Below are 57,671 nucleotides of genomic sequence, written 5' to 3'. Positions count from 1 at the left end.
CACGATTAAAGTCGGGGCCAGTGCGGGCTATCGCATCACCGTGGCGTCGGATGCGCATACCACCGCCGACCGCCGCTGGGCGAGCGCCGAACAGCTGATAGGCCAGCATAATGAGGTGTGGTCATCGCTGCTGATACCCGGCAATGTGCCGCGCGTGCTGAGCTGCGACGCAATTCTGGCCGAATGGTCGTCAGACGTCTGAGTTGTAATGGCTGAGTTCTGAGCTCTGGGCTCTGAGTTCTGAGTTCTGAGTTCTGAGTTCTGAGTTCTGAGTTCTGACAGGATTTGCTGTTTCAGCCGTTACGGACATAAAAAAGGCCCGGTATGCCGGGCCTGTTTATAACAGATGTCACACGGTGACAGGGATCAGAACGGAATATCGTCGTCAAAATCCATTGGCGGTTCGTTGTTGTTGCTGGCAGGTGCGCTTTGTGGCTGCTGCTGCGGACGAGACTGCGCGCCGCCGCTGAACTGATTGTTGCTGCCCTGCGGCTGCTGTGGCTGACCCCAGCCATTGTTGTTGCCGCCGCCCTGCGCGCCGCCTGCCGGTGCACCGGCGTTACCGCCCTGCTGACGGCCGCCCAGCATCTGCATGGTGCCGCCGACGTTGACCACCACTTCCGTGGTGTAACGTTCCTGGCCGCCCTGGTCCTGCCATTTGCGGGTACGCAGCTGGCCTTCGATATAGACCTGAGAACCTTTACGCAGATACTCGCCCGCCACTTCGGCCAGCTTGCCAAACAACACCACACGGTGCCATTCAGTGATCTCTTTGTTTTCACCGGTCTGCTTGTCGCGCCAGCTTTCCGACGTAGCCAGCGTAATGTTGGCAACAGCGCCACCATTTGGCATATAACGTACTTCCGGATCCTGACCCAGATTCCCGACAAGAATCACTTTGTTAACGCCACGACTGGCCATGTTGCTGTCTCCCGATGAGTTAATGCATAGAGTCTAATCTACCAATTCTAACACGTCCTGCTGTCTGTTTCCCACTTTAGAGCGGGGTTCCAGTTTTAATCCTCCAGCGCCAAAAGGCAAAGAGTACTGGATATTTATTCAGTCTATTTTTTGTGCCATAATGACACGTTTATTCTGGCCGTGTCGGCAAGGCGCGGTGAGTGCTGCTAATCCGGGAAAGGTGAATGGATAAGATCGAAGTTCGTGGTGCCCGCACCCATAATTTGAAAAACATCAACCTGACCATCCCACGCGACAAACTCATTGTGGTAACCGGCCTTTCGGGCTCCGGTAAATCCTCACTGGCGTTTGATACGCTGTATGCGGAAGGTCAGCGCCGCTATGTGGAGTCGCTCTCTGCGTATGCGCGCCAGTTTCTTTCGCTGATGGAGAAACCGGACGTCGATCATATCGAAGGTTTGTCGCCCGCCATCTCCATTGAGCAGAAATCAACCTCACATAACCCGCGATCAACGGTGGGAACCATCACCGAGATCCACGACTACCTGCGCCTGCTGTTTGCCCGCGTCGGTGAGCCACGCTGCCCGGATCACGATGTGCCGCTGGCGGCGCAGACCGTCAGCCAGATGGTCGATCAGGTGCTCTCCCAGCCGGAAGGCCGCCGCTTAATGCTGCTGGCACCGGTGGTGAAAGACCGTAAAGGCGAGCACACCAAAACGCTGGAGAATCTGGCGTCGCAGGGCTACATCCGGGCGCGTATCGACGGGGAAGTGTGCGATCTCTCCGATCCGCCGAAGCTTGAGCTGCAGAAGAAGCACACCATTGAGGTGGTCATCGATCGCTTTAAGGTGCGCGCCGATCTCGCCACTCGTCTGGCCGAGTCGTTCGAAACCACACTGGATCTCTCCGGCGGCACGGCGATCGTGGCGGATATGGATGACAGTGCGGCCGAAGAGCTGCTGTTCTCTGCCAACTTTGCCTGCCCGATTTGTGGCTACAGCATGAGTGAGCTGGAACCGCGCCTGTTCTCGTTTAACAACCCGGCGGGCGCCTGCCCGACCTGTGACGGGCTGGGCGTGCAGCAATATTTTGACCCGGACCGGGTGGTGCAGAACCCGGAACTCTCGCTGGCGGGCGGCGCGATCCGCGGCTGGGATCGCCGTAACTTCTACTATTTCCAGATGCTGCGCTCACTGGCGGAACATCTCGATTTCGATATTGAAGCCTCGTTTGGCAGCCTGCCGGATAACGTTCAGAAAGTCATTCTGTACGGTTCGGGTAAAGAGAGCATTGAGTTTAAGTACATCAACGATCGCGGTGACACCTCTGTGCGTCGCCATCCGTTCGAAGGCGTGCTGAACAATATGGAGCGCCGTTACAAAGAGACCGAGTCATCAGCGGTGCGCGAAGAGCTGGCGAAATTTATCAGCAACCGTGCCTGTGCCACCTGCGAAGGAACGCGTCTGCGTCGTGAAGCGCGTCACGTCTTCGTAGAGAACACCACGCTGCCGACCATCTCTGAGATGAGTATCGGCCACGCGATGTCGTTCTTTGAAAACCTGAAGCTCAGTGGTCAGCGGGCGCAAATTGCCGAAAAAGTGCTGAAAGAGATCAGCGATCGCCTGAGCTTCCTGGTGAATGTCGGCCTGAACTACCTGTCGATGTCCCGTTCGGCGGAAACCCTTTCCGGCGGTGAAGCACAGCGTATCCGTCTGGCCAGCCAGATCGGTGCCGGTCTGGTGGGTGTCATGTACGTGCTGGATGAGCCCTCTATCGGTCTGCATCAGCGCGATAACGAGCGGTTGCTCGGTACGCTGATTCACCTGCGCGATCTTGGTAACACGGTAATCGTGGTTGAGCATGATGAAGATGCGATTCGCGCGGCTGACCATGTGATCGATATCGGCCCCGGCGCCGGCGTGCATGGCGGCCAGGTGGTCGCCGAAGGCACCGTGGATGAGATCATGGCGCAGGAAGCGTCGCTGACCGGTCAGTTCCTCAGCGGCAAGCGTGAAATCGCCGTTCCGCCGCAGCGCGTGAAAGGCGATCCGGCCAAAGTGCTGAAGGTAACCGGCGCACGCGGTAACAACCTCAAGGATGTGACGCTGACGCTGCCGGTGGGTCTGTTTACCTGCATCACCGGCGTCTCCGGTTCAGGTAAATCGACGCTGATCAACGATACCCTGTTCCCGATTGCCCAGCGGGCGCTGAACGGCGCAACCATCGCCGAGCCAGCGGCCTATCGTGAAGTGACCGGCCTGGAGCATTTCGATAAGGTCATCGACATCGACCAGAGCCCGATTGGCCGTACACCGCGCTCCAACCCGGCCACCTACACCGGCATTTTCACGCCGGTGCGTGAACTGTTTGCTGGCGTGCCGGAAGCGCGCTCGCGCGGCTACAATCCGGGCCGCTTCAGTTTCAACGTGCGCGGCGGACGCTGTGAAGCCTGTCAGGGCGATGGCGTGCTGAAAGTCGAAATGCACTTTTTGCCGGACATTTATGTGCCGTGCGATCAGTGCAAAGGCAAACGCTATAACCGCGAAACGCTGGAAGTGAAGTACAAAGGCAAGAGCATCCACGAAGTGCTGGAGATGACCATTGAAGAAGCGCGTGAGTTCTTTGATGTGGTGCCGGCGCTGGCGCGTAAGTTGCAGACGCTGATCGATGTCGGTCTCTCTTACATCCGCCTTGGCCAGTCAGCGACGACCCTTTCCGGTGGTGAAGCACAGCGCGTTAAGCTGGCGCGTGAGCTGTCGAAGCGCGGTACCGGCCAGACGCTTTATATCCTGGATGAGCCAACCACCGGTCTGCACTTTGCCGATATCCAGCAACTGCTGGAAGTGCTGCATCAGTTGCGCGACCAGGGCAATACCATCGTGGTGATTGAGCACAACCTTGACGTGATCAAGACCGCCGACTGGATTGTCGATCTCGGTCCGGAAGGCGGCAGCGGCGGCGGCGAGATTCTGGTTGCCGGTACGCCAGAAACGGTGGCGGAGTGTGAAAAATCACATACCGCACGCTTCCTCAAACCGTTGCTGAACAAATAAACCTCAGGCCCGCCGCGTGCGGGCCTTTTTTTTCTGCTGCTCATTCAGCCAGAGAAATGCAGGATCAGGCAAGATTCAGACACCTATAGGCATATACGCTTTCCGCTACGCTGACTATCCTTAATCGGTTCCTCTTTGGCACGCCCTGCGCGTCGCCCTGTTTTCGCCGCAGCCGTTCGCTGCCGCGCTTCAACGAAAAACACTCACGACACATCGAAACTGGAGACACCATGAATATTACGCATGCGTATGCTGCTCAGGATGCAAAATCCAAACTGGCACCGTTCGATTATCAGCCGCGTGAGCTTCGCGCTCATGACGTACAGCTTGAGGTCCTGTTCTGTGGCGTCTGCCACTCAGACCTGCATCAGGCACGTAATGAGTGGAAGAACACCATTTTCCCGGTGGTGCCTGGCCATGAAATCGTCGGCCGCGTCACCGCCGTGGGTCCGCAGACCCAGAAATACAAAGTCGGCGACCTGGTCGGCGTCGGCTGCATGGTCGACTCCTGCCGCAGCTGTCCGAGCTGTCAGGAAGGTTTAGAGCAGTATTGCGAAAACGGCTTTGTCGGCACCTATAACGGTGAAGATCGCGAAACCGGCGCGATTACCTACGGCGGCTACTCAACCGCGATGGTCGTCGATGAGAGCTTCGTGCTGCGCATTCCTGAAAATCTGGAGCTGGCTGGCGTTGCTCCGCTGCTGTGTGCCGGTATCACTACTTACTCTCCGCTGCGTCACTGGAATGTCGGTCCCGGCAAAAAAGTGGGTATCGTGGGGCTGGGCGGTCTCGGTCATATGGGCGTCAAAATTGCCCATGCAATGGGCGCGCATGTGGTGCTGTTCACCACTTCGCCATCTAAAATTGAGGATGGTAAACGTCTGGGTGCCGATGAAGTGGTGATTTCGAAAGATCCGGATCAGATGGCGCAGCACGCTAACAGCTTCGACTTCATTCTGAATACCGTGGCGGCACAGCACGATCTTAACCCGTTCATCACTCTGCTGAAGCGCGATGGCAACATGACGCTGGTTGGCGCACCGGAGCACGATCACCCGGCCCCGCAGGTGTTTAACCTGATCTTTAAGCGTCGCAGCATCGCCGGTTCACTGATTGGCGGCATCGCGGAAACGCAGGAGATGCTCGATTTCTGTGGTCAGCACGGCATCACCTCTGACATTGAACTGATCGCCATGGATCAGATCAATGAAGCCTACGAGCGTATGCTGAAGAGTGATGTGAAATATCGCTTCGTTATCGATATTAATACCTTACGTAATCAGCCTGCCGCGTAAACGCGATACCCGATCGCCCTCTTCCTGACGGAAGAGGGCTTTTTATTGCCGCTTATTTGGCAGTCGCAACCTGATCAAAGGAGGCATCAACCAGATAATAGATCTGCGAATCTTTCAGCGAGCCATCCAGAAACAGGGTGCTCCAGTGTGATTTGTTGAGATGTTCGCTGGGAAAAATATCGTTATGCTCTTCGCGCAGCAGTTCCGCCAGCGCCGGCGTCGATTTCAGCGAGACCGCGGGCCGCCCTTTGACCTCATGCACCATCGCAAACAACACGCCGTTGCTTTTAATCTGAGTCGCTTTCCAGTCACTGTGGACGCTCTGTTCCGCGCCCGGCTTGCTCATGCAATAGGTCAGTAAATCTGAATTAGTCATTAGATTCCCCTTGTAAAGTGGCGACAATCCGCCGCGCACCGCCATCAATGCGGTGTTCGCCCAGCCAGATACCCTGCCAGGTGCCGAGCACCAGACGTCCGCGCTGAACCGGTAACAGTAATGATACCCCTAAGGTCGACGACTTAATGTGCGCGGGCATATCGTCACGTCCTTCGTAGTCGTGCTGATAAGGCGCATCTTCCGGCACGTGCCGCATGAAGTGCTGCTCCATATCGCTGCGCACCGTCGGGTCGCAATTCTCGTTTAAGGTTAACGACGCCGAGGTGTGCTGCAACAGCAGATGCAACAGGCCGGTGTTGATGTTACGCAGTGCGGAAAGCGCATCGACGATCTCATCGGTGACCAGATGAAATCCGCGTGGTTTCGCGCTAAGCGTCAGAATTTGTTGATGCCACATAATTTTTCCTGAAACGATGACCCCGTTTAAGTGTGCAGCATGTCGGCAAAAGGTAAACCCTGAGGACAAATAAAAAAACCGCCGGAAAGAGTGGTAGTGCTCGTCAGTTGAGCCACTGGTGATGCAGTCTGGTGCCGCTCCGTGGCTGGCGGTCCTCGCGCCGCTGCGCGGTGCCTTCACGTCATTCCTCTGCCTGACGCACCGCCGGGGATGGCAGATCCTGTGCCGCCCCGCCTTTCGCCCGCGTCCTGCTGGCTCTCCTGGCTAATGTTCAGCGCTGCGGATTGCCTGCCCCTGATCGGCCCCAGCCTGCTCTGAAACTTCAGTGCGTGCCGTTTTAAAGGGCACGAGAGCAGAGGCGCTCAGGCCCGCACTGTGGCTCGCTCGCCCAAAAAAAAGCTGCCACGTTTGACCGTGACAGCCTATACAAATCTCACCTTCACTGACCAGCATTACGGACAGGGTCGGCGTTTTTTTGCAGAACGGATCGGTTGTTACATCACCGCGGCAAAGGCTTCCGCCACCTGATGCACATTTTTGCTGTTCAGGCCGGCAACACACATCCGGCCGCTGCCGACCAGATAGATGCCGAACTCATTGCGCAGGCGATCAACCTGCTGCGCGCTCAGGCCGGTATAGCTGAACATGCCGCGCTGCTTCAGCAGGTAGTCAAAGTTTTTACCCGGCAGCGCGGTGCTCAGCACCTCTACCAGCGACTGACGCATGGCCAGAATGCGCAGGCGCATCGCTTCCACTTCCGCCAGCCAGTTCGCTTTCAGGGCCTCATCGTTCAGCACCCGCGCCACCACCTGCGCACCGAAATTCGGTGGGCTGGAGTAGTTGCGGCGTACGGTGGCTTTCAGCTGGCCCAGCACCCGAGCCGACTCTTCGGCGCTGTCGCAGACGATCGACAGTCCGCCAACGCGTTCGCCGTAAAGAGAGAAGATTTTGGAGAAGGAGTTGCTGACCAGCGCAGGCAGTCCCGCTGCCGCTACCGCGCGCAGGGCATACGCATCCTGCTCCATACCCGCACCGAAGCCCTGGTAGGCGATGTCGAGGAACGGAATCAGCTGCTGTGCCTTCAGCACCTCAACGGTCTGATCCCACTGCGCATCAGTCAGATCGGCACCGGTTGGGTTATGGCAGCACGGATGCAGCAAGACGATGCTCTGCGCGGGCAGTGCTTTCAGCGCGCTGATGAAAGCGTCAAACCGCACGCCGTGGGTCTCCGCGTCATACCACGGATAGGTATTGACCTCGAAACCGGCACCGTTAAAAATCGCGACGTGGTTTTCCCAGGTCGGATCGCTGACCCAGACCGCAGACTGCGGGAAATAGCGCTTCAGGAAATCCGCACCGACTTTCAGCGCGCCAGAACCGCCCAGCGTCTGAATCGAGGCGATGCGTCCCGCCTGCAGCATCGGATGGTCGGCACCAAACAGTAACGGCGCAATCGCGCTGCGATAGCTGTTCAGCCCTTCCATCGGCAGATAGAGCGACGCCTGCTGAGGCTCAGCGTGCATCTGCTGCTCAGCGGCAGCCACCGCTTTCAGCTGCGGGATGATGTTCTGCTCGTCATAATAAAGCCCGATACTGAGGTTCACTTTGTGTTCGCGTGGGTCTTGTTTAAAGGCTTCCATCAACGACAGAATCGGGTCGCCAGCATAGGCATCAACGTTTTGAAACACGGTGTAGGTCTCCATGAGTGGTCTTCGGGTAACAGAGTGTCATTAAACCAGGTAACGTCCTGGACGGTGGTTCATTGCGATAATCAGGTTCAGGATAACCGCGCCGCCAATTGAGGCGAGCAGAATCGGCACGCTCACCACAAACAGTGATGCCAGCACCACGCAGGTATCCACCGCCATTTGCAGCTTACCGGCACGAATGCCAAAGCGATCCTGTAGCCACAGCGCCAGAATGTTGATGCCGCCCAGGCTGGCTTTATGACGAAACAACACTATAAACCCGATTCCCATGATGACGTTACCGAACAATGTCGCATAGAACGGATCGAGGGCGGAAAAATGGACAAACAGCGGATGCAGGTGGGTAAACAGTGACACCAGCCCGACGGCACAAAAGGTTTTCAGGGTAAATTCCCAGCCCATGCGTTTTACCGCCAGCCAGTAGAACGGAATATTAATCAGAAAGAAGGCGCTGCCAAAAGATAGCGGCGACAAATAGCTGATCAGGAAGGCGATGCCTGCGGTACTGCCGGTCAGCGCGCCGGCCTGTTTCAGCATAATGACGCCAAACGAGACCATCAGCGTGCCAAGCACAATCGCCAGCGCATCTTCAATGCGGGAATGGGGAATGCGGGAAGGTTCTGCAACGTTATCCATGGGGTTATCTCAATGCAAATGATGCGGGTCAGATGCAAAAAACGCACCATACCGGTGGCATGAAGCGGCCACCGGCAGGGTGCCAGCGATTATCCCATTGATATCTAAGGCGCTTTATTGCAGGGTTTGATGCAAAAATCTACGGTGAAACCGTCAACTCATGCACAAATATCTGTTCTGGTGCGCGTTCTTTGCATTATTTGCCGCAAGTTTGCACCAAAACCGCACAACACGCACCTTTTTAGCGCGTCTTGTGCTCAGGCGTCATCATTAGCCCGTTCTCTTTCAGCCGTCCCAGCACCACCGAGGTTTTAACGTGGGAAACGCTTTGATGTCCCGCCACCAGCTGGCTGATTAATGCGCTGAGTGAGTTGAGATCGGCCACGGCCACTTTCAACAGATAATCGGCATCGCCGGTGGTTTTGTAGGCATCAACAATCGCCTCTTCCTGCTCCACCATCCGATGAAAACTGTCGACATATTCGGCAGTGTGATTAATCAGGCGCACCTCAATTAACCCGACCATTCCCAGTCCAATCGCATCCGGCGACAGCCGGGCATGATAGCCAAGAATCAGATTGGCCTGTTCGAGATTGATCCGGCGGCGTGAGCATTGTGACGCCGACAGGCCGACCAAATCGCTTAATTCCTGATTGGTCAGTCGGCCGTTAGATTGTAATAAAGTCAGGATTTTAAGATCGTAATCGTCTACGTGAGTCATTCCGTTTCCACAGCGTTATAGGCATCGCTTTGTTACAGATAACCCGATAATCGGCGGGGTTGTCCAACACTATTTTCTGATGATGGGGGCTGTCATGCACAGATCGTGCATGACAGCACAAAGATGGGATTATTCGTCGTCGTATTGCGGGCCAGCGTAGTTATCGAAACGCGACCACTGTCCGTTAAAGGTCAGACGCACCGTGCCGATGGGACCGTTACGCTGTTTACCGAGGATGATCTCGGCGATCCCTTTAAGATCGCTGTTTTCGTGGTAGACCTCATCGCGATAGATAAACATGATCAGATCCGCATCCTGCTCGATCGAGCCGGATTCACGCAGATCCGAGTTAACCGGCCGCTTATCGGCACGCTGCTCCAGTGAGCGGTTCAGCTGCGACAGCGCAACGACCGGCACGTTCAGCTCTTTGGCCAGCGCTTTCAGCGAGCGCGAAATCTCGGCGATCTCCAGCGTACGGTTGTCCGACAGGGAAGGCACGCGCATCAGCTGCAGGTAGTCGATCATGATCATGCTTAATCCCCCGTTTTCACGGTAGATGCGGCGGGCACGCGAGCGCACTTCGGTCGGCGTCAGGCCAGAAGAGTCATCAATGAACATGTTCTTCTTTTCCAGCAGGATGCCCATGGTGCCGGAGATTCGCGCCCAGTCCTCATCATCCAGCTGGCCGGTACGAATACGGGTCTGATCCACCCGCGACAATGAGGCCAGCATACGCATCATGATCTGTTCGCTGGGCATTTCGAGGCTGAATATCAGCACCGGTTTATCCTGCAGCATGGCGGCGTTTTCGCACAGGTTCATCGCGAAGGTGGTTTTACCCATTGAGGGACGCGCCGCGACGATAATCAGATCAGAGCGCTGCAGACCGGCGGTTTTCTTGTTCAGATCCTGATAACCGGTATCGACGCCGGTGACGCCATCGTGCGGCGTCTGATAAAGCGATTCGATTCGGGAAACGGTCGCCTCCAGGATCTGCTCGATGTTTTTCGGGCCGACATCCTTATTAGCGCGCGCTTCAGCAATTTTAAAGACGTTCGATTCGGCGAAGTCCAGCAGCTCTTCGCTGTTGCGGCCCTGCGGATCGTAGCCCGCATCAGCGATCTGGTTGGCAACCGAAATCATCTCACGGACGACAGCGCGTTCACGCACGATATCGGCATAAGCGCCGATGTTCGCTGCGCTGGGGGTGTTTTTCGCCAGTTCAGCAAGGTAGGCAAAGCCGCCAGCCATCTCCAGCTCGCCGCGCGTTTCCAGCGACTCAGAAAGCGTGATCAGGTCGATGGGCTTGCTGTTTTCCAGCAGCCGCTGCATCTCGGAAAAAATCAGCCGGTGCGAACGGTTGAAGAAATCACTGGCGACCACGCGCTCGGAGACGTTATCCCAGCGCTCATTATCCAGCATTAACCCACCGAGCACCGATTGCTCCGCTTCCAGCGAATGTGGGGGCATTTTCACGCCTTCCAGCTGGCGATCCTGCGTTTCGTTCGATTTGTTGGTGGGTTTATTTCCTGCCATAGTGAATGCATTACCGATCTTCTGTGGGGACGCGCAAGTATACCTCAGTTGGGGTGCGCGCCTCACCCTCATGATGAAACAATCACAGGAGTAAGCATGGCAAAGCGTATTCAGTTCAACGCGCACGGCGGTCCGGAAGTTCTGCAGTGGGCTGATTTTGAACTTGCCGACCCTGCCGGAAATGAAGTTCAGGTAGAAAATCGCGCCATCGGCATTAACTACATCGATACCTATCTGCGTAGCGGGCTCTATCCGGTCAGCGATTTCCCGTCCGGTCTTGGCACCGAAGCGGCTGGCGTGGTGACGCGAGTGGGCCGTGACGTCACCCTGTTTAAACCGGGCGATCGGGTCGTCTATTGCCAGGCCGCGCTTGGCGCCTACAGTGAAGTGCATAACGTGGCAGAAGATCGCCTGATGCATCTGCCGGACGCGATCGATTTTGAGCAGGGTGCGGCCAGTTTCCTTAAAGGGCTGACGACTCAGTATCTGCTGCGCCAGACCTATAAAGTCAAAGCGGACGAAACCTTTCTGTTTCACGCTGCCGCAGGCGGTGTTGGCCTGATCGCCTGTCAGTGGGCCAAAGCGCTGGGTGCGCACCTGATTGGTACCGTCGGCTCGGCAGAAAAGGCGGCGCTGGCAAAAAACGCCGGCGCCTGGGCCACCATTAACTATCGCGAAGAGAACATTGCCCAGCGCGTCAACGAACTCACTCAGGGGAAAAAAGTCGGCGTCGTCTATGACTCGGTCGGGAAAGATACCTGGGAAGCGTCGCTGGATTCGCTACGCCGCCACGGTCTGATGGTCAGTTTTGGCAACGCTTCCGGCCCGGTGACCGGCGTCGATCTGGGCATTCTGAACAAGAAAGGCTCGCTGTTTGTTACCCGCCCTTCGCTGTTTGGCTACATCACGAATCGTCAGGAGCTGGAAACCGCCAGTGCCGAGCTCTTTTCACTGCTGGCCAGCGGCGCGATCAAGGTAGAGGTGCCGGAACAGCAGAAGTTTGCCCTGAAGGAGGCGGGTAAAGCGCATCAGATGCTGGAAAGCCGCGCCACCCAGGGGTCGAGCCTGTTGATCCCCTGATCGGCAGCAAAGCGTAATAAACAAAAAGGGCTTCCCGCAGGAAGCCCTTTTCTATTTTTTATTTTCGTTCGCGCTGGTGTAGGGACAGCGGCGATAAATACGTTTTGACTCAACGGCGACTATCCTGCCAGAAAACATAAGTAAAAAATATGTTTAATTGCAGATAACGTCTAAGCAAAGCCTCACTCTGTGATCATCTCCGCATTTATCGCCAGCCTGTTCTGTCTAAGCTGTTGATCTTACGTTTGAGTTTACGCCATTCGCGCGTATTGCGATCGCCGAAAAAAGCGCGATGCAGCCAGACAGCGGCCACCGCCAGCACCAGCCACGGCAACACTTTGATAACAAGTGCAAACAGTCCGCCGACGAACATTACCAGGGTAGCGACAACCAGCGCAGCCAGCACGCCGAGCAGTGACACACCGGTGACCAACAGCATCAGGAAAAACCCCAATACAAATAAAATTTCCACGTTAGCGCTCCTTATTGAGACTCGTTGTAACGATCATTACAAGAAACGTGCCAACCTGTAAGTGATTGTTTTATCGGACTACAGCCCAAACAACAGACCCATTATTCGTCAAAAAAACCAAATTTCGGCGAAAAAAAAACCAGCCCACCGGGCTGGTCTCTTTTCACGCAGATCGATCAGGCTTCCTGCGGGATTTTATCCGCGACCAGCGCCAGCGCAGCTTCCAGTACGCGCACATCCGCGCCCGGTTTGTGGGCATTTTCACTGAGATAGCGTCGCCACTGGCGAGCGCCAGGAATCCCCTGGAACAGACCGAGCATATGACGGGTCACATGGCCCAGGTAAGTGCCCTTCGCCAGTTCAGCTTCAATGTAAGGATACATGGCGCGAACCACCGCCACCGGATCGGCCGCCGGATGCTGGCGACCAAACAGTTGCTGATCTACCTGCGCCAGAATGCCGGGATTCTGATAGGCTTCGCGGCCCATCATTACGCCATCCAGATGCTGCAGGTGAGTCTGCGCTTCTTCCAGCGTTTTCACGCCGCCGTTAATTGCCAGCGTCAGGTGCGGAAAATCCCGTTTCAGCTGATAGACGCGTGGATAATCCAGCGGCGGAATTTCGCGGTTCTCTTTCGGGCTCAGGCCCGACAGCCAGGCTTTACGCGCATGGATGATAAAAGTTTCGCATCCGCCGCGTTCGGCTACCGTGCCGACAAAATCGGTCAGGAACGCATAGCTATCCTGCTCATCAATCCCGATACGCGTTTTCACCGTCACCGGAATCGATACCACATCGCGCATCGCCTTGATGGCGTCAGCCACCAGATCGGCTTCCGCCATCAGGCAGGCGCCGAAGCGGCCATTCTGTACCCGGTCAGAGGGACAGCCGACGTTGAGATTCACTTCATCATAGCCGCGCTGTTCAGCCAGCTTCGCGCAGTGCGCCAGCGCGGCGGGATCGCTGCCACCGAGCTGCAAAGCAACCGGATGTTCATCCTCGCTGTAGGCCAGGTAATCGCCTTTACCATGAATGATCGCGCCGGTGGTGACCATTTCGGTATAGAGCAGCGTATCGCCGGTAAGCTGGCGATGAAAATAGCGGCAGTGGCGATCGGTCCAGTCGAGCATCGGGGCAATCGAGAAACGTTGCGAAGAAAATGTATCCATGAAGCGCAGGCAATCCGGTATCTAAGAGTGATGGAATTCTGTGCAAGGATAACACAAGGGCGGGCGATAGTGCATCGCCCGCCCCGGAACCGCAGCTAAAAGAGGATCAGAAATTGAAGCCGAGCTGCATCATCGCGCCCCAGGTATTGTTAGCGCCCACCGAGCCAGCCAGGTCCAGATGGACCGCCTTGTTAAACGGTGACAGGCCAAAACCAGCGGTCGCGACGTTCTCATCATTTGAACGCATATCGGCGCGATAACCGGCCCGTAACTGTAACCAGTCGAGCACCCGATATTCCGCACCGACCGCGGCATACTGGCTGTTATCCTGAGTTTTAAAACGTTTGGTTTCGGTCAGGTCAACATCACCGGTAACGGTAAACGGCCCTTTATCCCAGGCCAGACCGGTAGTGACCAGCGGACGGATCTGGTAAGTATCGCGGAAGCCGTTAACCTCTTTGGTCTGCAGATCGCGGGAAACCAGGTTTTGTCCGGTGATACCCAGCGTCCAGTTTTCAGCAAAGGTGGTTGCCAGGCCGGCATCGACGTTAAAGCCGGTGTCCGAGCTGCGATACTGGCTATTGTTGATGTCACTTTTGTCGTAGTTGTAGATGCTGGCGGTGTAGTTATAGAGCCAGGTTTTCTGCAACTTCGGCGTGACGCCCACCGACACCGGCTGACCGGCAATGGTAAATTCATGCGCCACCGCAACACCGTAATCGGTGACCAGCGCCGCTAAACCGTTGGCGCTGGAACGCAGGTTGTTCTGGTCGCCCGGACGTGGGAGCACCGTGCCGTTAGCCACGCCGCGCAGATAATCGATATCGCTCTGGACGACGTTGGCACGCACGTGTGCCGAGCCATAGGCTTTGGTAATAAAGGCAAAAGGCAGCGTCTCATTGGGAACAGTGACCGCCAGCGCCACCCCGGCACTGCCGTCTGCTTTGTTGCCGCGCAGATCGTTTAACTTGTTGGCGACGTCGCCTGAGGCGGCGCGCACTTCAGGATAGCCACGCAGATAATCGGCAAAGGTCAGGTTGCCGATCACATCGCGGTAACGATCAACGGTATCGGTGATGTCATCCACTTTGTCGATCAGGTGATCTTTATCGGTAACCTGAATACCGGCTGAAGGGAAAATAATACTGACGCTATCATCGGGTTTGGCTCGCGTCATTAAAGCCGGGTTGGCCAGTACCGCGGAGCCATAAAGAGAAGATGCGACGCCGGTACCGCCCATGGCGTCATTACGTGCATCATACCAGGTTCCCGCCGCCATGGCGGAAGAAGAAAGGAAAAGCGCATTCAATACAGCGGTGTACACCAGCGCTGAGCGTTGAGCGGATTTTTTCACCATTTGCCTGCCATCACCTGAGAAATTGCCGTTGAAACATTCAACGACTGAATAGTTTGTTAACCCTATTGTGAACGTTGGCTAACGCGTTATTGCTGTGAATTCAAAGGAAACAGTGCCTTAATTCGAAGGATTGGAGGTTTTCCAATCAGAAAGTCATAATTTTTATTCAAAATACAGGGTAAAAATTAAAATAATACCAGACATTTCTTAAGTCTTTCTGAACATTACTTCTTAACTCCGTGAGATGCAAAGCAAAAGCGCTAAACGGCGCGTTGCGTGCCGTCATCATGTGGATCTGATTTATCCCCGATAACGCGCCATCGCGATACCCTACTCCTCTTTGCTACTGTTTTTACGCGCAAAAAGGCGTGCTGATCCGCCCGGCAACCAACCTCTGCGCGGCTAAATTTTGTGTGATAAAATAACATCACTTATCCAGCGGAGAACTTTCATGTCAAACATGACGTCACAGCAAATAATGACCCAGGCGGAAAAACTGTGCCTGCAGCGCGGTGTGCGTCTGACGTCGCAACGGGCGGAAGTGTTGCGATTAATGGCTGAGCAGCCAGGTTCAATTAGTGCCTATGACCTGCTGGATCAACTCCGGGTCAGCGAACCGCAGGCCAAGCCGCCCACCGTTTATCGGGCGCTCGATTTTCTGCTGGAACAGGGCTTTATCCACCGGGTAGAGTCCAATAATAGCTATGTTATGTGTCACCATTTCGATGCGCCGGCCCACACGTCGGTGATGCTGGTATGTGACCGCTGTGCCGCTGTAACTGAGAAACAGGCACAGGGCGTCGAAAAGATCATCGCGACACTGGCTGGCGAGGCACAATTTGCCCTGCGTCACAGCGTGATTGAAGCACATGGATTATGTGAGAGTTGTGTTGCAGTGGAAGCCTGCACGCACCATGAAAGTTGCGAGCACGATCATCAGAGTGAGGGTAAAAAGCGGGGAAAACGCGGGTAATGTGCACATCCTTGTGCGGTTGCCGGTATGAGCCGTACCGGCGGGTAGGAGCTTTATCCGTAAATCTGCGTGATTACCAACGGTAATCTTTGTTCTGACCTTCCCAGTCCGTTACTTCGCGCTCTGCATCTTCTTTTGCATAGCCATAACGTTCCTGAATTTTTCCGACCAGCTGATCGCGCTTGCCTTCAATAACCTGCATGTCATCGTCGGTCAGCTTGCCCCATTTCTCTTTCACGTTGCCTTTAAACTGCTTCCAGTTGCCGCTCGCTTGATCTTTATTCATGGCAGACCTCTATGTCATCCTTTGGTTGCATCATTTATCTTGAAAGAAAACAAAATGACGATATAAAGCGCTGGTTTACTGCGCTGCTTACGGTTAATTGTAGTAGAAGACTTTAGAGTTGCCGGAATAATACAGAATAATCTGTAGCGAACCGGCTAAAGCCGCCCGCTATCAGGCGTCGAACCAGCTGTTCTGCTGCCAGTGTTTACGCCAGATCAGCCACAGCGACACGCCGCGCAGCGCCAGGAAAACCGTTACCGCCAGCCACAATCCGTGGTTGCCCAGTATCGGGACGCTGAGCAGCGTCAGGAAGTAGCCGAGTGCCGCCATCATCATGCTGTTACGCATCTCCCGGCCACGGGTCGCGCCAATAAACATGCCATCCAGCAGATAACACCAGACGCCAATCAGCGGCAGAATAACCTGCCATATCAGATAGCGATCGGCGGCCTGTTGCAGCGGTTCAAGGGAGGTCAGCAGCGCAACGATGTGCGGGCCGCAGAGTGCATAGAGCAGCGAAAAACCGATTGCCACTACCACCGCCTGGCGGCAGGCGGCATGCCAGACGCGCAGCAATTTGCTGCCATCTTTTGCGCCGTGTGCTTCGCCGGCAAAGGCTTCCACCGCATAGGCGAAACCGTCAAGCGCGTAGGCGGTAAAGGTGATAAACATCAACAGCACCGCGTTGACTGCCACCACCTGCGGACCGATGCGCGCGCCCAGTACGGTCAGTGAGGCAAAACAGAGCTGCAGCAGTAACGAACGCAGCATGATGTCGCGATTAAGCCGCAGCAGGCGCTGAATATCACCGCGCCAGCTCTGCTTCAGTATTGCCGTAGTGATGCCGCGCAGTTTCAACACCCGCCAGACCATTACCGCACCGACGGCCAGCGTGATGTACTCTGCCAGTGCGGTCGCGGTTGCCGCTCCCGCCACGCCCCAGTGCAGCCCCATCACCAGCCACAGATCGAGCACAATATTGACCAGATTACCGACCACCAGCAGGATGACCGGTGCCCGCGCATACTGCACACCGAGCAGCCAGCCAAGGATCACCAGGTTTGCCAGCGTGGCAGGCGCACTCAGCCAGCGGATCTGAATAAACAGCGTCGCCTGTTGCAGAACCTTGGGATCGCCGCCAATCAGAGAGGTCGCCAGGCGGGTGATGGGGGTACGCAGACAGATGAACAGCACGCCAGCCAGCAGCGCAATGATTAAAGGCTGGGTCAGCGCGCGTGCCAGTGCCGTTTTATCGCCCGCGCCGAATGCCTGCGCCGTCAGGCCAGTGGTACTCATTCGCAGGAACAGCAACAGCATGAAGAGGAAACTGGTGACTGTCGTCCCGACCGCCACCCCGCCAAGATAGACCGGGCTGTCGAGATGACCAATGACAGCGGTATCGACCACACCCAGTAAGGGTACGGTGATGTTAGAAAGGATCATCGGCAGCGCGAGCCGCCAGAGTTTTTTGTCGGTAGCCGTTAAAAAACGCATTCGCAGTTCCGTGCTCAGCGCTGCAGAGAGGGGAGCTGCAGCGACAAAATTAGGGCCGACAGAATAGCATCAGACGCTACGAATGCGCGGTTATATCAGGCTCAGAGCCACTCGCCGTTGCGAACCACACCCACCGCCAGACCTTCAACGGTCAGTGACTGCGCGCGCGTATCGACGACGATCGGATCAAAGTCGCTGTTTTCCGGCAGGAGATGCACGATAGCGCCCTGCTTTTTCCAGCGTTTCACCGTCACTTCATCATCAATGCGGGCCACGACAACCTGGCCGTTACGGACATCCTGGGTTTTATGCACCGCGAGCAGGTCGCCATCCATAATCCCGATATCTTTCATCGACATTCCGCTGACGCGCAGCAGGAAGTCGGCAGAGGGTTTGAACAGGCCCGGATCGACTTTGTAATGAGTTTCGATATGTTCCTGCGCCATGATCGGCTCACCGGCAGCGACCCGGCCAATTAACGGCAGACCTTCAGAGGCCTCTTCTTCCATTAACAGACGGATACCGCGCGAGGCGCCAGAGACAATCTCAATCACCCCTTTACGTGCCAGCGCTTTAAGATGCTCTTCTGCCGCATTCGGCGAGCGGAAACCCAGCTGCGCGGCAATTTCTGCACGCGTAGGCGGCATGCCCGTTTGAGTAATATGGTCGCGAATCAGGTCATAGACCTGCTGCTGCCTGCTGGTTAATGCTTTCATCCCGCCCCCTGGTTGTTTATACAGTCGCTGTGAGTATATACAGGTATTGGCGAAATGGAAACCGATTCTCAGGCAAAAACGCGCCAGATGGCGCGTTGTGGAAGGGTTATCGCAAATGTGTCCAGAGCAGCGCGATCCAGACAAACAGTGCCAGTAAGATACTGATCAGCACCGCTGCCGAGCCCATATCTTTTGCCCGACCGGCTAACGGATGGCGCTCCTGACCGATACGATCCACAACCGCCTCGATGGCGCTATTGAGGATTTCAACGATGACTACCAGCACCACAGCGCCGATCATCAGGATGCGCGAGACGATATCGACATCCAGCCAGCAGGCCACAATAATGGCGACCAGCGCGGCCAGCGCTTCCTGCCGAAAAGCCGCTTCATGCTGCCAGGCGGCACGCAGGCCCTGCCATGAGTAACCTGCGGCTTTCACAATTCTTACAAGACCGGTGGCATTATTTGCCATATTGGTGGAACCCTTTCATCGGATTGACGTCAATGTCTGGGCTGCGTGCAATTGGCACCACCACAGATCTTCGCTGCGCTTTCTGGTATGCTTGCGGCGCTTTGCTAACAAGAGGCTTCATGTTGTCTATGTCAGGTTGGCGTAAACTTTATTACAAATTACTGAATTTACCACTGTCGTTTTTGGTAAAGAGTAAGGCCATTCCGGCCGATCCCGTTTCTGAACATGGTCTGGACCCGACCCGGCCCATTATGTACGTTCTGCCTTACGATTCGAAGGCCGACTTACTGACTTTACGTGCGCAGTGCCTGCGGCATCATCTGCCCGACCCGCTCTCTCCGCTGGAGATTGATGGTTCACTGCTGCCGCGCCACGTTTTTATCCACGATGGCCCGCGCGTCTTCCCCTATTTTGTGCCCAGCGTCGAATCGGTGAAGATTTTTCACGATTATCTCGACCTGCATCGCAATAACCCCAAACTGGATATCCAGATGCTGCCGGTGACGGTGATGTTTGGTCGTGCGCCAGGCCGTGAGGTTCAGGGCGAAGATGCACCGCACCTGCGGGTACTGAACGGCGTGCAAAAGTTCTTTGCGGTGATCTGGCACGGACGCGACAGTTTTGTCCGTTTCTCGCCGACCGTTTCGCTGCGCCGCATGGCGACCGAGCACGGCACCGACAAATCGATCGCCCAGAAACTGGCCCGGGTGGCGCGCATTCACTTTGCCCGTCAGCGTCTGGCGGCGGTTGGCCCGCGTTTACCGGCACGTCAGGATCTGTTTAATCGCCTGTTGCAGTCCAAAGCGATTGAAAAAGCCGTCGAAGATGAAGCCCGCAGCAAAAAAATCTCCCATGAAAAAGCGCAGCAGAATGCGGTTGAGATGATGGAAGAGATTGCGGCGAACTTCTCCTATGAAGCGATCCGCGTGACGGATCGCGTGATGGGCTGGCTCTGGAGCCGTCTCTATCAGGGCATCAACGTTAACGGCGGCGAAAAAGTGCGTCAGCTGGCGCAGGATGGACATGAAATCGTCTACGTGCCGTGCCATCGCAGCCACATGGATTACCTGCTGCTCTCTTACGTGCTCTATCATCAGGGACTGGTGCCGCCGCACATTGCCGCCGGTATCAACCTCAACTTCTGGCCAGCCGGACCGATCTTCCGTCGTCTGGGCGCGTTCTTTATTCGTCGTACCTTTAAAGGCAACAAGCTGTATGCCACGGTGTTCCGTGAGTATCTCGGCGAGTTGTTCACCCGCGGCTATTCGGTGGAATACTTTGTTGAAGGCGGTCGTTCCCGCACTGGTCGTCTGCTCGATCCGAAAACCGGGACCTTAGCGATGACCCTGCAGGCGATGCTGCGCGGCGGTAATCGCCCGATTACCCTGGTGCCGATTTACATCGGTTATGAGCACGTGATGGAAGTCGGGACTTACGCCAAAGAGCTACGCGGCGCGGCGAAAGAGAAAGAAGGCTTCATGCAGATGGTGCACGGCTTGCGTAAGCTGCGTAACCTCGGCCAGGGCTACGTTAACTTTGGCGAACCGCTGCCGCTGGTTAACTACCTTAACAAGCGGGTGCCGGAGTGGCGTGACGCCATCGATCCGATTGAGCCGCAGCGTCCCAGCTGGTTAACCCCGACCGTCAATGACATCGCAGCGAGCCTGATGGTGCGCATCAATGAAGCGGGCGCGGCCAACGCCATGAACCTGTGCGTGACCGCGCTGCTCGCCTCACGTCAGCGCTCACTTACCCGCGAACAGCTGATTGAGCAGCTTGAGTGTTATACCCAGCTGCTGCGTAATGTGCCTTACTCTGCCAATGCCACCGTCCCTGACCTCTCCGCTGAGGCGCTGCTGGATCACGCGATGGGCATGAATAAGTTTGAAAGCGAGAAAGACAGCATTGGCGACATCATCATTCTGCCGCGTGAGCAGGCCGTGCTGATGACCTACTATCGCAACAACATTCACCACATGCTGGTGATGCCGTCGCTGATCGCCGCCATTGTGCAACAGCACCAGACACTGAGCGAAGCTGAGTTGCTGCGCCAGGTGAGCCTGATCTACCCGATGCTGAAGAGCGAACTGTTCCTGCGCTGGCAGACCGATGAGCTGCCGCAACTGCTGACGGAACTCAGTCAGGAACTGGCGCGTCAGGGCCTGATTACGCTGGATGATGGCCAGCTGCGCTTTACGGCGGCCCGTTACCGTACGCTGCAACTGCTGGCTGCCGGGGTGCGTGAAACGCTCCAGCGTTATGCCATCACCTTCTCGATTCTCAGTGCGAAGCCGGCGATTAACCGCGGGACGCTGGAAAAAGAGAGCCGCACACTGGCACAACGTCTGTCGGTGCTGCACGGTATCAACGCGCCGGAGTTCTTCGACAAAGCGGTCTTTACCTCGCTGGTGCTGACGCTGCGTGATGAAGGGTATATCAGCGACAGCGGCGATGCCGATGTGGTGCAGACGCTGGCGACCTGGCATATTCTGGCGGACCTGGTCACCAGCGATGTGCGCATGACCATTGAAAGCGCCGTGGCACACGACTGACACAACAAGCGTACAGTAAAAAGGCGACCTCATGAGGTCGCCTTTTTTATAGGTCAGGTCTGGTCAGATTCGCCGTGAGACGGTGCCTGCTCAGGGAACACGGTCAGACAGGAAAGACGCAAAAGCGTCATCCCTGACTGCTCGTCCCGCGCCCTCCCTGGCGCGGGACGCTTTCCTCTTCTGCCCGTATTCCCTGCGCGTTGAGCTTATCCATTGCTGTCGGATTCATCCTGCATCGGGTTTGGCGGCCTCCCGGATCGCCTTTTTGGTGCCTGAATCCCCTATCAGAACAGCTGGCTGAACGGCGGCGTATTCATCAGTACGCCGAGGAACAGTACCAGCCCGACATAATTGTTGTTCAGGAAAGCCTTAAAGCAGGCGGGGCGCTCGCGCCGGACGATCAGCTTTTGTTGATAAACGAACAGAGCAGCAGCCAGTATCAGCGTCCAGTAAAAGGCCGCGTTGAGTTGCAGCAGCATACCGACCCACGCCATTAGCAGCAGCGTCGCCAGCTGCAGCAGACCGATGATTAACTTGTCGAAACGACCAAACAGAATCGCGGTCGACTTGACGCCAATCTTCACATCATCGTCACGGTCCACCATCGCATAGAGAGTGTCATAAGCCACGGTCCAGCAGATGTTGGCGAAGAACACCAGCCAGCAGACCAGAGGTAAGGACTCACTAACCGCAGCCCAGGCCATCGGGATCGCCCAGCCAAACGCGGCACCCAGCACCACCTGCGGCAGATGGGTATAGCGCTTCATGAACGGATAAACCCAGGCGAGCGCCAGACCGACCACCGAGAGTAATATCGTCATCAGGTTCATGGTCAGCACCAGCGCAAACGCCACCAGCGCCAGTACCACGAACAGCAGTCTGGCTTCCCGACTGGTGACCGCGCCACTGGCTAAAGGCCGATGTTTCGTTCGCTCAACGTGTCCATCCACCTTACGGTCGGCAAAGTCATTAATGACGCAGCCCGCTGCACGCATCACGAAAACACCGGCAACAAACACCAGCAGCACCGGCAGCGGCGGGATCGCCATATCAGCCAGCCATAATGCCCACAGGGTGGGCCACAACAGCAGTAAGGTGCCGATCGGTTTATCAATGCGCATCAGGCGGCTGTAGGCCTGCCATTTATTGATATGTAAGCTCTTTTCCACCACAGGATTCCTCAGGCCAGGTCGCGATAAAGCGGCGAAGCCGGTAAAAACAGTTCCGTCAGCAGCAGCGGTTTGCCGGAGAGCCGCAGACGCGAGCGACGTCCCCACAGCGCATCAACTTTGCCCGGTTCGATAAAATCACGGGTCAGGGTTGATGAGGAGAACAGATAACGGCCCAGCGGGCGCGTACCCAGCTGCTGCAGCATCGCTTCCGGGCCATTCAGGGTACTTTCCGGCACCAGCGTGCGGCCAGCCAGCCAGGGTACGCCGTCGCCGAACAGCAGCACTTCGCGCAGCCAGAAGCGCTTATCGTCCGGTAACAGGGCCTGTTCATCGTCTAACTCGCTGGCGTCAATAAAGCCTTCACGTATCGGCTCTACCGTCACCTGCTGGCAATGCTGCTCGAAACGGCGGGTCATGGAATCTTCCTCCATCAGCCAGTCAAGCAGCGACGGCGCAAGCGCGGCCTGCGTCGGTGAAAGCCAGTTGAGCGCACGTAATAAGCTGAGTGCGTCTTGCGACATAGCACCACTCCCAATTATTTTCAGGGCGCCAGTTTAACGCAGAGTCGCGCGATGAACACCTGCCGTCGTTGCGGACGGCAGCGGGTTTATTCGCGTTTCAGGCGGTTGCTGTTCGCCAGCCACAGCGTCACCACCAGAATCAGAATCGCGGCGGAATAGCAGAGGGTATCGAAGGGATTTTTATGATCGACAATGATCAGGCGGATAATTGCGGTGATACCGATATAGACAAAATAGCGTAACGGGAAGTGATAACCAGACTGAAAATACTTAACAATCAACGCAATAAATTCAAAATAGAGGAAATAGATCACTATTCCCTCAATCAGCAGATAGGAAGACGACTCTTCACCGGTACTGAACAGTACGTTCGCCAGGTGAATGGTTTCTTTGCCGAGAAAGACAATCAGGATAATTGCCAGGCTAAGCAGGCCCAGATTCAGCACCCATTGCAGTACGGTCGCAAGGTGGCGGGCCAGCGGATTTTTGTCACTCATGTAGCGCCTCAGAAGAGAGTTATTAGCGGACGCTATCATGCGTGAGTGTGACCTGAATCACAATATGGCGCTTAGGCTTCGACATCAACACACAACGCATCGTAGCGCCAGTATTCGCAATCACAATCAATGACCTGCTTTTGCCGATCGCGGTTAATCCGGGTAATCAGTAAGCCCGGGCTGCCAGCGGCAACGTTCAGCGCGGGCGCGGCGATCTCTGGCAACGGGCCTGGCAGAATGGTAAAGCGCGCGCCACCGTAGCGAATGCCGTAGCGCTGGTCATAGAGATCGGTCAGTGAGCGGGTGAGATCTTCATCAAGCAGGCCGGGAAAAAAACACGGATTAAGATAGTGTTCCACATACAGCACCGCGCGGCCGTCAATGCGCCGAAGCCGGCGAATGCGGTAAACCGGTGTTCCGGCTGGCAACAGCAGTGCTGTCGCTATCGCGCCCTGCACCGCAACCTGTTCAGCCGCAATCACCTCGGTGGTTGCCTGGCGCCCCTGCTCGCTTGCCATGGCATGAAAATGGCTGTGATGCAGCGGATTGTAGATCAGCCTTGGCGGCGCAATAAACCAGCCACGACGCAGCTCACGGTAGATCACGCCCTGCGCCTCCAGCTTGCCTAAGGCTTCACGCAGGGTGATGCGGGTGGTACTGAACGCCTCACTCAGCGCGCGTTCCGCAGGCAGTCGCCCGCCGCTGAACTCACCCGCCTGAATACGGCTGAGTAAGGCGCTGGCGATCACGTCCGCCGTTTTGAGTGCTATCGACTCCACAACAGTAGCCTCATTTTGGTGCGATTCCGCACTGTGACCGTTCAGATGCGCGCCTCAGCCCTTGCCAGAAACTGGCGGAGGATGAGCGCTGGCCTTCCGTCATCCCCGCACAGTATCGCTTTGTCATAAATCGTTCATATACAGGGGCTACATTGGCTCGGTTCTTGCTGGACTAGACCAGTCAGGCCCATCAACTTACACCCGGAGCAACTGAGATGAAAGCGTTTATCGCCTCTGTAGTAGCCAGTGCTGTAGTGCTCGCCCTGCCCGTTGCGCAGGCCGCCGATAACGACCTTGCCGCGCTGGAAAAAGCCGCGCGCAGTGAAGGTCAGATTAACAGCGTCGGCATGCCGGACAGCTGGGCCAACTGGAAAGATACCTGGAACGATATCAGCAGCAAATATGGCCTTAAACACAGCGACACCGATATGTCATCGGCCCAGGAGCTGGCGAAATTTGATGCCGAGAAAGAGAACGCCAGCGCCGATATCGGCGATGTCGGCGCGGCATTTGGCCCGGTAGCGGTGGCGAAAGGCGTCGCTCAGCCTTATAAACCCACGCACTGGGATCAGATCCCCGACTGGGCTAAAGACAAAGAGGGGAACTGGGCGCTGGCCTATACCGGCACCATCGCCTTCCTGATCGACAAGCAGCAGGTGAAAGATATCCCGCACAGCTGGGCCGATCTGAAAAAAGGTAAGTATGTGGTTACTATCGGTGACGTGGGCGTGGCTGCTCAGGCGGCGAATGGCGTACTGGCAGCAAACTACGCTTTAGGCGGCGATGAGAAGAACCTGAAACCGGCGCTGGCCTTCTTCGGCGATCTGGCGAAACAGGGTCGCCTTGGCGTTACCGATCCGGTGATTGCCAACATCGAAAAAGGTGAAGTTCAGATGGCGGTGGTGTGGGACTTTAACGGCCTCAACTATCGCGACCAGATCGACAAAAATCGCTACGAAGTGGTGATCCCGTCAGACGGCTCGGTCACCTCCGGCTATACCACCATCATCAACAAATATGCGAAACACCCGAACGCCGCCAAACTGGCGCGCGAATATATCTTCTCAGACCAGGGTCAGATCAATCTGGCGAAGGGTTACGCCCGTCCGATTCGTGCGGAACATCTGACGCTGCCAGCCGACGTTCAGGCCCGTCTGCTGCCGCAGTCTGAATACAAAAATGCCCGTCCGATTCAGGATCAGGCCGCCTGGGATAAATCCTCGAAAATGCTGCCGCGTCTGTGGCAGGAAAACGTCGTTATCAATATGCAGCAGTAAAGCGCGGCAAGGAGCACGGAATGAAGACTATCCTGGTGGTGCTGGACGGGTTGAGCAATCAGGTGGCGCAGTATGCAATGGGCTATCTGCACGCCGAATGTGCCCAGGGCAACGGTCACTATTATCGTCTGACCTGCGAACTTCCCTCGCTGTCGCGTCCGCTTTATGAGTGCATTCTGACCGGGGTTACGCCGGTCAGAAGCGGCATTATTCATAACGGCGTCAACCGATTAAGCCGCGAGCGCAGCGTATTTCACTATGCGCGAGCTGCCGGGCTGACGACCGCGGCGGCGGCCTACCACTGGGTGAGTGAACTCTATAACCGGACGCCCTTTGTTCCGGCGCGCGATCGTCACACCGACGCGCCGGAACTGCCGATTCAGTACGGACATTTCTACTCTGATGACAGCTATCCCGACTCCCATCTGTTTGAAGATGCCGAAAGCCTGCGGCTGCGCCATGACCCGGACTTCCTGCTGATTCATCCGATGAATATCGATGATGCCGGTCACAAATCGGGACTCTCCTCCGCGCAATACCGCAACCGGGCGCGCATCGCCGACGGTCTGCTGTCGCTCTGGATGCCGGGCTGGCTGTCAGCAGGCTATCAGGTGATTGTGACCGCCGATCATGGCATGAACGACGATCGCTCCCACGGCGGTATCCTGCCGGAAGAGACCCAGGTGCCGCTGTTTGTATTTGGTGCGGCGTTCTCGCAGCAACCTGATCTGCTGCCGCAGCAGACTGACCTGTGTGGCACCCTGTGCGAACTGCTCGGTGTCGCGCACGATAAACCGCTCTGTCGCGGGCTGCTGGCGGAGCGGCGACTATGAAGGGAAGAGGACTAGCCCTGCTACTGCTACTGCCTTTTACCCTGTTCTGGGTCGCCTTTCAGCTGGCACCGCTGTTGTGGATTGCCATCAACAGTTTCTGGAGCGAAATGAACACCCGCTGGGGCTGGGATAACTATCACGATATTCTGACGTCACCCTTCTATCTGCAGGCATTTCGCTTTTCGCTGGATATCTCTTTCTGGTCAAGCGTCTATGGCTTGCTGATTGCGCTGCTGACCGGCTATTCGCTGCATCAGCTCGGCGGCGGTCGGCTACAGCGCTTCCTGATCTCGTTTACCAATATGACCAGCAACTTTGCCGGCGTGCCGCTGGCGTTCGCCTTTGTGATCCTGCTGGGGCTGAACGGTTTTCTGACCCTGCTGCTGCGCCACTATGGCGTCATTGATGCGTTCAGGCTGTTTTCGCGCAACGGCATGGTGCTGGTTTACACCTGGTTCCAGATCCCGCTGGGCGTGCTGCTGCTCTATCCGGCGTTTGATGGGCTGAAACGCGAGTGGCAGGAGTCCGCCGCCCTGCTGGGCGCCAGCCGCTGGCGCTACTGGTGGCACATCGGCCTGCCGATTCTGTTCCCGGCGCTGCTGGGAACCTTTGTCATTCTGCTGGCGAATGCGCTGGGGGCCTACGCCACCATTTATGCTCTCACCACCGGTAACTTTAACGTGGTGCCGGTGCGTATCGCTGCGCTGGTGTCAGGGGATATCTCGCTCGATCCCAACACCGGCAGCGCACTGGCGATGCTGCTGGTGGCCATTATGGCGCTGATCACGCTGGTACAGCAGTATCTGGTGCGCCGTAGCTACCTCAATGCGAAACAGCCATGAAAGGAGCCGTCATGTCCCGCGCCGAACATCTCTATCATCGGGTGATGGTCTGGTTACTGTTTATCGTGCTGGCCCTGCCCCTGCTGGCAACGCTGCTCTATGCGCTGTCGTCTGACTGGAGTAATACCCTTCTGCCACAGGGTTACACGCTGAAATGGTTCGTCCAGCTGTGGAGCGATAGCCGGTTTCTGACGGCCCTGGGTCATTCCCTGCTGATCTGCTTTGGCGCCCTGCTGTTCTCGCTAGTGCTGGTGCTGCCTGCCATGTTTGTAATCGCTTACTACTATCCCCGGCTGGATGCGGTGATGAACATTCTGATCCTGATGCCGTTCGCTGTTCCGCCGGTAGTCTCCTCGGTGGGATTGCTGCAGCTTTACTCTTCGTCTCCGCTGATGCTGACCGGCACGCCGTGGATCCTGATTGGCTGTTATTTCACTATCGCTCTGCCGTTTATTTACCGTGCGCTGGCCAACAATATGCAGGCGATCAACCTGAAAGAGCTGATAGATGCCGCCCAGTTGCTGGGTGCCAGTACCTGGCAGGCGGCGCTGTGGGTGGTGCTGCCGAATCTGCGCAAAGGAATGCTGATTGCCGTCCTGCTCTCTTTCTCGTTCCTGATCGGCGAGTTTGTCTTCGCTAACCTGCTGGTCGGTAACCGCTATGAAACCCTGCAGGTTTATCTGTTCAATATGCGTAACGGCAGCGGTCACTTCACCAGCGCGCTGGTGATCTCCTACTTCTTTGTGGTGCTGCTGGTCACCTGGCTGGCCAACGCCCTGAACCCTGAACGAGGCTGAGAATGAGCTACCTTGAGGTCAGACAGCTGAATAAGCGCTATGGATCGACGACGATATTCGAACAGATCGATTTCAGTGCCGACGAAGGGGAATTTGTCACCCTGCTCGGTCCCAGCGGCTGCGGCAAATCGACGCTGCTGCGCTGTCTGGCTGGTTTAACCGGGGTCGACAGCGGCGAGATCGTTATCGCGGGCAAAGATATCGTGCCGCTGGCTCCGCAGAAGCGCGCCATCGGCATGGTGTTTCAGAGCTATGCGCTGTTTCCCAACATGACGGTGGAGAAGAACGTCGCATTTGGCCTGAAGATGCAGAAGCTGCCCGAGGCACAAATCCGCCAGCGGGTGCAGGAGGTACTGGAGCTGGTCGAACTGACCGATTATGCGCGTCGCTATCCACATCAGCTGTCGGGTGGGCAGTGTCAGCGTGTGGCGCTGGCACGTTCGCTGGTGACCCGTCCGCGCCTGCTGCTGCTGGATGAGCCGCTGTCAGCGCTGGATGCGCGCATCCGCCGTCACCTGCGCGATCAGATCCGGCGTATCCAGCGCGAGCTGAATCTCACCACCCTGTTCGTCACCCACGATCAGGAGGAAGCGCTGACCTTATCGGACCGCATTGTGCTGATGAACCGCGGCAAAATTGTGCAGAATGGCGATGCCGAAGCGCTCTATACCCAGCCGGTCGATCTGTTTGCCGCGGGTTTTATTGGCAACTACAACCTGCTGAGCGCCGAACAGGCGACGCAGTTAACCGGCCAGCCGTTCCACAGCCAGGTGGCTATTCGTCCCGAGTCGATGCAGTTCGTCGCGCCAGGGCTCGGCATTCCGGCTGAAATCCTCAGCCACAGCCTGCTCGGCAACGTGATTCGCTATCGTATCCGGGCGCAGGGCGTTGAACTCGCTGTCGATGTGCTGAACCGATCTGCCGCCGATTTACACCCCGACGGTCAGCAGATTGGTCTACAGTTAGAGATGTCGACTTTGCGCCAGGTGGCTTAAAACACAGGAAAAAATCACGCAAAGCACGGCAATCCCCTTCACAGATTGCACTCTCCGTCAGGCTGGCAGTCTGTGCTGCTTAAAGCCTGATGGTCGAGGAGCATCGCGACGTGTTAACCCTGCTTAATTTACTCTCTGCGGTAGCCCTGCTGGTGTGGGGAACCCATATTGTGCGTACCGGCATTATGCGGGTCTACGGTGCCGATCTGCGTCGGGTACTGAGCCGCAGCGTGGAGAAAAAACCGATGGCGTTTCTGGCCGGCATCGGCGTCACCACGCTGGTACAGAGCAGTAACGCCACCACGCTGCTGGTGACCTCCTTTGTGGCGCAGAATCTGGTCAGCCTGACGCCGGCGCTGGTGGTGATTCTCGGCGCGGATGTCGGCACCGCCATCATGGCACGTATCCTCACCTTTGATCTCTCCTGGCTGTCGCCGCTGTTCATCTTCTTTGGCGTGGTCTTTTTCCTCAGCCGCAAGCAGACGCGGGCCGGTCAGCTTGGCCGGGCCAGTATCGGCCTGGGGCTGATCCTGCTGGCGCTGCAGCTGATTGTCGAAGCCGCCCGGCCGATTACTCAGGCCTCCGGCGTACAGGTGCTCTTCTCCAGCCTGACCGGCGATATCATGCTGGATGCGCTGATCGGCGCAGTCTTTGCCATTATCAGCTACTCCAGCCTGGCGGCCGTGCTGATTACCGCCACGCTCACCGCCACCGGCGTGATCTCGTTTAAAGTGGCGCTCTGTCTGGTGATAGGGGCCAATCTCGGTAGTGGCTTACTGGCGATGATCAACGCCAGCGGCTCTAACGCGGCGGGCAAGCGTGTGGCCCTTGGCAGTTTGCTGTTTAAGCTGATTGGCTGCGCGCTGATCCTGCCGTTCGTTAATCTGGTGGCGGACTGGCTGGATAAGCTGCCGGTCAATGACGAAGAGCTGGTGATCTTCTTCCACGTGTTTTACAACCTGATCCGCTGTGTGGCGATGGTGCCCTTTGCCGACCTGATGGCGCGCCTGTGCCGCCGGCTTATTTCTGACGACGTTGAAAACGATCTGCACCTGAAGCCGAAACATCTCGACCGCAGCGCACTCGATACCCCGGCGCTGGCGCTGGTCAACGCTGCCCGGGAGGCGTTGCGTATGGGTGATGTGCTGGAACAGATGCTGGAAGCCTTTAATAAAGTGGTGCACGGTGAGCCACGCGAAGAGCGCACGGTGCGGCGGCTGGATGATGATGTCGATGTGCTCTACACCGCCATTAAACTCTACCTGGCGCGGATGCCGAAAGAGGATCTGCCAGCGGAAGATTCGCGCCGCTGGGGCGAAATCATTGAGATGTCGCTGAATCTGGAGCAGGCGGGTGACATCATTGAGCGGATGAGCGGCGACGTGGCCGACAAATCGCTGGCAGCGGGTCGCGCTTTCTCCGCCGAAGGGCTGAAAGAGCTGGAGACATTACAGGAGCTGCTGATCGCCAATCTGCGTATGAGCCTGTCGGTGTTTCTGTCGCATGACGTCACCAGCGCCAAACGCCTGCGCCGCGCTAAGCATCGCTTCCGCCTGATGATTCGTCGCTATTCTCATGCCCACGTTGACCGTCTGCATCAGCAGAACGTGCAGAGCATTGAGACCAGTTCTTTGCATCTGGGCTTACTCGGCGATATGAAACGCCTGAATTCGCTGTTTTGCAGCGTCGCCTATACCGTGCTGGAGCAGCCGGACGATGAGCGCGATTACGAGTAATGGAGGGTTCAGGCGACGGGTTGCGCCGGGAGATGAGCTTCCCGGCGCGGCATGATGCCAGCGCTGACCTGCGGCGCCTGACTTATTTCTTCTTGATCGGCTTACCTGACCAGTAACCAGCCAGCAACGAGCCGGAGAGGTTATGCCAGACCGAGAAGAGTGCGCCAGGCAGCGCCGCCAGCGGCGAAAAGTAGAGTTTACCCAGCGTGGCGGCCAGGCCGGAGTTTTGCATTCCCACTTCCAGCGCCAGCGTGCGGCAGGTTGACTCATCAAAGCCAAACAGCTTGCCGCCCCAGTAGCCGCCAAGCAGGCCAATGGCGTTGTGCAGGATCACCGCCGCGATCACCATTAATCCGACCGATCCGATAAAGCCCTGACTGCCCGCTACCACCGCGCTGATGATCAACAGAATGCAGACCATGGAGAACGCCGGTAGCCAGGGTTCGACCCGGCGCACCACGCTGTTCATGCTGTGGTGAATGATCAGGCCGAGGCTGATTGGGATCACCACGATCTTCACGATACTCAGCAGCATCCCCACCACATCCACCTGAATATGGGTATCCACATAGAAACGGGTTAACAGCGGCGTGGCGAACACCCCGACCAGCGCGGAAACTGAGGAGATGGTGACCGACAACGCGACGTCGCCCTTCGCCAGATAGATCATCACGTTACTGGCAGTGCCGCTGGCAACGCTGCCCACCAGAATCATACCGGCAGCCAGATCGGGCGGCATATGAAACAGTTTCGCTAATCCCCATGCGGCCAGAGGCATCACCAGATAGTGCAGGAAGGTACCGGCAATCACCGGCGCAGGCCGGGTCAGCACCCGTTTGAAATCGTCGATATTTAATGTGACACCCATGCCGAACATGATCAGCATCAGCAGGTAAGTGACCCACGGACCGATACCAAGAAACGTCGCGGGAGAGAAATAGGCGGCGACAGATAACAGCACGGCCCACAGCGGGAACAGGCGGGTGACGGTGGCGAGCATAGCCAGACTTCCTTATAAGAATGTTATGTTTTGCAGGTTTGCCATAGAGTTACGCCAGGCAGGAACGACTGCACAAGCGAAGGCGGGATCATAACATTTCGTTATCACGGCGTAAGGCGCAGATGGGGTCAGAGAGGAAAATGCGGATCGACTGCTGCCGATCCGCCGATAATTAAAGAAATTACGCTGCTTTTTCGTCTAAAACGCGGTAGATCACACCACCAATCACGGCACCAATAATCGGCATCAGCCAGAACATCCACAGCTGAGATAGCGCCCAGTCGCCCTGGAACAGCGCGACGGCGGTACTGCGCGCCGGGTTGACGGAGGTATTGGTCACCGGAATGCTGATCAGATGGATCAGGGTCAGCGCCAGGCCGATGGCGATCGGGGCAAATCCTTTAGGCGCACGCTGGCTGGTCGCACCCATAATGACAATCAGGAAGACCGCCGTCAGGACGCCTTCAGTGATCATGCCCGCCATCAGGCTGAAGCCACCGGGTGAGTGCTCACCGTAGCCATTCGCCGCAAATCCGCTGGCGGCGGCGTTAAAGTCGCCTTTGCCGCTGGCGATCAGATAGAGCACGGCGCCTGCCGCAATGCCGCCCACCAGCTGGGCGATGATGTAAGGGATGACCTGTGACGCCGGAAACCGTCCGCCGGCCAGCAGGCCCAGCGTCACCGCCGGATTAAAATGGCCACCGGAAATATGTCCAACCGCGTAGGCCATTACCAGTACGCTTAGCCCGAACGCCAGCGCCACGCCCATAAAACCAATACCAAGGCCGGGGAAGGCGGCTGCCAGTACCGCACTCCCACAACCGCCCAGTACCAGCACGAAGGTGCCCAGCGCCTCTGCCACTAACCTTTTCATGTTATTTCCTAAAAATGGGTGAATTGATTCAGCGGCGGGATTATAAATCTGCAAAACAGCAGCGCAACGGAAGTACACAAAATGCGCAGAGAAAGGTAGCTTCATTTGGCAATGAAACAGCTCAGGGCATTGTATTTTATAGGATAAAAACAGGCGGCTTATCGCGGGGGAAGAGGCAGCTTTGCCGATCGCACCAGGGCGACCGGCAAACCGGTCTGCGGTTATTCGAACAGATTGTGATGCAGGGTACGGACCACGCTTTCCGCGTCGGTGCCAGGCACCAGGAAGCAAAGGTTGTAGCTGCTGGCGCCGTAGCAGATCATCCGCAGGTTAAACGGCTCAAGCACGCCAAATACCTCTTTACCGACGCCACAGGCTTTCGACAACTGGTTGCCGATAATGGCCACCAGTGCCAGATCCTCTTCGACTTCAACCCGACACAGCGACGAGAGCTCAGTCAGCAGCGCCTGAGTCAGCAGGCTGTCGCCGGTTGAGGTGGAACCGGTGGTATCGAGCGTCAGCGCCACGCTGACTTCAGAGGTAGTGATCAGGTCAACAGAGACGTTATGACGCGCCAGAATATTGAAAAGTTCGGCAAGGAAACCAAACGTATGCAGCATGTTAAGGCTGTGCAGCGTCAACAGCGTCTGCTTGCGGCGTAACGCCAGTGCGCGAAACAGCGGAGGATTGCGGGTTTCGTTGCAGACGCGAGTCCCGCCTGCTTCGGGATCTTTGCTGGAGCCGACAAACACCGGAATATCACAACGCACCGCCGGCAGCAGCGTAGCCGGATGCAGCACCTTGGCACCAAATGTCGCCATTTCAGCGGCTTCTTCGAAGGTAATTTCATCAATGCGCTTGGCGGTCGGTACCACGCGTGGATCGGTGGTATAGATGCCTGGCACGTCGGTCCAGATATCCACCCGCGTCGCCTTCAGCGCTTCACCCAGCAGCGCCGCCGTGTAATCACTGCCGCCACGCCCTAAGGTGGTGGTGCGGCCTTTGCTTTCGCTGCCGATAAAGCCCTGAGTGATCACCAGCGCCTGTTCCACGCGCGGCTGCAACTGGGCAAGCGCCAGCTCCGCCAGCAGCGTCACATCCGGCTCTGCCCGGCCAAAACGGTCATCGGTACGCAGCACTTTACGCACGTCAAACCATTCGGCATTGACCTGGCGTTCACGCAGAATTTCGACAAACAGCAGCGACGACATCAGCTCGCCGTGGCTGACCAGCTCATCAGTCAGCGCATGGGAGGTCGCCAGCGAGGCGGCTTCCGACAGCATGGCGATGTTGTCGATCATCCGATCGATTTCATCACGGATTACATCGGGGCGCTGCAGGCGATCGATAATGGCATACTGGATACGGCGGATATCATCCAGCAGGACGGCACGCTGTGGCAGCGGCTGACCTTCTGCCAGCGCCACCAGCAGGTTGGTAATGCCTGCCGAAGCGGAGAGCACCACCAGACGGGTACCGGCATCTTTCAGCACCACGTCGGCGCTGCGGTTCATCGCATCAAAATCGGCAACGCTGGTGCCGCCAAATTTTGCCACAATCAGTGTTTGAGACATGTATGACCTCGTGTCAGGTTATCTTGTTCTCGCCGGCGATAATGCGGTCGGGAAACATTTTTTCAGCCAGGCACAAGGAAAGAGCAGAAACGGGCAGACCAGATCGGGTAGACGAGTCACCCAGAAGCGCCCCACCTTGCGAAACGTCCGACTGTGGACGTTTCTGGTGACAACCCAGAGGATTCAGCCCCTGTAGCCGACAGGCAACACACCGCGTGTTAACCCACCTCGGCGTCGCTCCCCATCATGTGTTTTCACCGGATACGGTTCCTCCAACACACTGCCTGGGCGACGCGCCTCTTCTGGCTTGCGCACGGGTGCGCAAGTAGCCGCATACATTTATCGGTTTCTGGCCCTGCTGTCAATCTCAGCGGCCGTCAGATTTTTGCTTTGCGGCGCACCGTAAAACAAATTTACCCGCCGCGCAGCGACTAGAGTGCTAAAAGGCTTCAGCCAGTGCAACAATCACTGATACGGCACAAGGATTTATTGCCGCCTTCACGCCACACTTTTGCGGCATGAAATAACAGGCGATTCGCACCAGCCAATGCTGGCGTGCCGCGCAGACGCGCCATCGCCCAGGTCCGGCTCATCCGGCGGCGGGTGACAAAATTTTTCCTTTCAGTAGCAACTGTGGTCATACTGAAACGCTAACCGGGTACGATGTGCCCCCGATGGAATGACGGTTCTTAATATCAACAAGAGTGTTGCCATGAAAAATATCAATCCGACACAAACCGCAGCCTGGAAAGCGCTGCAACAGCATTTTGAGCAGATGAAATCGGTGGAAATTGCCGACCTGTTTGCCCAGGATGCCGATCGTTTTGCCAAATTCTCTGCCACCTTTGATGATCAGATGCTGGTGGATTTCTCCAAAAACCGCATCACTCAGGAAACCCTCGACAAATTACAGGCGCTGGCCAAAGAAACCGATTTAAGCGGCGCGATTAAGTCTATGTTCTCGGGTGAGAAAATTAACCGCACCGAAGAACGTGCGGTGCTGCACGTTGCGTTGCGCAACCGCAGCAACACGCCGATTCTGGTCGATGGCAAGGATGTGATGCCTGAGGTCAATGCGGTGCTGGATAAGATGAAGGGCTTCTCAGAGCGCATCATCAGCGGCGAATGGAAAGGCTATACCGGTAAAGCGATCACCGACGTGGTGAACATCGGCATCGGCGGTTCTGACCTGGGTCCTTTCATGGTGACGGAAGCGCTGCGTCCTTACAAAAACCACCTGAACATGCACTTTGTTTCCAACGTTGACGGCACCCATATCGCCGAAACGCTGAAAGACCTCAGCCCGGAAACGACGCTGTTCCTGGTGGCGTCAAAAACCTTTACCACTCAGGAAACTATGACCAATGCGCACAGCGCGCGTGACTGGTTCCTGAAAACGGCCGGTGACCAGCAGCATGTGGCGAAGCACTTTGCGGCGCTCTCAACCAATGCCAAAGCGGTCGGCGAATTTGGTATCGACACCAACAATATGTTCGAATTCTGGGACTGGGTTGGCGGACGTTACTCACTCTGGTCAGCGATTGGCCTGTCGATCATTCTCTCTATCGGTTTCGATAACTTCGAACAGCTGTTGAGTGGCGCGCATGCGATGGACCAGCATTTTGCCACCACGCCAGCCGAACAGAACCTGCCGGTGCTGCTGGCGCTGATTGGCATCTGGTACAACAATTTCTTCGGCGCAGAAACCGAAGCGATTCTGCCGTATGACCAGTACATGCACCGCTTTGCCGCCTATTTCCAGCAGGGAAATATGGAGTCGAACGGCAAGTATGTCGATCGCGATGGCAATCCGGTGGATTACCAGACTGGCCCGATTATCTGGGGCGAACCGGGCACCAATGGCCAGCACGCGTTTTATCAGCTGATCCATCAGGGTACCAAGCTGGTGCCGTGTGACTTTATCGCACCGGCGATCACCCACAATGCGCTGGCGGATCACCATCCAAAACTGCTGTCTAACTTCTTTGCTCAGACCGAAGCGCTGGCGTTCGGCAAGTCACGCGAAGTGGTAGAGAAAGAGTTTACCGATGCGGGTAAATCGGCCGAGTCGGTGGCGCATATCGTCCCGTTCAAGGTCTTCGAAGGTAACCGTCCGACCAACTCCATCCTGCTGCGTGAAATCACGCCTTACAGCCTCGGCGCGCTGATTGCGCTGTACGAGCACAAAATCTTCACGCAGGGCGCGATCCTGAATATCTTCACTTTCGATCAGTGGGGCGTGGAATTAGGTAAGCAACTGGCAAACCGTATTCTGCCGGAGCTGGAAAATGACGAGAAAATTACCAGTCATGATAGCTCCACCAATGCCTTAATTAACCGCTATAAATCCTGGCGTTAATCTGTGGTATTTGCTCCGGGCGGCATCAGTGCCGCCCTTTTTTTGCCGATTTTTTGCCCGCCCAGGCTAATTTCCCGCTTATTATTACCCCGCTTCGGTTGGATAATTCTTAAAATGACCTAAGATAATTCTGAACATAACCTGGCCAGCATCGCCGGAATCCAGTTTAAACTGGACCTGAAACGCGAACCAACTAATAGTTACCTGTTGATTTTTAATAAGTTTAAAATTTAGCAATCCTGAGTAAATTCTGATTATTCTTATTCCGTACCAAATATAACTAAAAAAGAACAATCCGCTTTGCATCTATTTTATCCCTGGTGAAATATCCGGTATTAACCCGAAATCTTCCGATATAAAAAGGTGTTAAATTCAAACTGGCTTATTATCCCGCCATTTTTTCCTGCCCGTTCCCCTGCTTTTTCCCCTACTGAACTCTGGTATTTTGTTGCCCTATACTGAACGCGCCCGCAATGGGACTGCCTGTGGCGTTTGCCGCGTTCTGCTCTGCGCGGCGAGTGTTGCGGGTCAGAAATCCTTCATTCACTCAATGCAGGAAACGTTGTTATGAAAAAAACCATGGTTGCCGGTGCAGCCCTGATTTTCGTTGCTGTCTCTTCCAGTGCTTTCGCAGCGCCGGAAGAAGCGGGTGCCGCAGCTGGCGCGCAGGCGGGAGCTATCTCCGCTGGCACGTCAACCGCTGTCGGTATCGGCGCACTTGGCGCGTTAGTCGGGCTCGGCATTGCTGCTTCTGGCGGCGGTGACGGTGCAAATACCGGTACAACAACCACGACCACGACGAGTACCACTCGTTGATGGATACCCAATGCGTTCGGGGACCAGACAGAGGCTGAGCGGCCACGGCGGAACCACTGACCTCGGTGAGTGATCGGCTAAGCCATGCAGCACGCTGCGCTGGAACGCGAACTCTGCGGGTATAGGACCTTTAAACATAACCACACGCCTGTGTGGTTATTTTTACTTTGGCATGACTTATCAGGGACACACAGTGCGCCAACTTCCTCTGCTGCTCGCTTGCCTGCTGCTGCAGGCCTGCACACAAACGCAAAAAGGCCTTGAACAGACCCTCATGCTGGCCGTTAACGGGCCGGATGACGTCACCGTTACCGACCAGCAGGTCGATGCCCTGCCCTATGCCAGCCTCTATGCCCGCCTCAATGACGGCCCGCGAATCTTCGTGGTGCTTGGCTACAACGAAGCAGGCCAGCAGAAATGGGTGACGCAGGATCAGGCGATGCTGGTGACACAGCACGGCCGGCTGGTTAAAACCCTGGGGCTGCCTGATAACCTGCTTAGCGTTACTAATCTGCAGCAGGATCCGCTGGCGGACAGCCTGCACCTCCGCAACGGTGCCAGCTGGACCCGCATTGTGCAGTGGACCGAACAGGGCAATGTCCGCGGCGGGACGATTCGCTCCACCTTCCAGCGCGGCACCGATGAAGTGCTGACCGTCGCGGGCAACCGCATCGCCTGCCGCGTCTGGCATGAGCAGGTGAGCCTCGACAGTAGCAACCGCGAGTGGGAAAACACCTTCTGGATCGACAACAGCAGCGGCGATGTGGTGCAGGCCCGTCAGATGCTGGCGGCTGATGCCTTCCCCGTAGAGACCACCATTCTGAAGCCGGCGAAATCATGAAAAAAATTACACTCCTGCTGGCCGGATTGAGTCTGTTCAGCACTTCAGGCGCGCAGGCCGCTGCGCAGGTCACGGTCCATGCACCGCACAACGGCGCGCAGGCAGAGCTCAGCCAGGTCGCCGATCTGGCGCAGCTGGTCAGCCAGCCCGCACTTCAGCAATCGATCGACTGGCGCAGCAGCGTCATTGCGGAACGCGGCGCCAGCGCCGTCGCGCAGCAGCAGTATCAGCAGACGCTGGGCCAGTTACGCGCCTGGCGAGCCGACAGCAGTGGCGATCGTGCCGCCGCGATTGATGAAGTGATCCACCAGCTCAGTACGATAAAGGTCACCGGCCGTCAGTTCACCCCGCTCGACCCAGACTGGGTGCGTCTGCATCCGGCCGACAATCGCCGTCTTGAAGGCAGCTACGACCTCTATCTGCAAACCCGATCGGATTCCGTGTTACTGCTGGGTGCCATCGCCGGCGCGGGTAAGGTGAGCTGGCAACCGGGCCGGTCGGTACGCGACTATCTGGCCGATCACGCACGCCTGTCTGGCGCGGAACGAAATTTTGTCACGGTTATCGCGCCTTCAGGTGCGACGCAGCAGGTGCCGGTTGCTTACTGGAACCACCGTCACGCCGAAGTAGAGCCTGGCAGCATTATCTGGCTTGGCTTCTCATCGTGGAGCCTGCCCGGCGACTATGACGATCTGAATAACCGCATCCTTTCCGTTCTGACTCACCGGATACCAGACTGATGAAAAAACGTTATCTCTTCAGCCTGTTGGCTGTTTCTGTGGCGACAGCCTGTCAGGCGCAGGCGGAAACCTGGCCCGCGCCGGTGGGACCTTCACAATCTGATTTCGGTGGCGTTGGCCTGATGCAGGTGCCGACGGCACGCATGGCCAGAGAGGGCGAGTTCAGCCTGAACGCGCGCGACAACGATCAGTACCGCTATTACTCCGCGTCGCTGCAGTTGTTCCCGTGGCTGGAAACCACCGTGCGCTACACCGACGTGCGCACCCGCCGGTACAGCGCCGTGTCAGACTTCAGTGGCAACCAGAGCTACAAAGATAAAGCCTTCGATCTGAAGCTGCGTCTGTGGCAGGAAGGTTTCTGGCTGCCGGAAGTGGCGCTGGGTACCCGCGATCTTGGCGGTACCGGCCTGTTCGACAGTGAATATCTGGTCGCCAGCAAAGCCTGGGGTCCATTTGATTTTACGCTCGGCCTCGGCTGGGGTTATCTCGGCAACAGCGGCACGGTTAAGAACCCGTTCTGCTCCTACAGCGACAGCTACTGTCAGCGTCCGCGGGTCGGCGAAGCCGGATCGATCAATGGCTCGCAGATGTTCCATGGCCCGACGGCCTTCTTTGGCGGCGTCGAGTATCAGACGCCGTGGCAGCCGCTGCGGCTGAAGATGGAGTATGAAGGCAACGATTATCAGGATGATTTCGCCGGCCGGCTGACGCAGAACAGCAAGGTTAACGTCGGGGCAATCTATCGCGTCACCGACTGGGCCGATATCAATGCCAGCTACGAGCGCGGCAACACCTTTATGTTTGGCGTGACCATCCGCACCAACTTTAACGATCTGCGCCAGGCGCATATCGACAGCGAGAAACCGGCCTATAACCCGCAGCCTCAGCCGAAGCTGCTGGAGCCAACCGTGGTCGGTAATCAGCTGACGGAGCTGAAGTACAATGCGGGACTCGACGGTCCACGTATTCAGACCAAAGGCCACACGCTGTATGTTTCCGGCGAGCAGACCAAATATCGTGATACGCAGGAAGGGGTCGATCGCGCTAACCGCATCGTCATGAATCACCTGCCAGCGGACATTGATACCATCAGCGTCACCGAGTCCCGTTTCAATATGCCGCAGGTCACCACCGTGACGCCGGTTGCCAGCCTGCATAATACGCTGGCCGGTTATCCGCTGGGCCATGAACAGCCGCTGCAGCAGACGCGTGAAAATCCGGTCGATCCCGGCCAGACCGAACAGGGGATGTTTATTCGTAAAGATCGCCTGAACTACAGTCTGTCGCCGGTGCTCAATCAGTCGGTAGGCGGCCCGGAAAGCTTCTACATGTATCAGGTTGGCGTAATGGCTAACGCTGATTACTGGCTGACCGATCACCTGCTGGTGGGCGGTAGCCTGTTCGGTAACCTCGCCAACAACTATGACAAGTTCAACTACAACGGCGCACCGGCGGATTCCAGCCTGCCACGCGTGCGGACCCATATCCGCGACTACGTTGAGAACAACGTCTACGTCAACGACCTGCAGGCCAACTATATGGGCCACCTCGGTAATGGCTTCTATGGTCAGCTGTATGGCGGTTATCTTGAGACCATGTATGGCGGCGTGGGCGGCGAGCTGCTCTATCGTCCGGTTGATGCTAACTGGGCGGTGGGCGTTGATGCCAACTATGTCCGGCAGCGTGACTGGGACAACATGATGGAGTTTACCCGTTACAAAGCCTCAACCGGCAACCTGACCGCTTACTGGCGTCCGTGGTTCATGCAGGATGTGCTGGTGAAAACCAGCGTCGGTCAGTATCTGGCGAAAGATAAGGGTGTCACGGTAGACGTGTCGAAACGCTTCGACAGCGGTGTGATGGTGGGCGTCTATGCCACCAAAACTAACGTGTCGTCTGAAGAGTATGGCGAAGGTGACTTTACCAAAGGGTTCTACATCTCCATCCCGATGGATCTGTTCACCGTGACCCCAACTCGCGGTCGTGCGCAGGTTAACTGGGTGCCATTGACGCGTGATGGTGGTCAGATGCTGGGCCGTAAGTACCAGCTGTATGATTTAACCTCCGATCGCGACGCGCGTTTCAATTAAGCAGGACGCGGCACCAGGCCTGATGCGCGTCAGTTGAGCGACAGGTGATAATGCAGTCTGGTGCCGTTCAGGGGCTGGCCTGCTCTGAAGCCTGAGTGCGTGTTGTTAAAAAGGGCACGATGGTAGAGGCCTGAGCGCCGCTGAAAGGGCTATCCGCAGCGCTGAGGCGTGACGTTGAGCCAGAACGCCACGCCGGGAAGCGTGGAGAGTTCGGGGCCGGCCTGGGAAGGCCGATCCCCGAACGGTTCGTCGGCACGACGTCAAAGCCGAAGGCACCGCGCAGCGGCGCGAGGATGGCCCGGCAGCAGCGGAGCTCAGGCCCGCACTGCGGCACGCCTGCCCAGAAAAAAGCCGCCACGTCTGACCGTGACAGCCTTTGCAAATTTAACCTTAACTGACGAGCATCAGGCCCTCAGCCCGCTTTTTTATTTAGTCCGCGTCGTAGCCGAGATTCGGTGCCAGCCAGCGCTCGACCTCGGTCACCGACATCCCTTTGCGCGCCGCATAATCCTCTACCTGGTCGCGCTGAATCTGTGCCACAGCGAAGTAGCGGCTATCAGGATGGCTGAAATACCAGCCGGAGACCGCTGCGCCTGGCCACATGGCAAAGGATTCGGTCAGCTGCATACCGGTCTGCTTTTCCACATCCAGCAGACTCCAGATCGCCGCTTTCTCGGTGTGCTCCGGACAGGCGGGATAGCCAGGTGCCGGACGTATGCCCTGATAATTTTCGCGAATCAACTCTTCGTTACTGAGGTTTTCGTTGGGCGCGAAGCCCCAGATCACTTTACGCACCCGCTCATGCAGATATTCCGCAAAGGCTTCGGCCAGCCGGTCAGCCAGCGCTTTCACCATGATCTTGTTGTAGTCGTCATGCTGACGATCGTACGCCTCTGCCAGCGCATCCTCTTCCAGCCCGCCGGTTACCGCGAAGGCACCGAGATAATCCGCTTTGCCGCTCGATTTAGGTGCGACAAAGTCCGCCAGACAGTAGTTGGCGAAGTCGCTTTTTTCGGTCTGCTGACGTAAGTGATGACTCACTACTCGTACCTCGCTGCGGCGCTCATCGCGATAGATCTCGATGTCATCGCCGACCCGGTTAGCCGGGAAAATACCGACCACACCGCGCGGTTTCAGCAGTGCCTGCTGGCTTAGCTGATCCAGCATCGCATTCGCATCGGCGAACAGACGCTGCGCCTCTTCTCCCACCACGTCATCCTCAAGGATGCGCGGATATTTACCGGCCAGCGACCAGGTCATAAAGAACGGCGTCCAGTCAATGTAGTTGCGCAGCGTTTCAATGCTGGCTTCGACCGGGCTGACGCCGGGACGATGCGGCACCGGCGGCGTATAGCTCTGCCAGTCAATCGAGGTGGCGTTGTCGCGGGCCGCCTGCAATGACACCGGCGGCGTACGCGGTTTTTTACGCGCGTGCTGAATACGCACGGTTTCGTACTCTTTGCGGGTCCGCGCCACAAAATCGTCTCTCAGCGTAGCGGAGAGCAGCGAGGACACCACGCCGACGGTGCGCGAGGCGTTCTGTACGTAAACCGTCGGACCGCTGTAGTTCTGCTCAATCTTCACCGCGGTATGCGCTTTGGAGGTGGTTGCGCCACCAATCAGCAGCGGTAAGGTGAAGCCCTGCCGCTCCATCTCCTTTGCCATATTGACCATCTCATCCAGCGATGGGGTAATCAGGCCGGACAGACCAATGATGTCGGCATTCACTTCACGCGCCGTTTTCAGGATCTTCTCGCCCGGCACCATCACGCCGAGGTCAATAATTTCGTAGTTGTTGCATTGCAGCACCACGCCAACGATATTCTTTCCGATGTCATGCACGTCGCCTTTCACCGTAGCCAGCACGATTTTACCGTTGCTGCGTCCCGCCTCTTTACTGGCTTCGATAAACGGCTCCAGGTAGGCCACCGCCTGCTTCATTACGCGCGCCGATTTCACCACCTGCGGCAGGAACATCTTGCCTTCGCCAAACAGATCGCCGACCACGTTCATGCCGGACATCAGCGGGCCTTCAATCACCTCGATCGGACGTGGCACCTGCTGACGCGCCTCTTCGGTATCCTGCTCAATAAATTCGGTAATGCCTTTGACCAGCGAATATTCCAGCCGCTTCACCACGTCCCAGCTGCGCCACTCCGCCAGCTGTTTCTCCTGGGAGCCGTCACTTTTGCCGCCGCGGTATTTTTCCGCCAGATCCAGTAACCGCTCGGTGCCGTCATCGCGCCGGTTAAGGATCACATCCTCTACCGCGTCGCGCAGTTCCGCCGGCAGATCGTCATAAATCGCCAGCTGACCGGCGTTGACGATACCCATATCCATGCCTTTCCGGATGGCGTAGTAGAGGAATACCGCGTGTATCGCTTCGCGCACCGGATCGTTGCCGCGGAACGAAAACGACACGTTGGAGACGCCGCCAGAAATCATCGCGTGCGGCAGTTCGCGCTTGATATCTTCACAAGCACCGATGAAATCCATCGCGTAGTTGTTGTGCTCATCAATGCCGGTCGCCACCGCAAAGATGTTGGGATCGAAGATGATATCTTCCGGCGGGAAACCGACCTGCTCGGTCAGGATGCGGTAGGCGCGGCGACAAATTTCAATTTTACGGGCGCGGGTATCCGCCTGGCCCACTTCATCAAATGCCATCACCACCATCGCCGCGCCGTAGCGGCGGACCTGACGCGCATGATGAATAAAAGCCGCTTCTCCCTCTTTCATCGAGATAGAGTTAACGATGCCTTTACCCTGAATGCACTGCAGCCCTTTCTCAATCACCTCCCATTTTGAGGAGTCGATCATAATGGGGACGCGGGCAATATCTGGCTCACCGGCAATCAGATTGAGGAAGCGCACCATCGCCGCTTCGGCGTCGAGCATCCCCTCATCCATATTGATGTCGATGATCTGCGCACCGCTTTCAACCTGCTGCAGCGCCACTTCCAGCGCTTCGTTATATTTCTCTTCTTTAATCAGCCGTTTGAATTTTGCTGAACCGGTGACGTTGGTCCGTTCGCCGACGTTAACAAACAGCGATTCGGCGGTGATGTTGAGCGGCTCAAGGCCGGCCAGGCGACAGGCAACCGGAATGTCCGGCAGCTTGCGCGGGGCAACGCCCTCCACGGCCGCCACCATGGCGGCGATGTGCTGCGGTGTGGTCCCGCAACAGCCGCCGATAATATTCAGGAAGCCCGAGGTTGCCCATTCACCAATCTGCTGCGCCATCAGCGCCGCGTCGAGATCGTATTCGCCAAAGGCATTAGGTAAACCGGCGTTCGGGTGCGCCGTGACGTAGCCCTCGGCGATGCGCGACAGCTCCGCCACATACTGACGCAGCTCATCCGGTCCCAGCGCACAGTTCAGGCCAAAGGAGAGCGGCTCAGCGTGACGCAAGGAGTTGTAAAAGGCTTCGGTGGTCTGGCCGGAGAGCGTTCGCCCGGAGGCATCGGTGATGGTGCCAGAGATCATCAGCGGCAGCGTCACGCCGAGCGCTTCCATCTCGGTCTGCACCGCATAGATGGCCGCTTTGGCGTTCAGCGTATCAAAGACCGTTTCAATCATGATGATGTCGGAACCGCCCTCCACCAGCGCGCGGGTCGATTCGCGGTAGGCCTCCACCAGTTGATTAAAAGTGACGTTGCGGTAGGCAGGATCGTTAACATCGGGCGAGATCGAGCAGGTACGGTTTGTTGGTCCGAGCACACCTGCGACATAGCGCGGGCGATCCGGCGTTTTTGCCGTCCATTCATCGGCACAGGCACGCGCCAGACGGGCTGCTTCGTAGTTGATCTCTGCCGATAACGCTTCCATCTGATAATCCGCCATTGCGATGGCGGTGGCGTTAAAGGTATTGGTTTCGAGAATATCGGCACCGGCAGCCAGATAGGCGTCGTGGATCTCGCGGATCACCGCCGGTTTACTCAATACCAGCAGATCGTTGTTGCCTTTAAGATCGCAGGGCCAGTCGGCAAAACGGCTGCCGCGAAAATCCTGTTCATCCAGCTTATAGCTCTGGATCATGGTGCCCATACCGCCGTCCAACACCATAATGCGTTGTGCGAGTTGCTGATGTAGTGCGTCGATTTTATTGCTCACTGTTGGCCCATCCGCGTCAATCTGCTGGCTGAAATAGCTGTTCCTCATTCTGTCACAAGCGGGTTAACCCACAAAGCAACCTTAGCTGAGACATTTTCAGGTCGGCCGCTAACAGGTCTGACCAGAAAACCAGCGTTTGCAAAGCGCGTGATTAAAACGAAAATGATTTCCACATTCCTAAGGAGATTTGATCATGGCGACGCCTGTTCCCGTAAAGCGCGGCAAAAAACCTCGCGGCACTGCTGCCACTGCCGCACCCGCGGGCGGCCAGGTGCAATCCCTGACCCGCGGCCTGACGCTGCTGGAGCTGATTGCCGACTCGCACGGCAGCGTGGCGCTGACTGAACTGGCGCAGCAGGCCGGGTTACCCAACTCCACGACGCATCGTTTGCTCAGCACCATGCAGCAGCAGGGCTTTGTCCGTCAGGTGGGCGATCTGGGATTGTGGACCATCGGCGCGCACGCCTTTGTGGTGGGCAGCAGTTTTCTGCAAAGTCGTAACCTGCTGGCGCTGGTGCATCCGGTGCTGCGCAGCTTGATGGAGGCCTCGGGCGAAACGGTTAATCTGGCGGTACTGGATCTCAGCGATCATCAGGCGGTGATCATCGATCAGGTGCAATGTACTCAGCTGATGCGCATGTCCGCGCCGATCGGCGGCAAGCTGCCCATGCACGCGTCGGGAGCAGGCAAAGCGTTCCTGGCCCATCTCAGCGATGAGCAGGTTACCACGCTGCTGCATCAGAAAGGGTTGCATTACTACACGCCGAAGACCCTGATGTCGCCGCAGAGCCTGAAAGAGAATCTGGCCCAGGTGCGTAAAGCGGGCTTCTCGTTTGATGATGAAGAGCACGCGCTCGGACTGCGTTGTGTCGCGGCACCGATCTATGACGAGCACGGCGAGGCGTTTGCCGCCCTCTCTATCTCCGGTCCAATCGCCCGGATGACCGACGATCGCATTACCGAGCTGGGTGCGCTGGTGATCCGGGAAGCGCGTCAGGTCACGCTGGCGTACAGTGGCCGCTGATCGCCTCCGTCGCGTAACATACGCTGAAGCGCTGCGCCTGCCGCCAGGCGATGACCTCTTCAACATGGCCTTCGGCAATGCGTTGTTGCTGGGCTCGCCACCAGCGGGCTTCGAAGATCTCAGGATGCAGTTCCAGTAGCAAGGCACCGGTGGCGGCATCGCTGCATAAGGCGTAGCGGAAGGTCTCCGGAAACACATCGTCCGGCCCGACGCTATACCAGGGCTCGGCGCTGAGCTCATCCTCTTCGTAGCGTGCGGCCGGCACCTCACGGAAGTTCAGCTCCTGCATCGGCCGGATCTCATCGTAATCGTAAAACACCACCCGGCCATGGCGGGTTATGCCGAAGTTTTTAAACAGCATGTCGCCCGGAAAGATATTGGCTGCCGCCAGCTGCCGGATGGCATTGCCATACTCCTCAATCGCCTGGCGCCGTTGCGCAGCACTGGCCTGGGCCAGATAGAGGTTAAGCGGCTGCATACGCCGCTCCAGCCACAGATGGCGAATGATCAGCCGGTCGCCTTCAATCTGCAGCTTCTCCGCCGCACAGGCGTTCAGCTCCGCCAGCAGTTCTGGCGAGATACGCGCCAGCGGCAAGGCAAACTGCTCAAACTCCTGGGTATCCGCCATCCGTCCGACACGATCGTGCTCTTTGACCTGCTGATAGCAGGCGCGTACCTGCGCTTCCGTCACCTCTTTTTGCGGCGCGAAGCGATCTTTAATCACCTTAAACACCCGATCAAAGCCCGGCAGCGTGAAGACCAGCATCACCATGCCGCGAATGCCCGGTGCGATCTCAAAGGCGGCCGTATTCTGCTCCAGCGCCTGCAGATATTCACGGTAACTTTCGGTTTTGCCATGCTTCTGGCAGCCAATCGCCATATAACGTTCGGCCAGGGTCTTGGCAGGCAGAATCGGTTGCAGCCACGCCACCAGCGCTGCCGGCATCGGCGCATAGACCATGAAATAGGCGCGGGCGAAACCAAACACAATACTGGCGTCATCCACCTCCGTCAGACAGGTATCGATCCAGAGTTCGCCCGCCTCACTGCGCTGAATCGGCAACAGGCAGGGATGGATGGCGTCCGGCAGGTGCAGGCGCGCCACCAGCCAGGCGGTTTTATTGCGATAAAACAGCTCACAACTGACTTCAAGCCAGCCCTGATCCAGATGAGAAAAGCACGTCTGCAGATGACGGACAATCCATCCGATATCCCGTTCGCGCTGCTGCCACGGCAGCGTTAACGGCAAATCGCGCAGCACCTGCTCGATCAACGCCCGCCAGCCCTGCTGCGGATGATAGCCGCGCGCCAGCGGACGCGACGGGCTGCCCGGTGCCGAAGGTGATTGAGAGCTGAAGATAAACAGCCGTTCCGGCTGCAGATCGGCATGGCCATGCAGCCGGCAGTAGACCGAATTAAAGAAGCTCTCGGCAATTTCATAACGTGGATAGCCCGGCAATAAACTTTCATAGTGGCTTTTTACCCGCAGCCAGAACGCCTCATCCCAGCAGGCTGCGCCGTTCAGCACCCGCAGCTGATCGGCAACCAGCCCGACATGGTGATCGTAGAGATGAATTCTCGCTTTCATGGCCTGCTGCACTGCCTGCCATTCTGCCTGTTCAAAGCGCTGCTGCGCCCCGGCCGTGATGTCGAGAAAACGGCCATATTGTGCGTCGAAGCCCTGCAGGATGGTGTGTGCAATCAGCGATTCGCGTGGCGGCATTTTCAGCTCCGGTAAAGCCCGCCCGCGGCGTGCCGGGCGGGAGTCAGTCTGTCAGGGATTCACTCTGAACTGGTGCTCTTCGGTCGAACCGGTCAGCGCCGTTACCGACGATTTACCGCCCTGAATGGTGGTGGTGACCCGGTCAAAATAGCCGGTGCCCACTTCCTGCTGATGCGATGAGAAGCTGTAACCGCGATCGCGGGCGGCAAATTCGGGCTGCTGCACTTTCTCAACGTAGTGGCGCATACCCTCGCCCTGCGCATAAGCATGGGCCAGGTCAAACATGTTGAACCACATGCTGTGGATACCGGCCAGCGTGATGAACTGGAAGCGATATCCCATCTCGCTGAGCGCCTGCTGAAAGCGGGCGATGGTGCGATCGTCGAGGTTCTTTTTCCAGTTGAATGACGGTGAACAGTTGTAGGCCAGCAGCTTGCCAGGGAAGCGCGCATGAATCGCATCGGCAAAACGCTGCGCCATCGCCAGATCCGGCGTTGAGGTTTCACACCACAGAATGTCAGCGTACGGGGCATAGGCCAGCCCGCGACTGATCGCCTGCTCAATCCCGGCGTTAGTGCGGAAGAATCCTTCGGCGGTACGGTCACCACAGATAAAGGGACGGTCGTACTCATCGCAGTCTGAGGTAATCAGATCGGCCGCATCGGCATCAGTGCGCGCCAGCAGCAGCGTGGGAACGCCCATGACATCGGCCGCCAGCCGTGCCGCCACCAGTTTTTGTATCGCTTCCTGAGTCGGCACCAGCACTTTACCGCCCATATGACCGCATTTCTTCACCGCCGCCAGCTGATCTTCAAAGTGGACGGCCGCCGCGCCCGCCTGAATCATCGCTTTCATCAGCTCAAACGCATTCAGCACGCCGCCAAAACCGGCTTCCGCATCGGCGACAATCGGCAGAAAGAAGTCGGTATAGCGACTGTCGCCCGCTTCAATCCCGCTGGACCACTGAATCTGATCGGCGCGTTGAAAGGTCTGATTAATGCGCGTCACCACTTCCGGCACGGAGTTAACCGGATAGAGTGACTGATCGGGATACATCTGGCCCGCCACGTTAGCGTCGGCGGCCACCTGCCAGCCAGAGAGGTAGATCGCCTCAATCCCCGCTTTCGCCTGCTGCAAAGCCTGCCCGCCACTTAATGCGCCGAGGCTGTTGATGTAGCCCTTTTTCGCCTCTCCATTGAGCAGCGCCCACAGTTTTTCTGCGCCGCGCTGGGCCAGAGTACAGGCGGGCTGTACCGAGCCGCGCAGATTCACCACCTCTGCCGCACTGTAAGGACGGGTGATGCCTGCCCAGCGCGGGTGCTGCCAGTGCTGTTCGAGTTGCTGGATTTGTTGAGTACGTGTCATGGCAATGTCTCCGAGAGTCAGGGGATCAGGCGATAGCCCGGCAGAGTAAGGAATGAGACCAGCTCGCGTTCGGTGGTGATTTGCGCCATCAGCTGCGCCGCTTCGCCATAGCGACCGGCACTGAATTGGGTTTCGCCCAGGTTCTGCTGCAACAGGTGGAGCTCTTCGTTTAGCCAGCGCAGAAACAGTTCAGCGGTGACCTGCTGACCACTGCTCAGGGTTTGCTGATGACGTATCCACTGCCAGATTGAGGTACGGGCTATCTCTGCCGTGGCGGCATCCTCCATCAGGCCATCAATCGGTACGCAGCCGTTGCCACTGATCCAGGCTTCAAGGTATTGCAGCGCCACGCGGATATTGGCGCGCATGCCCGCTTCCGTGCGTTCACCGGTACAGGGCGCCAGCAGCGTCGCCGCCTCGATCGGCGCATCCTCTTCCCGAGTGACCGATAACTGATTAGGCCGGTTGCCCAGCACCGCATCAAACACCGCCATGGCGGTATCCGCCAGGCCGGGATGCGCAATCCAGGTGCCATCATGACCATTGTCCGCTTCCCGCTGCTTATCCTCTGTAACGCGTTGCAGTACCCAGGCATTACGCGCCGGATCTTTACTTGGGATCAGGGCTGACATACCGCCCATCGCAAACGCACCGCGTCGGTGACAGGTTTTGATCAGCAGGCGTGAATAGGCATCCAGGAAGGGCTGAGCCATGGTGACGGACTGACGATCCGGCAGTACCCGATCCGCATGCTGTTTCAGCGTTTTGATATAGCTGAAGATGTAATCCCAGCGGCCACAGTTAAGGCCGACGATGTGATCGCGCAGATTCCACAGGATCTCATCCATCTGGAAGACCGCCGGCAGGGTTTCAATCAGTACCGTGGCTTTGATGGTGCCGCGCGGCAGATCGAATCGATCTTCGCTGAAACTGAAGATCTCACGCCACCAGGCGACTTCCTGCCAGCTTTCGGTTTTGGGCAGATAAAAATAGGGGCCGCTGCCTTTCGCCAGCAACGGATGAACGTTGTGAAAGAAGTAGAGCGCGAAATCAAACAAGCCGGCGGGAATCGGATTGCCCTGCCAGCTGACATGCTTTTCCGACAGATGCAGTCCGCGCACCCGACACATCAGCACGGCGGGATCGGCGCGCAGCTGGTAAATTTTACCGGCGTCGCTGGTATAACTGAGGCTGCCCTGTACCGCTTCACGCAGGGTCAGTTGTCCCTCAATCAGCTTATTCCACTCCGGTGACAGCGAATCCTCAAAATCCGCCATAAAAACTTTTACGTTCGCATTCAGGGCGTTAATGACCATTTTGCGATCCGGCGGGCCGGTTATTTCAACCCGGCGATCTTGTAAGTCTGCCGGAATCGAACGGATCGTCCACTCACGGTCTCGAATGGAAGCTGTTTCCATATCGAAGTCTGGAAGATAGCCCCGATCGTATTGCTGCTGTCGCTGCTGGCGGGCCGTCAGTAACGCGTCACGCTGTGAGGCAAAGCGCGTCACCAGCGCATCTAAAAACAGAATCGCCTCGGCAGTAAGAAGCTGTTGTTCGGCGTGGTTAAAGGGCTGGCTGAAGGTCAGGGTATGGCTGATCACAGAATCTGTCATGCTGGCGCTCTCCTGTATTCAGAGGATCGAATAACGCGGATCCCCGGATCGACTGTTTTGTACACTACAGGATCAGAGCATATGCATTTAATTCATTAAATCAAAAACTATTTCCATTTTATTAGTTAAACATACTTATCTGCCTGTTTTTAATGTAATTAAAGTTAGAAACTTTAAGGGAACAGTTTTCATCACATCATTCAGGCGAAAAAAAACCGTGTCGCCAGCGGCTAACACGGTTCAGTTGAGGATAATCCCGGCCCTATTCGAGAGTAGGATTCATACGGCGTAAATCAAACGGTGTGATCTGGTAGACGTAATAGTTAAGCCAGTTGGAGAACAGCAGATTGCCATGACTACGCCAGGCGGCACGCGGCGGCAATGCCGGATTATCCTGCGGGAAGTAGTTATAAGGCACCTCAGGATTGAGGCCGGCTTCATAGTCACGGTGATATTCACCCGATAAGGTCAGTGCGTCATATTCCGGATGGCCGGTAACAAACACCAGTCGTTTGTCTTTACTCGCCATCAGGTAAGCGCCGGTTTGTTCCGATTCAGCAAATAATTCCAGATCGGTGTAATCAGTGATCAACTGGGTCGGAAAATCGGCATAACGTGAGTGCGGTGCCAGGAAATTATCATCAAATCCGCGGGTCAGTAAGGCATGCGGATGCAAGATTTGATGCTCAAAGACACCAGACAGCTTGTTGTGCCGGGTCTGCTTTGGAATGCCATACAATATATTCAATGCTGCCTGGACTGCCCAGCACACAAACAGCGTTGAGGTGACATGCTCTTTGGCCCAGTGAAGCACACGCTGGATCTGTGGCCAGTACGCCACATCATTAAAATCGACCAACCCCAGCGGGGCACCTGTCACGATTAAGCCATCAAAGTTGTCGTGCTGAATATCTTCAAAATTACAGTAGAAGTTATTGAGGTGCTCAGTTGGCGTGTTACGTGACTCCCGGCTGTCGATGCGTAACAGCTGAATATCGATCTGTAATGGCGAGTTGGAAAGCAGACGCAGAAACTGATTTTCCGTTTCGATCTTTTTTGGCATCAGATTCAGTATGAGCACTTTAAGCGGGCGGATCTCCTGAACACTGGCGCGCGACGATGTCATCACAAAGACATTTTCGTCACGCAAAAAATTCACTGCCGGTAATTCGTCGGGAACCCTGATTGGCATAACCTGCTCACCTCTTACAACCATATAAACGTTTAGACATCCAGATGCCCAACATTAGCCTGGTGGCTGTGTAATGTCGAGGGTTCATGCGGAAAATGAAAATGTTTCAGCTTAAAGTGGCAAATAGCAGACGTAAAAAAGCCCCGCACTTCCGTGCGGGGCTTCTTCACTGATATAATGCCTGGCAGTTCCCTACTCTCGCATGGGGAGACCCCACACTACCATCGGCGCTACGGCGTTTCACTTCTGAGTTCGGCATGGGGTCAGGTGGGACCACCGCGCTACAGCCGCCAGGCAAATTCTTTGTGCATGAAACGAACCTTTTCCGCCGTGACCGCGCTGCCATCGCTCAGCCGCACCGGTCACATACTTCCGTATGCTCCCGCTGACGTCATCGCTCTGCGCCCTGTCACGCCGCAAAATCTTTCGTTTCCGCAAATAATTATCCGGAAAACAAGCTGAAAATCGTGTCTCTCAAAAACGCCTCTGGCGTTGTAAGGTTAAGCCTCACGGGTCATTAGTACCGGTTAGCTCAACGCATCGCTGCGCTTACACATCCGGCCTATCAACGTCGTCGTCTTCAACGTCCCTTCAGGACTCTCAAGGAGTCAGGGAGAACTCATCTCGGGGCAAGTTTCGTGCTTAGATGCTTTCAGCACTTATCTTTTCCGCACTTAGCTACCGGGCAATGCCATTGGCATGACAACCCGAACACCAGTGGTGCGTTCACTCCGGTCCTCTCGTACTAGGAGCAACCCCCCTCAATTCTCCAGCGCCCACGGCAGATAGGGACCGAACTGTCTCACGACGTTCTAAACCCAGCTCGCGTACCACTTTAAACGGCGAACAGCCGTACCCTTGGGACCTACTTCAGCCCCAGGATGTGATGAGCCGACATCGAGGTGCCAAACACCGCCGTCGATATGAACTCTTGGGCGGTATCAGCCTGTTATCCCCGGAGTACCTTTTATCCGTTGAGCGATGGCCCTTCCATTCAGAACCACCGGATCACTATGACCTGCTTTCGCACCTGCTCGAGCCGTCACTCTCGCAGTCAAGCCAGCTTATGCCATTGCACTAACCTCACGATGTCCGACCGTGATTAGCTGACCTTCGTGCTCCTCCGTTACGCTTTAGGAGGAGACCGCCCCAGTCAAACTACCCACCAGACACTGTCCGCACCCCGGATCACGGGGCCACGTTAGAACATCAAACATTAAAGGGTGGTATTTCAAGGTTGGCTCCACGCAGACTGGCGTCTGCGCTTCAAAGCCTCCCACCTATCCTACACATCAAGGCTCAATGTTCAGTGTCAAGCTGTAGTAAAGGTTCACGGGGTCTTTCCGTCTTGCCGCGGGTACACTGCATCTTCACAGCGAGTTCAATTTCACTGAGTCTCGGGTGGAGACAGCCTGGCCATCATTACGCCATTCGTGCAGGTCGGAACTTACCCGACAAGGAATTTCGCTACCTTAGGACCGTTATAGTTACGGCCGCCGTTTACCGGGGCTTCGATCAAGAGCTTCTCCTTACGGATAACCCCATCAATTAACCTTCCGGCACCGGGCAGGCGTCACACCGTATACGTCCACTTTCGTGTTTGCACAGTGCTGTGTTTTTAATAAACAGTTGCAGCCAGCTGGTATCTTCGACTGGCTTCGGCTCGGGGAGCGAGTCCCTCCACCTACGCGCCAGCGTGCCTTCTCCCGAAGTTACGGCACCATTTTGCCTAGTTCCTTCACCCGAGTTCTCTCAAGCGCCTTGGTATTCTCTACCTGACCACCTGTGTCGGTTTGGGGTACGATTTTGTGTTACCTGATGCTTAGAGGCTTTTCCTGGAAGCAGGGCATTTATCACTTCAGCACCGTAGTGCCTCGTCGTCACGCCTCAGTGTAAAGTGAACCGGATTTGCCTGGAACACACACCTACACGCTTAAACCGGGACAACCGTCGCCCGGCTGATATAGCCTTCTCCGTCCCCCCTTCGCAGTAACACCAAGTACAGGAATATTAACCTGTTTCCCATCGACTACGCCTTTCGGCCTCGCCTTAGGGGTCGACTCACCCTGCTCCGATTAACGTTGAACAGGAACCCTTGGTCTTCCGGCGAGCGGGCTTTTCACCCGCTTTATCGTTACTTATGTCAGCATTCGCACTTCTGATACCTCCAGCATGCCTCACAGCACACCTTCGACGGCTTACAGAACGCTCCCCTACCCAACAACGCCTAAGCGTCGCTGCCGCAGCTTCGGTGCATGGTTTAGCCCCGTTACATCTTCCGCGCAGGCCGACTCGACCAGTGAGCTATTACGCTTTCTTTAAATGATGGCTGCTTCTAAGCCAACATCCTGGCTGTCTGTGCCTTCCCACATCGTTTCCCACTTAACCATGACTTTGGGACCTTAGCTGGCGGTCTGGGTTGTTTCCCTCTTCACGACGGACGTTAGCACCCGCCGTGTGTCTCCCGTGATAACATTCTTCGGTATTCGCAGTTTGCATCGGGTTGGTAAGCCGGGATGGCCCCCTAGCCGAAACAGTGCTCTACCCCCGAAGATGAGTTCACGAGGCGCTACCTAAATAGCTTTCGGGGAGAACCAGCTATCTCCCGGTTTGATTGGCCTTTCACCCCCAGCCACAGGTCATCCGCTAATTTTTCAACATTAGTCGGTTCGGTCCTCCAGTTAGTGTTACCCAACCTTCAACCTGCCCATGGCTAGATCACCGGGTTTCGGGTCTATACCCTGCAACTTAACGCCCAGTTAAGACTCGGTTTCCCTGCGGCTCCCCTATACGGTTAACCTTGCTACAGAATATAAGTCGCTGACCCATTATACAAAAGGTACGCAGTCACCCCATAAAGAGGCTCCCACTGCTTGTACGTACACGGTTTCAGGTTCTGTTTCACTCCCCTCGCCGGGGTTCTTTTCGCCTTTCCCTCACGGTACTGGTTCACTATCGGTCAGTCAGGAGTATTTAGCCTTGGAGGATGGTCCCCCCATATTCAGACAGGATACCACGTGTCCCGCCTTACTCATCGAGCTCACAGCATGTGTGTTTTTGTGTACGGGAGTATCACCCTGTACCCTGCGACTTTCCAGACGCTTCCACTAACACACAAGCTGATTCAGGCTCTGGGCTGCTCCCCGTTCGCTCGCCGCTACTGGGGGAATCTCGGTTGATTTCTTTTCCTCGGGGTACTTAGATGTTTCAGTTCCCCCGGTTCGCCTTGCAGCACTATGTATTCATGCTGCAATGATGCACTGAGTGCACCGGGTTTCCCCATTCGGACATCGACGGCTGTAGCGGTTCATATCACCTTACCGTCGCTTTACGCAGATTAGCACGTCCTTCATCGCCTCTGACTGCCAGGGCATCCACCGTGTACGCTTAGTCGCTTAACCTCACAACCCACAGGCGTTTTTCAACGCTGCGTGTTGCAAGCATTTGAGAGACTCGAACACATCGTGTTTTTCATTCTTATTACGGAGAATGAAAACGACATGTCGTTTCAATTTTCAGCTTGTTCCGGATTGTTAAAGAGCAAATATCTCAAACGCGGCTCCGCTGCTTACGCAGCCGAATCGGTTTTGAGATACTTCGTGGAGACACCTTTCACCTGTCACCAAGCAAGTGGCGTCCCCTAGGGGATTCGAACCCCTGTTGCCGCCGTGAAAGGGCGGAGTCCTAACCGCTAGACGAAGGGGACACGATAGTGTCACGACTTCGCAGCCGTCTTGCTCATTACTTTTCTATCAGACAATCTGTGTGAGCACTGCGCGGGAAGGTATCTTCAGGTAAGGAGGTGATCCAACCGCAGGTTCCCCTACGGTTACCTTGTTACGACTTCACCCCAGTCATGAATCACAAAGTGGTAAGCGCCCTCCCGAAGGTTAAGCTACCTACTTCTTTTGCAACCCACTCCCATGGTGTGACGGGCGGTGTGTACAAGGCCCGGGAACGTATTCACCGTGGCATTCTGATCCACGATTACTAGCGATTCCGACTTCACGGAGTCGAGTTGCAGACTCCGATCCGGACTACGACGCACTTTGTGAGGTCCGCTTGCTCTCGCGAGGTCGCTTCTCTTTGTATGCGCCATTGTAGCACGTGTGTAGCCCTACTCGTAAGGGCCATGATGACTTGACGTCATCCCCACCTTCCTCCGGTTTATCACCGGCAGTCTCCTTTGAGTTCCCGACCGAATCGCTGGCAACAAAGGATAAGGGTTGCGCTCGTTGCGGGACTTAACCCAACATTTCACAACACGAGCTGACGACAGCCATGCAGCACCTGTCTCAGCGTTCCCGAAGGCACCAATCCATCTCTGGAAAGTTCGCTGGATGTCAAGAGTAGGTAAGGTTCTTCGCGTTGCATCGAATTAAACCACATGCTCCACCGCTTGTGCGGGCCCCCGTCAATTCATTTGAGTTTTAACCTTGCGGCCGTACTCCCCAGGCGGTCGACTTAACGCGTTAGCTCCGGAAGCCACTCCTCAAGGGAACAACCTCCAAGTCGACATCGTTTACGGCGTGGACTACCAGGGTATCTAATCCTGTTTGCTCCCCACGCTTTCGCACCTGAGCGTCAGTCTTTGTCCAGGGGGCCGCCTTCGCCACCGGTATTCCTCCAGATCTCTACGCATTTCACCGCTACACCTGGAATTCTACCCCCCTCTACAAGACTCAAGCCTGCCAGTTTCAAATGCAGTTCCCAGGTTAAGCCCGGGGATTTCACATCTGACTTAACAGACCGCCTGCGTGCGCTTTACGCCCAGTAATTCCGATTAACGCTTGCACCCTCCGTATTACCGCGGCTGCTGGCACGGAGTTAGCCGGTGCTTCTTCTGCGGGTAACGTCAATCGACGCGGTTATTAACCACATCGCCTTCCTCCCCGCTGAAAGTACTTTACAACCCGAAGGCCTTCTTCATACACGCGGCATGGCTGCATCAGGCTTGCGCCCATTGTGCAATATTCCCCACTGCTGCCTCCCGTAGGAGTCTGGACCGTGTCTCAGTTCCAGTGTGGCTGGTCATCCTCTCAGACCAGCTAGGGATCGTCGCCTAGGTGGGCCATTACCCCGCCTACTAGCTAATCCCATCTGGGTTCATCCGATAGTGAGAGGCCCGAAGGTCCCCCTCTTTGGTCTTGCGACGTTATGCGGTATTAGCCACCGTTTCCAGTGGTTATCCCCCTCTATCGGGCAGATCCCCAGACATTACTCACCCGTCCGCCACTCGTCACCCAAGAGCAAGCTCTCTGTGCTACCGTCCGACTTGCATGTGTTAGGCCTGCCGCCAGCGTTCAATCTGAGCCATGATCAAACTCTTCAATTTAAGTTTGATTTGCTTAAACAAGTTAAGCGGTGCTCATCTGTAAAACGTCATAATGAATTTCATTATGTGTTCACTCGTGAGGCTTGATATTTTTTACGTCCGGAGACGCTGATATCAATCCTGCGAGTGCCCACACAGATTGTCTGATAAATTGTTAAAGAGCGGTGCGAGCAGCGGGTTAACCGTCTGTCGCGAGGTGGCGTATATTACGCTTTCCTCCTTCAGAGTCAACCTCTTTTTCAGAAGTTTTCTCCGGCGGCGCAGTCTCCTGTGCCTCTCAACCCGGCGGCCGGTAAGCCGTTGTTCCGTGTCGATGGAGGC

General features: G+C 56.5%; 44 protein-coding genes, 1 tRNA gene, 3 rRNA genes and 1 riboswitch (1 of these 49 running past the window's edge). Of the genes, 18 read left to right on the top strand and 30 right to left on the bottom strand.

The window, feature by feature from the left end; genetic code table 11:
* Positions 1-202: the end of an isochorismatase family protein gene (locus tag ACX3P5_RS01165; RefSeq protein ID WP_233985566.1), read on the top strand. The gene continues 332 nt to the left of window position 1, outside the view; 202 of the gene's 534 nt are visible here — the last part of the coding sequence; the start codon falls outside the window, past its left edge; its stop codon occupies positions 200-202.
* Positions 203-366: 164 nt separating this feature from the next.
* Here the strand turns inward: ACX3P5_RS01165 and ssb1 are convergent, their stop codons facing one another.
* A complete protein-coding gene (ssb1, locus tag ACX3P5_RS01160; protein ID WP_094122154.1) occupies positions 367-921 on the bottom strand; it encodes a single-stranded DNA-binding protein SSB1 in 555 nt (184 codons plus the stop codon).
* Between the two features lie 224 nt (positions 922-1,145).
* Between ssb1 and uvrA the strand changes: the two genes are divergently transcribed.
* Complete coding sequence (gene uvrA / locus ACX3P5_RS01155; RefSeq protein ID WP_262287794.1) at positions 1,146-3,974, top strand: excinuclease ABC subunit UvrA; 2,829 nt, start codon at positions 1,146-1,148, stop codon at positions 3,972-3,974.
* A 230-nt stretch (positions 3,975-4,204) separates the two neighbouring features.
* Positions 4,205-5,269: an NAD(P)-dependent alcohol dehydrogenase gene (locus ACX3P5_RS01150; RefSeq protein ID WP_458968176.1), complete on the top strand. Its 1,065-nt coding sequence runs from the start codon at positions 4,205-4,207 to the stop codon at positions 5,267-5,269.
* A 52-nt stretch (positions 5,270-5,321) separates the two neighbouring features.
* Here the strand turns inward: ACX3P5_RS01150 and ACX3P5_RS01145 are convergent, their stop codons facing one another.
* From ACX3P5_RS01145 to dnaB, 6 genes are all read right to left on the bottom strand, one after another.
* Positions 5,322-5,645, bottom strand: coding sequence for an MmcQ/YjbR family DNA-binding protein (locus ACX3P5_RS01145; RefSeq protein ID WP_094122151.1), 324 nt, complete (start codon positions 5,643-5,645; stop codon positions 5,322-5,324).
* On the bottom strand, positions 5,638-6,063 hold the full coding sequence (locus tag ACX3P5_RS01140; RefSeq protein WP_094122150.1) for a secondary thiamine-phosphate synthase enzyme YjbQ: 426 nt from the start codon (positions 6,061-6,063) through the stop codon (positions 5,638-5,640). The genes ACX3P5_RS01145 and ACX3P5_RS01140 overlap by 8 nt, the downstream gene beginning before the upstream one ends.
* A gap of 494 nt (positions 6,064-6,557) precedes the next feature.
* Positions 6,558-7,751, bottom strand: a complete 1,194-nt coding sequence (locus ACX3P5_RS01135; protein WP_233988233.1) for an amino acid aminotransferase — start codon at positions 7,749-7,751, stop codon at positions 6,558-6,560.
* A 42-nt stretch (positions 7,752-7,793) separates the two neighbouring features.
* Positions 7,794-8,408, bottom strand: a complete 615-nt coding sequence (locus ACX3P5_RS01130; RefSeq protein WP_159861699.1) for a YitT family protein — start codon at positions 8,406-8,408, stop codon at positions 7,794-7,796.
* Positions 8,409-8,649: 241 nt separating this feature from the next.
* Positions 8,650-9,129 (bottom strand): Lrp/AsnC family transcriptional regulator, encoded by a 480-nt coding sequence (locus tag ACX3P5_RS01125; protein WP_233985569.1) that lies wholly within the window; start codon positions 9,127-9,129, stop codon positions 8,650-8,652.
* Positions 9,130-9,258: 129 nt separating this feature from the next.
* Positions 9,259-10,665 carry a replicative DNA helicase gene (gene dnaB / locus ACX3P5_RS01120; RefSeq protein ID WP_233985570.1) on the bottom strand — a complete coding sequence of 469 codons (1,407 nt, stop codon included), beginning with the start codon at positions 10,663-10,665 and terminating at the stop codon, positions 9,259-9,261.
* A gap of 96 nt (positions 10,666-10,761) precedes the next feature.
* On the opposite strand from dnaB, the gene ACX3P5_RS01115 reads away from it, so the two are divergent.
* The gene (locus ACX3P5_RS01115) at positions 10,762-11,745 is read left to right on the top strand and encodes an NADPH:quinone reductase (RefSeq protein ID WP_458968175.1); all 984 of its coding nucleotides are present in this window, start codon (positions 10,762-10,764) and stop codon (positions 11,743-11,745) included.
* Positions 11,746-11,950: 205 nt separating this feature from the next.
* On the opposite strand, the gene pspG is transcribed toward ACX3P5_RS01115, so the two are convergent.
* The 3 genes from pspG to ACX3P5_RS01100 all read right to left on the bottom strand — a co-directional run bounded on the left by pspG (position 11,951) and on the right by ACX3P5_RS01100 (position 14,743).
* Entirely contained in the window at positions 11,951-12,217 is a 267-nt protein-coding gene (gene pspG / locus ACX3P5_RS01110; protein ID WP_458968174.1) for an envelope stress response protein PspG, read from the bottom strand.
* Between the two features lie 176 nt (positions 12,218-12,393).
* Positions 12,394-13,386, bottom strand: coding sequence for a tRNA dihydrouridine(20/20a) synthase DusA (gene dusA / locus ACX3P5_RS01105; protein ID WP_233985573.1), 993 nt, complete (start codon positions 13,384-13,386; stop codon positions 12,394-12,396).
* A 106-nt stretch (positions 13,387-13,492) separates the two neighbouring features.
* Positions 13,493-14,743, bottom strand: a complete 1,251-nt coding sequence (locus ACX3P5_RS01100) for a conjugal transfer protein TraF (protein WP_233985574.1) — start codon at positions 14,741-14,743, stop codon at positions 13,493-13,495.
* Positions 14,744-15,194: 451 nt separating this feature from the next.
* Here ACX3P5_RS01100 and zur point away from each other — a divergent pair, with 451 nt between their 5' ends.
* The gene (gene zur, locus ACX3P5_RS01095) at positions 15,195-15,716 is read left to right on the top strand and encodes a zinc uptake transcriptional repressor Zur (protein WP_458968173.1); all 522 of its coding nucleotides are present in this window, start codon (positions 15,195-15,197) and stop codon (positions 15,714-15,716) included.
* A 73-nt stretch (positions 15,717-15,789) separates the two neighbouring features.
* On the opposite strand, the gene ACX3P5_RS01090 is transcribed toward zur, so the two are convergent.
* From ACX3P5_RS01090 to ACX3P5_RS01075, 4 genes are all read right to left on the bottom strand, one after another.
* Positions 15,790-16,002, bottom strand: a complete 213-nt coding sequence (locus ACX3P5_RS01090) for a CsbD family protein (RefSeq protein ID WP_094122140.1) — start codon at positions 16,000-16,002, stop codon at positions 15,790-15,792.
* 171 nt (positions 16,003-16,173) lie between these two features.
* Positions 16,174-17,496, bottom strand: coding sequence for an MATE family efflux transporter DinF (dinF, locus tag ACX3P5_RS01085; protein ID WP_458968172.1), 1,323 nt, complete (start codon positions 17,494-17,496; stop codon positions 16,174-16,176).
* A gap of 101 nt (positions 17,497-17,597) precedes the next feature.
* Positions 17,598-18,212, bottom strand: a complete 615-nt coding sequence (lexA, locus tag ACX3P5_RS01080; RefSeq protein ID WP_094122139.1) for a transcriptional repressor LexA — start codon at positions 18,210-18,212, stop codon at positions 17,598-17,600.
* A 106-nt stretch (positions 18,213-18,318) separates the two neighbouring features.
* Positions 18,319-18,687, bottom strand: coding sequence for a diacylglycerol kinase (locus ACX3P5_RS01075; protein ID WP_233985576.1), 369 nt, complete (start codon positions 18,685-18,687; stop codon positions 18,319-18,321).
* 128 nt (positions 18,688-18,815) lie between these two features.
* Here ACX3P5_RS01075 and plsB point away from each other — a divergent pair, with 128 nt between their 5' ends.
* A complete protein-coding gene (gene plsB, locus ACX3P5_RS01070; RefSeq protein WP_233988234.1) occupies positions 18,816-21,239 on the top strand; it encodes a glycerol-3-phosphate 1-O-acyltransferase PlsB in 2,424 nt (807 codons plus the stop codon).
* A 284-nt stretch (positions 21,240-21,523) separates the two neighbouring features.
* Here plsB and ubiA read toward each other — a convergent pair whose 3' ends face one another.
* The 4 genes from ubiA to ACX3P5_RS01050 form a co-directional block, all read right to left on the bottom strand.
* Complete coding sequence (gene ubiA, locus ACX3P5_RS01065; RefSeq protein ID WP_336755974.1) at positions 21,524-22,408, bottom strand: 4-hydroxybenzoate octaprenyltransferase; 885 nt, start codon at positions 22,406-22,408, stop codon at positions 21,524-21,526.
* Positions 22,409-22,419: 11 nt separating this feature from the next.
* Positions 22,420-22,932 (bottom strand): chorismate lyase, encoded by a 513-nt coding sequence (ubiC, locus tag ACX3P5_RS01060; protein ID WP_262287793.1) that lies wholly within the window; start codon positions 22,930-22,932, stop codon positions 22,420-22,422.
* 86 nt (positions 22,933-23,018) lie between these two features.
* Positions 23,019-23,429 carry a phosphate-starvation-inducible protein PsiE gene (psiE, locus tag ACX3P5_RS01055; RefSeq protein ID WP_094122135.1) on the bottom strand — a complete coding sequence of 137 codons (411 nt, stop codon included), beginning with the start codon at positions 23,427-23,429 and terminating at the stop codon, positions 23,019-23,021.
* A 71-nt stretch (positions 23,430-23,500) separates the two neighbouring features.
* Positions 23,501-24,208: a UTRA domain-containing protein gene (locus ACX3P5_RS01050; protein WP_458968171.1), complete on the bottom strand. Its 708-nt coding sequence runs from the start codon at positions 24,206-24,208 to the stop codon at positions 23,501-23,503.
* Positions 24,209-24,423: 215 nt separating this feature from the next.
* Here ACX3P5_RS01050 and ACX3P5_RS01045 point away from each other — a divergent pair, with 215 nt between their 5' ends.
* From ACX3P5_RS01045 to ACX3P5_RS01020, 6 genes are all read left to right on the top strand, one after another.
* On the top strand, positions 24,424-25,485 hold the full coding sequence (locus ACX3P5_RS01045) for an ABC transporter substrate-binding protein (RefSeq protein WP_233985580.1): 1,062 nt from the start codon (positions 24,424-24,426) through the stop codon (positions 25,483-25,485).
* A gap of 20 nt (positions 25,486-25,505) precedes the next feature.
* A complete protein-coding gene (locus tag ACX3P5_RS01040; protein ID WP_233985581.1) occupies positions 25,506-26,318 on the top strand; it encodes an alkaline phosphatase family protein in 813 nt (270 codons plus the stop codon).
* Positions 26,315-27,160: an ABC transporter permease gene (locus ACX3P5_RS01035; protein ID WP_233985582.1), complete on the top strand. Its 846-nt coding sequence runs from the start codon at positions 26,315-26,317 to the stop codon at positions 27,158-27,160. The genes ACX3P5_RS01040 and ACX3P5_RS01035 overlap by 4 nt, the downstream gene beginning before the upstream one ends.
* Positions 27,161-27,171: 11 nt before the next feature.
* Positions 27,172-27,957, top strand: a complete 786-nt coding sequence (locus ACX3P5_RS01030; RefSeq protein WP_233985583.1) for an ABC transporter permease — start codon at positions 27,172-27,174, stop codon at positions 27,955-27,957.
* A gap of 2 nt (positions 27,958-27,959) precedes the next feature.
* Positions 27,960-28,952, top strand: a complete 993-nt coding sequence (locus ACX3P5_RS01025) for an ABC transporter ATP-binding protein (protein ID WP_458968170.1) — start codon at positions 27,960-27,962, stop codon at positions 28,950-28,952.
* A gap of 110 nt (positions 28,953-29,062) precedes the next feature.
* Positions 29,063-30,688, top strand: coding sequence for a Na/Pi cotransporter family protein (locus tag ACX3P5_RS01020; RefSeq protein WP_233985585.1), 1,626 nt, complete (start codon positions 29,063-29,065; stop codon positions 30,686-30,688).
* A gap of 82 nt (positions 30,689-30,770) precedes the next feature.
* On the opposite strand, the gene panS is transcribed toward ACX3P5_RS01020, so the two are convergent.
* From panS to lysC, 3 genes are all read right to left on the bottom strand, one after another.
* Complete coding sequence (gene panS, locus ACX3P5_RS01015; protein WP_094122128.1) at positions 30,771-31,688, bottom strand: ketopantoate/pantoate/pantothenate transporter PanS; 918 nt, start codon at positions 31,686-31,688, stop codon at positions 30,771-30,773.
* A 181-nt stretch (positions 31,689-31,869) separates the two neighbouring features.
* Complete coding sequence (gene aqpZ / locus ACX3P5_RS01010) at positions 31,870-32,562, bottom strand: aquaporin Z (protein WP_458968169.1); 693 nt, start codon at positions 32,560-32,562, stop codon at positions 31,870-31,872.
* A gap of 221 nt (positions 32,563-32,783) precedes the next feature.
* Positions 32,784-34,136 (bottom strand): lysine-sensitive aspartokinase 3, encoded by a 1,353-nt coding sequence (gene lysC / locus ACX3P5_RS01005; protein WP_458968168.1) that lies wholly within the window; start codon positions 34,134-34,136, stop codon positions 32,784-32,786.
* Positions 34,137-34,252: 116 nt separating this feature from the next.
* Positions 34,253-34,446: riboswitch (Lysine riboswitch) on the bottom strand.
* Positions 34,447-34,848: 402 nt separating this feature from the next.
* Here lysC and pgi point away from each other — a divergent pair.
* The 5 genes from pgi to ACX3P5_RS00980 all read left to right on the top strand — a co-directional run bounded on the left by pgi (position 34,849) and on the right by ACX3P5_RS00980 (position 40,982).
* Positions 34,849-36,495, top strand: coding sequence for a glucose-6-phosphate isomerase (pgi, locus tag ACX3P5_RS01000; RefSeq protein ID WP_233985588.1), 1,647 nt, complete (start codon positions 34,849-34,851; stop codon positions 36,493-36,495).
* Positions 36,496-37,062: 567 nt separating this feature from the next.
* Positions 37,063-37,311 (top strand): exopolysaccharide production protein YjbE, encoded by a 249-nt coding sequence (yjbE, locus tag ACX3P5_RS00995; RefSeq protein ID WP_233985589.1) that lies wholly within the window; start codon positions 37,063-37,065, stop codon positions 37,309-37,311.
* A 193-nt stretch (positions 37,312-37,504) separates the two neighbouring features.
* Complete coding sequence (locus ACX3P5_RS00990) at positions 37,505-38,152, top strand: YjbF family lipoprotein (RefSeq protein ID WP_458968167.1); 648 nt, start codon at positions 37,505-37,507, stop codon at positions 38,150-38,152.
* A complete protein-coding gene (locus tag ACX3P5_RS00985) occupies positions 38,149-38,892 on the top strand; it encodes a capsule biosynthesis GfcC family protein (protein WP_233985591.1) in 744 nt (247 codons plus the stop codon). Before ACX3P5_RS00990 ends, ACX3P5_RS00985 begins: the two co-directional genes overlap by 4 nt.
* On the top strand, positions 38,892-40,982 hold the full coding sequence (locus tag ACX3P5_RS00980; protein WP_233985592.1) for a YjbH domain-containing protein: 2,091 nt from the start codon (positions 38,892-38,894) through the stop codon (positions 40,980-40,982). The genes ACX3P5_RS00985 and ACX3P5_RS00980 overlap by 1 nt, the downstream gene beginning before the upstream one ends.
* Before the next feature lie 429 nt (positions 40,983-41,411).
* On the opposite strand, the gene metH is transcribed toward ACX3P5_RS00980, so the two are convergent.
* Positions 41,412-45,095, bottom strand: a complete 3,684-nt coding sequence (metH, locus tag ACX3P5_RS00975; RefSeq protein ID WP_233988235.1) for a methionine synthase — start codon at positions 45,093-45,095, stop codon at positions 41,412-41,414.
* Between the two features lie 193 nt (positions 45,096-45,288).
* On the opposite strand from metH, the gene iclR reads away from it, so the two are divergent.
* Complete coding sequence (gene iclR, locus ACX3P5_RS00970) at positions 45,289-46,119, top strand: glyoxylate bypass operon transcriptional repressor IclR (RefSeq protein ID WP_233985593.1); 831 nt, start codon at positions 45,289-45,291, stop codon at positions 46,117-46,119.
* On the opposite strand, the gene aceK is transcribed toward iclR, so the two are convergent.
* The 8 genes from aceK to ACX3P5_RS00930 form a co-directional block, all read right to left on the bottom strand.
* On the bottom strand, positions 46,094-47,842 hold the full coding sequence (gene aceK, locus ACX3P5_RS00965) for a bifunctional isocitrate dehydrogenase kinase/phosphatase (protein ID WP_458968166.1): 1,749 nt from the start codon (positions 47,840-47,842) through the stop codon (positions 46,094-46,096). The genes iclR and aceK overlap by 26 nt on opposite strands.
* A 51-nt stretch (positions 47,843-47,893) precedes the next feature.
* Positions 47,894-49,207: an isocitrate lyase gene (gene aceA, locus ACX3P5_RS00960; protein WP_458968165.1), complete on the bottom strand. Its 1,314-nt coding sequence runs from the start codon at positions 49,205-49,207 to the stop codon at positions 47,894-47,896.
* Positions 49,208-49,224: 17 nt separating this feature from the next.
* Positions 49,225-50,823 (bottom strand): malate synthase A, encoded by a 1,599-nt coding sequence (gene aceB, locus ACX3P5_RS00955; protein WP_458968164.1) that lies wholly within the window; start codon positions 50,821-50,823, stop codon positions 49,225-49,227.
* A gap of 262 nt (positions 50,824-51,085) precedes the next feature.
* A complete protein-coding gene (metA, locus tag ACX3P5_RS00950; RefSeq protein WP_233985597.1) occupies positions 51,086-52,015 on the bottom strand; it encodes a homoserine O-acetyltransferase MetA in 930 nt (309 codons plus the stop codon).
* A gap of 179 nt (positions 52,016-52,194) precedes the next feature.
* Positions 52,195-52,310: ribosomal RNA gene (gene rrf, locus ACX3P5_RS00945) — 5S ribosomal RNA — on the bottom strand.
* Positions 52,311-52,511: 201 nt separating this feature from the next.
* Positions 52,512-55,416: ribosomal RNA gene (locus ACX3P5_RS00940) — 23S ribosomal RNA — on the bottom strand.
* A gap of 230 nt (positions 55,417-55,646) precedes the next feature.
* A tRNA-Glu gene (locus ACX3P5_RS00935) sits at positions 55,647-55,721 on the bottom strand.
* An 89-nt stretch (positions 55,722-55,810) separates the two neighbouring features.
* A 16S ribosomal RNA gene (locus ACX3P5_RS00930) occupies positions 55,811-57,350 on the bottom strand.
* Together the 16S, 23S and 5S rRNA genes with 1 tRNA gene alongside form the textbook arrangement of a ribosomal RNA operon.
* Positions 57,351-57,671 lie beyond the last annotated feature (321 nt).

It is taken from the genome of Pantoea sp. S-LA4 (assembly GCF_054482835.1).
Note: the sequence above shows the minus strand (reverse complement) of the source record. Positions and strands in the feature narration are given on the sequence as shown.

Coding starts and splice junctions, on each gene's coding strand:
- ssb1 (WP_094122154.1), bottom strand. CDS start 921: ATGGCCAGTCGTGGCGTTAACAAAGTGATTCTTGTCGGGAATCTGGGT.
- uvrA (WP_262287794.1), top strand. CDS start 1,146: ATGGATAAGATCGAAGTTCGTGGTGCCCGCACCCATAATTTGAAAAAC.
- ACX3P5_RS01150 (WP_458968176.1), top strand. CDS start 4,205: ATGAATATTACGCATGCGTATGCTGCTCAGGATGCAAAATCCAAACTG.
- ACX3P5_RS01145 (WP_094122151.1), bottom strand. CDS start 5,645: ATGACTAATTCAGATTTACTGACCTATTGCATGAGCAAGCCGGGCGCG.
- ACX3P5_RS01140 (WP_094122150.1), bottom strand. CDS start 6,063: ATGTGGCATCAACAAATTCTGACGCTTAGCGCGAAACCACGCGGATTT.
- ACX3P5_RS01130 (WP_159861699.1), bottom strand. CDS start 8,408: ATGGATAACGTTGCAGAACCTTCCCGCATTCCCCATTCCCGCATTGAA.
- ACX3P5_RS01125 (WP_233985569.1), bottom strand. CDS start 9,129: ATGACTCACGTAGACGATTACGATCTTAAAATCCTGACTTTATTACAA.
- dnaB (WP_233985570.1), bottom strand. CDS start 10,665: ATGGCAGGAAATAAACCCACCAACAAATCGAACGAAACGCAGGATCGC.
- ACX3P5_RS01115 (WP_458968175.1), top strand. CDS start 10,762: ATGGCAAAGCGTATTCAGTTCAACGCGCACGGCGGTCCGGAAGTTCTG.
- dusA (WP_233985573.1), bottom strand. CDS start 13,386: ATGGATACATTTTCTTCGCAACGTTTCTCGATTGCCCCGATGCTCGAC.
- ACX3P5_RS01100 (WP_233985574.1), bottom strand. CDS start 14,743: ATGGTGAAAAAATCCGCTCAACGCTCAGCGCTGGTGTACACCGCTGTA.
- zur (WP_458968173.1), top strand. CDS start 15,195: ATGTCAAACATGACGTCACAGCAAATAATGACCCAGGCGGAAAAACTG.
- ACX3P5_RS01090 (WP_094122140.1), bottom strand. CDS start 16,002: ATGAATAAAGATCAAGCGAGCGGCAACTGGAAGCAGTTTAAAGGCAAC.
- dinF (WP_458968172.1), bottom strand. CDS start 17,496: ATGCGTTTTTTAACGGCTACCGACAAAAAACTCTGGCGGCTCGCGCTG.
- lexA (WP_094122139.1), bottom strand. CDS start 18,212: ATGAAAGCATTAACCAGCAGGCAGCAGCAGGTCTATGACCTGATTCGC.
- ACX3P5_RS01075 (WP_233985576.1), bottom strand. CDS start 18,687: ATGGCAAATAATGCCACCGGTCTTGTAAGAATTGTGAAAGCCGCAGGT.
- plsB (WP_233988234.1), top strand. CDS start 18,816: ATGTCAGGTTGGCGTAAACTTTATTACAAATTACTGAATTTACCACTG.
- ubiC (WP_262287793.1), bottom strand. CDS start 22,932: ATGTCGCAAGACGCACTCAGCTTATTACGTGCGCTCAACTGGCTTTCA.
- psiE (WP_094122135.1), bottom strand. CDS start 23,429: ATGAGTGACAAAAATCCGCTGGCCCGCCACCTTGCGACCGTACTGCAA.
- ACX3P5_RS01045 (WP_233985580.1), top strand. CDS start 24,424: ATGAAAGCGTTTATCGCCTCTGTAGTAGCCAGTGCTGTAGTGCTCGCC.
- ACX3P5_RS01040 (WP_233985581.1), top strand. CDS start 25,506: ATGAAGACTATCCTGGTGGTGCTGGACGGGTTGAGCAATCAGGTGGCG.
- ACX3P5_RS01035 (WP_233985582.1), top strand. CDS start 26,315: ATGAAGGGAAGAGGACTAGCCCTGCTACTGCTACTGCCTTTTACCCTG.
- ACX3P5_RS01030 (WP_233985583.1), top strand. CDS start 27,172: ATGTCCCGCGCCGAACATCTCTATCATCGGGTGATGGTCTGGTTACTG.
- ACX3P5_RS01025 (WP_458968170.1), top strand. CDS start 27,960: ATGAGCTACCTTGAGGTCAGACAGCTGAATAAGCGCTATGGATCGACG.
- panS (WP_094122128.1), bottom strand. CDS start 31,688: ATGCTCGCCACCGTCACCCGCCTGTTCCCGCTGTGGGCCGTGCTGTTA.
- aqpZ (WP_458968169.1), bottom strand. CDS start 32,562: ATGAAAAGGTTAGTGGCAGAGGCGCTGGGCACCTTCGTGCTGGTACTG.
- lysC (WP_458968168.1), bottom strand. CDS start 34,136: ATGTCTCAAACACTGATTGTGGCAAAATTTGGCGGCACCAGCGTTGCC.
- pgi (WP_233985588.1), top strand. CDS start 34,849: ATGAAAAATATCAATCCGACACAAACCGCAGCCTGGAAAGCGCTGCAA.
- yjbE (WP_233985589.1), top strand. CDS start 37,063: ATGAAAAAAACCATGGTTGCCGGTGCAGCCCTGATTTTCGTTGCTGTC.
- ACX3P5_RS00985 (WP_233985591.1), top strand. CDS start 38,149: ATGAAAAAAATTACACTCCTGCTGGCCGGATTGAGTCTGTTCAGCACT.
- ACX3P5_RS00980 (WP_233985592.1), top strand. CDS start 38,892: ATGAAAAAACGTTATCTCTTCAGCCTGTTGGCTGTTTCTGTGGCGACA.
- iclR (WP_233985593.1), top strand. CDS start 45,289: ATGGCGACGCCTGTTCCCGTAAAGCGCGGCAAAAAACCTCGCGGCACT.
- aceK (WP_458968166.1), bottom strand. CDS start 47,842: ATGCCGCCACGCGAATCGCTGATTGCACACACCATCCTGCAGGGCTTC.
- aceA (WP_458968165.1), bottom strand. CDS start 49,207: ATGACACGTACTCAACAAATCCAGCAACTCGAACAGCACTGGCAGCAC.
- aceB (WP_458968164.1), bottom strand. CDS start 50,823: ATGACAGATTCTGTGATCAGCCATACCCTGACCTTCAGCCAGCCCTTT.
- metA (WP_233985597.1), bottom strand. CDS start 52,015: ATGCCAATCAGGGTTCCCGACGAATTACCGGCAGTGAATTTTTTGCGT.